At 71.7% G+C, this 55997-nt stretch carries 52 protein-coding genes and 1 pseudogene (2 of these 53 only partly in view); 14 read left to right on the top strand and 39 right to left on the bottom strand.

The genetic code is table 11. The annotated features are described in order from the left end of the window. The 3 genes from ACVN90_RS02520 to ACVN90_RS02510 all read right to left on the bottom strand — a co-directional run. Window positions 1-277: the 5' end (the start) of a S8 family peptidase gene (locus ACVN90_RS02520; RefSeq protein ID WP_475100628.1), read on the bottom strand. It extends 1493 nt beyond the left edge of the window; the window shows 277 of its 1770 coding nt (coding positions 1-277); its start codon is at window positions 275-277; its stop codon lies beyond the left edge, outside the window. A gap of 71 nt (window positions 278-348) precedes the next feature. Beyond that, on the bottom strand, window positions 349-816 hold the full coding sequence (locus tag ACVN90_RS02515; RefSeq protein ID WP_475100626.1) for a hypothetical protein: 468 nt from the start codon (window positions 814-816) through the stop codon (window positions 349-351). Then, window positions 806-1423 carry an RNA polymerase sigma factor gene (locus tag ACVN90_RS02510; RefSeq protein ID WP_475100625.1) on the bottom strand — a complete coding sequence of 206 codons (618 nt, stop codon included), beginning with the start codon at window positions 1421-1423 and terminating at the stop codon, window positions 806-808. The genes ACVN90_RS02515 and ACVN90_RS02510 overlap by 11 nt, the downstream gene beginning before the upstream one ends. Before the next feature lie 124 nt (window positions 1424-1547). Between ACVN90_RS02510 and ACVN90_RS02505 the strand changes: the two genes are divergently transcribed. Then, window positions 1548-2291, top strand: coding sequence for a glutamine amidotransferase-related protein (locus ACVN90_RS02505; protein ID WP_475100624.1), 744 nt, complete (start codon window positions 1548-1550; stop codon window positions 2289-2291). 1 nt (window position 2292) lies between these two features. Here the strand turns inward: ACVN90_RS02505 and ACVN90_RS02500 are convergent, their stop codons facing one another. From ACVN90_RS02500 to ACVN90_RS02480, 5 genes are all read right to left on the bottom strand, one after another. Next, complete coding sequence (locus tag ACVN90_RS02500) at window positions 2293-3093, bottom strand: tryptophan-rich sensory protein (protein WP_475100623.1); 801 nt, start codon at window positions 3091-3093, stop codon at window positions 2293-2295. A 73-nt stretch (window positions 3094-3166) separates the two neighbouring features. After that, window positions 3167-3652, bottom strand: coding sequence for a glutaminase (locus tag ACVN90_RS02495; RefSeq protein WP_475100622.1), 486 nt, complete (start codon window positions 3650-3652; stop codon window positions 3167-3169). Continuing rightward, window positions 3649-4851 carry a cation:proton antiporter gene (locus ACVN90_RS02490; protein ID WP_475100621.1) on the bottom strand — a complete coding sequence of 401 codons (1203 nt, stop codon included), beginning with the start codon at window positions 4849-4851 and terminating at the stop codon, window positions 3649-3651. Before ACVN90_RS02490 ends, ACVN90_RS02495 begins: the two co-directional genes overlap by 4 nt. A gap of 22 nt (window positions 4852-4873) precedes the next feature. After that, the gene (locus ACVN90_RS02485; protein WP_475100620.1) at window positions 4874-6073 is read right to left on the bottom strand and encodes a lipase family protein; all 1200 of its coding nucleotides are present in this window, start codon (window positions 6071-6073) and stop codon (window positions 4874-4876) included. Between the two features lie 108 nt (window positions 6074-6181). Then, on the bottom strand, window positions 6182-7312 hold the full coding sequence (locus ACVN90_RS02480) for a hypothetical protein (protein WP_475100619.1): 1131 nt from the start codon (window positions 7310-7312) through the stop codon (window positions 6182-6184). 64 nt (window positions 7313-7376) lie between these two features. Between ACVN90_RS02480 and ACVN90_RS02475 the strand changes: the two genes are divergently transcribed. Beyond that, window positions 7377-7967 (top strand): TetR/AcrR family transcriptional regulator, encoded by a 591-nt coding sequence (locus tag ACVN90_RS02475; protein WP_475100618.1) that lies wholly within the window; start codon window positions 7377-7379, stop codon window positions 7965-7967. 99 nt (window positions 7968-8066) lie between these two features. On the opposite strand, the gene ACVN90_RS02470 is transcribed toward ACVN90_RS02475, so the two are convergent. From ACVN90_RS02470 to xylA, 4 genes are all read right to left on the bottom strand, one after another. Continuing rightward, the gene (locus ACVN90_RS02470; RefSeq protein WP_475100617.1) at window positions 8067-8888 is read right to left on the bottom strand and encodes a GTP pyrophosphokinase; all 822 of its coding nucleotides are present in this window, start codon (window positions 8886-8888) and stop codon (window positions 8067-8069) included. Between the two features lie 75 nt (window positions 8889-8963). Next, window positions 8964-9812: a transposase gene (locus ACVN90_RS02465; RefSeq protein ID WP_475100616.1), complete on the bottom strand. Its 849-nt coding sequence runs from the start codon at window positions 9810-9812 to the stop codon at window positions 8964-8966. A gap of 112 nt (window positions 9813-9924) precedes the next feature. Next, window positions 9925-11229, bottom strand: coding sequence for a xylulokinase (locus tag ACVN90_RS02460; RefSeq protein ID WP_475100615.1), 1305 nt, complete (start codon window positions 11227-11229; stop codon window positions 9925-9927). Window positions 11230-11357: 128 nt separating this feature from the next. Next, complete coding sequence (gene xylA, locus ACVN90_RS02455; RefSeq protein ID WP_475100613.1) at window positions 11358-12548, bottom strand: xylose isomerase; 1191 nt, start codon at window positions 12546-12548, stop codon at window positions 11358-11360. A 99-nt stretch (window positions 12549-12647) separates the two neighbouring features. Here xylA and ACVN90_RS02450 point away from each other — a divergent pair, with 99 nt between their 5' ends. Both ACVN90_RS02450 and ACVN90_RS02445 read left to right on the top strand, forming a co-directional pair. After that, window positions 12648-13655, top strand: coding sequence for a LacI family DNA-binding transcriptional regulator (locus tag ACVN90_RS02450; protein ID WP_475100612.1), 1008 nt, complete (start codon window positions 12648-12650; stop codon window positions 13653-13655). A 283-nt stretch (window positions 13656-13938) separates the two neighbouring features. Beyond that, the gene (locus ACVN90_RS02445) at window positions 13939-14304 is read left to right on the top strand and encodes a hypothetical protein (protein WP_475100611.1); all 366 of its coding nucleotides are present in this window, start codon (window positions 13939-13941) and stop codon (window positions 14302-14304) included. Between the two features lie 63 nt (window positions 14305-14367). On the opposite strand, the gene ACVN90_RS02440 is transcribed toward ACVN90_RS02445, so the two are convergent. The 4 genes from ACVN90_RS02440 to ACVN90_RS02425 are packed head-to-tail and all read right to left on the bottom strand — an operon-like array spanning window position 14368 to window position 19920. After that, entirely contained in the window at window positions 14368-16737 is a 2370-nt protein-coding gene (locus ACVN90_RS02440; protein ID WP_475100610.1) for a beta-xylosidase/alpha-l-arabinosidase, read from the bottom strand. Window positions 16738-16739: 2 nt separating this feature from the next. Next, window positions 16740-17630 (bottom strand): carbohydrate ABC transporter permease, encoded by an 891-nt coding sequence (locus ACVN90_RS02435; protein WP_475100609.1) that lies wholly within the window; start codon window positions 17628-17630, stop codon window positions 16740-16742. Between the two features lies 1 nt (window position 17631). Continuing rightward, window positions 17632-18624 carry a carbohydrate ABC transporter permease gene (locus ACVN90_RS02430; protein ID WP_475100608.1) on the bottom strand — a complete coding sequence of 331 codons (993 nt, stop codon included), beginning with the start codon at window positions 18622-18624 and terminating at the stop codon, window positions 17632-17634. Window positions 18625-18627: 3 nt separating this feature from the next. Next, window positions 18628-19920 (bottom strand): ABC transporter substrate-binding protein, encoded by a 1293-nt coding sequence (locus ACVN90_RS02425; RefSeq protein ID WP_475100607.1) that lies wholly within the window; start codon window positions 19918-19920, stop codon window positions 18628-18630. A 133-nt stretch (window positions 19921-20053) separates the two neighbouring features. Between ACVN90_RS02425 and ACVN90_RS02420 the strand changes: the two genes are divergently transcribed. Next, on the top strand, window positions 20054-21211 hold the full coding sequence (locus ACVN90_RS02420; RefSeq protein WP_475100606.1) for an ROK family protein: 1158 nt from the start codon (window positions 20054-20056) through the stop codon (window positions 21209-21211). 129 nt (window positions 21212-21340) lie between these two features. Here ACVN90_RS02420 and ACVN90_RS02415 read toward each other — a convergent pair whose 3' ends face one another. Genes ACVN90_RS02415 through ACVN90_RS02405 form a run of 3 tightly spaced genes read right to left on the bottom strand, consistent with a single transcriptional unit; the run spans window position 21341 to window position 24317 of the window. Further along, entirely contained in the window at window positions 21341-22420 is a 1080-nt protein-coding gene (locus ACVN90_RS02415; protein ID WP_475100605.1) for a Gfo/Idh/MocA family protein, read from the bottom strand. Next, a complete protein-coding gene (locus ACVN90_RS02410; protein ID WP_475100604.1) occupies window positions 22417-23109 on the bottom strand; it encodes a ThuA domain-containing protein in 693 nt (230 codons plus the stop codon). Before ACVN90_RS02410 ends, ACVN90_RS02415 begins: the two co-directional genes overlap by 4 nt. Beyond that, the gene (locus ACVN90_RS02405) at window positions 23106-24317 is read right to left on the bottom strand and encodes a Gfo/Idh/MocA family protein (protein WP_475100602.1); all 1212 of its coding nucleotides are present in this window, start codon (window positions 24315-24317) and stop codon (window positions 23106-23108) included. Before ACVN90_RS02405 ends, ACVN90_RS02410 begins: the two co-directional genes overlap by 4 nt. 77 nt (window positions 24318-24394) lie before the next feature. Between ACVN90_RS02405 and ACVN90_RS02400 the strand changes: the two genes are divergently transcribed. The 3 genes and pseudogenes from ACVN90_RS02400 to ACVN90_RS02390 form a co-directional block, all read left to right on the top strand. After that, the gene (locus ACVN90_RS02400; RefSeq protein ID WP_475100601.1) at window positions 24395-25393 is read left to right on the top strand and encodes a substrate-binding domain-containing protein; all 999 of its coding nucleotides are present in this window, start codon (window positions 24395-24397) and stop codon (window positions 25391-25393) included. A gap of 107 nt (window positions 25394-25500) precedes the next feature. Next, window positions 25501-26916 carry an aspartate aminotransferase family protein gene (locus ACVN90_RS02395; protein WP_475100599.1) on the top strand — a complete coding sequence of 472 codons (1416 nt, stop codon included), beginning with the start codon at window positions 25501-25503 and terminating at the stop codon, window positions 26914-26916. A 109-nt stretch (window positions 26917-27025) separates the two neighbouring features. After that, window positions 27026-27334, top strand: a pseudogene (locus ACVN90_RS02390) (DUF7882 family protein); the annotation flags it as partial. Between the two features lie 132 nt (window positions 27335-27466). Here ACVN90_RS02390 and ACVN90_RS02385 read toward each other — a convergent pair. Next, window positions 27467-27790 carry a DUF7882 family protein gene (locus ACVN90_RS02385; protein WP_475100598.1) on the bottom strand — a complete coding sequence of 108 codons (324 nt, stop codon included), beginning with the start codon at window positions 27788-27790 and terminating at the stop codon, window positions 27467-27469. A gap of 42 nt (window positions 27791-27832) precedes the next feature. Next, window positions 27833-28408 (bottom strand): TetR/AcrR family transcriptional regulator, encoded by a 576-nt coding sequence (locus tag ACVN90_RS02380; RefSeq protein ID WP_475100597.1) that lies wholly within the window; start codon window positions 28406-28408, stop codon window positions 27833-27835. Window positions 28409-28513: 105 nt separating this feature from the next. Between ACVN90_RS02380 and ACVN90_RS02375 the strand changes: the two genes are divergently transcribed. After that, window positions 28514-29545, top strand: a complete 1032-nt coding sequence (locus tag ACVN90_RS02375; RefSeq protein WP_475100596.1) for an SDR family NAD(P)-dependent oxidoreductase — start codon at window positions 28514-28516, stop codon at window positions 29543-29545. A 237-nt stretch (window positions 29546-29782) separates the two neighbouring features. On the opposite strand, the gene ACVN90_RS02370 is transcribed toward ACVN90_RS02375, so the two are convergent. From ACVN90_RS02370 to ACVN90_RS02345, 6 genes are all read right to left on the bottom strand, one after another. Continuing rightward, complete coding sequence (locus ACVN90_RS02370) at window positions 29783-31342, bottom strand: SLC13 family permease (RefSeq protein ID WP_475100595.1); 1560 nt, start codon at window positions 31340-31342, stop codon at window positions 29783-29785. Between the two features lie 186 nt (window positions 31343-31528). Further along, window positions 31529-33571 carry an oxidoreductase gene (locus ACVN90_RS02365; protein WP_475100594.1) on the bottom strand — a complete coding sequence of 681 codons (2043 nt, stop codon included), beginning with the start codon at window positions 33569-33571 and terminating at the stop codon, window positions 31529-31531. Window positions 33572-33667: 96 nt separating this feature from the next. Continuing rightward, a complete protein-coding gene (locus ACVN90_RS02360; protein ID WP_475100593.1) occupies window positions 33668-34828 on the bottom strand; it encodes a cystathionine gamma-synthase in 1161 nt (386 codons plus the stop codon). Then, window positions 34825-35850, bottom strand: coding sequence for a pyridoxal-phosphate dependent enzyme (locus ACVN90_RS02355; protein ID WP_475100592.1), 1026 nt, complete (start codon window positions 35848-35850; stop codon window positions 34825-34827). The genes ACVN90_RS02360 and ACVN90_RS02355 overlap by 4 nt, the downstream gene beginning before the upstream one ends. Window positions 35851-36008: 158 nt before the next feature. Continuing rightward, on the bottom strand, window positions 36009-36626 hold the full coding sequence (gene msuE / locus ACVN90_RS02350; protein WP_475100591.1) for an FMN reductase: 618 nt from the start codon (window positions 36624-36626) through the stop codon (window positions 36009-36011). After that, entirely contained in the window at window positions 36623-37483 is an 861-nt protein-coding gene (locus tag ACVN90_RS02345; RefSeq protein ID WP_475100590.1) for a sulfurtransferase, read from the bottom strand. The genes msuE and ACVN90_RS02345 overlap by 4 nt, the downstream gene beginning before the upstream one ends. Window positions 37484-37699: 216 nt before the next feature. Here ACVN90_RS02345 and ACVN90_RS02340 point away from each other — a divergent pair, with 216 nt between their 5' ends. Next, a complete protein-coding gene (locus ACVN90_RS02340) occupies window positions 37700-38302 on the top strand; it encodes a hypothetical protein (protein WP_475100589.1) in 603 nt (200 codons plus the stop codon). 7 nt (window positions 38303-38309) lie between these two features. On the opposite strand, the gene ACVN90_RS02335 is transcribed toward ACVN90_RS02340, so the two are convergent. Then, complete coding sequence (locus ACVN90_RS02335) at window positions 38310-40451, bottom strand: DEAD/DEAH box helicase (RefSeq protein ID WP_475100588.1); 2142 nt, start codon at window positions 40449-40451, stop codon at window positions 38310-38312. A gap of 57 nt (window positions 40452-40508) precedes the next feature. On the opposite strand from ACVN90_RS02335, the gene ACVN90_RS02330 reads away from it, so the two are divergent. Further along, a complete protein-coding gene (locus tag ACVN90_RS02330; protein WP_475100586.1) occupies window positions 40509-40853 on the top strand; it encodes a DUF6412 domain-containing protein in 345 nt (114 codons plus the stop codon). Between the two features lie 84 nt (window positions 40854-40937). Next, window positions 40938-41690, top strand: coding sequence for a YidC/Oxa1 family membrane protein insertase (locus ACVN90_RS02325; RefSeq protein WP_475100584.1), 753 nt, complete (start codon window positions 40938-40940; stop codon window positions 41688-41690). A gap of 12 nt (window positions 41691-41702) precedes the next feature. Here ACVN90_RS02325 and ACVN90_RS02320 read toward each other — a convergent pair whose 3' ends face one another. Both ACVN90_RS02320 and ACVN90_RS02315 read right to left on the bottom strand, forming a co-directional pair. After that, the gene (locus tag ACVN90_RS02320; RefSeq protein ID WP_475100583.1) at window positions 41703-42761 is read right to left on the bottom strand and encodes an FUSC family protein; all 1059 of its coding nucleotides are present in this window, start codon (window positions 42759-42761) and stop codon (window positions 41703-41705) included. 13 nt (window positions 42762-42774) lie between these two features. Next, window positions 42775-43401, bottom strand: a complete 627-nt coding sequence (locus tag ACVN90_RS02315) for a TetR/AcrR family transcriptional regulator (RefSeq protein WP_475100581.1) — start codon at window positions 43399-43401, stop codon at window positions 42775-42777. A gap of 59 nt (window positions 43402-43460) precedes the next feature. Between ACVN90_RS02315 and ACVN90_RS02310 the strand changes: the two genes are divergently transcribed. Further along, on the top strand, window positions 43461-44591 hold the full coding sequence (locus ACVN90_RS02310) for a Gfo/Idh/MocA family protein (protein ID WP_475100580.1): 1131 nt from the start codon (window positions 43461-43463) through the stop codon (window positions 44589-44591). A 139-nt stretch (window positions 44592-44730) separates the two neighbouring features. Here the strand turns inward: ACVN90_RS02310 and ACVN90_RS02305 are convergent, their stop codons facing one another. The 4 genes from ACVN90_RS02305 to ACVN90_RS02290 form a co-directional block, all read right to left on the bottom strand. Next, window positions 44731-45621: a cation-transporting ATPase gene (locus ACVN90_RS02305; protein ID WP_475100579.1), complete on the bottom strand. Its 891-nt coding sequence runs from the start codon at window positions 45619-45621 to the stop codon at window positions 44731-44733. A gap of 243 nt (window positions 45622-45864) precedes the next feature. After that, window positions 45865-46926: a Gfo/Idh/MocA family protein gene (locus tag ACVN90_RS02300; protein WP_475100578.1), complete on the bottom strand. Its 1062-nt coding sequence runs from the start codon at window positions 46924-46926 to the stop codon at window positions 45865-45867. Next, window positions 46923-47651, bottom strand: coding sequence for a cupin domain-containing protein (locus ACVN90_RS02295; RefSeq protein WP_475100577.1), 729 nt, complete (start codon window positions 47649-47651; stop codon window positions 46923-46925). Before ACVN90_RS02295 ends, ACVN90_RS02300 begins: the two co-directional genes overlap by 4 nt. Then, on the bottom strand, window positions 47648-48778 hold the full coding sequence (locus tag ACVN90_RS02290; protein ID WP_475100576.1) for a Gfo/Idh/MocA family protein: 1131 nt from the start codon (window positions 48776-48778) through the stop codon (window positions 47648-47650). The genes ACVN90_RS02295 and ACVN90_RS02290 overlap by 4 nt, the downstream gene beginning before the upstream one ends. Window positions 48779-48917: 139 nt before the next feature. Between ACVN90_RS02290 and ACVN90_RS02285 the strand changes: the two genes are divergently transcribed. Then, the gene (locus ACVN90_RS02285) at window positions 48918-49958 is read left to right on the top strand and encodes a LacI family DNA-binding transcriptional regulator (protein ID WP_475100575.1); all 1041 of its coding nucleotides are present in this window, start codon (window positions 48918-48920) and stop codon (window positions 49956-49958) included. Between the two features lie 28 nt (window positions 49959-49986). On the opposite strand, the gene ACVN90_RS02280 is transcribed toward ACVN90_RS02285, so the two are convergent. From ACVN90_RS02280 to ACVN90_RS02260, 5 genes are all read right to left on the bottom strand, one after another. Beyond that, the gene (locus ACVN90_RS02280) at window positions 49987-51264 is read right to left on the bottom strand and encodes an ATP-binding protein (RefSeq protein ID WP_475100573.1); all 1278 of its coding nucleotides are present in this window, start codon (window positions 51262-51264) and stop codon (window positions 49987-49989) included. 203 nt (window positions 51265-51467) lie between these two features. Beyond that, window positions 51468-52328: a 3-methyl-2-oxobutanoate hydroxymethyltransferase gene (gene panB / locus ACVN90_RS02275; protein ID WP_475100572.1), complete on the bottom strand. Its 861-nt coding sequence runs from the start codon at window positions 52326-52328 to the stop codon at window positions 51468-51470. Next, the gene (panC, locus tag ACVN90_RS02270) at window positions 52328-53173 is read right to left on the bottom strand and encodes a pantoate--beta-alanine ligase (RefSeq protein WP_475100571.1); all 846 of its coding nucleotides are present in this window, start codon (window positions 53171-53173) and stop codon (window positions 52328-52330) included. The genes panB and panC overlap by 1 nt, the downstream gene beginning before the upstream one ends. After that, window positions 53170-53907 carry a DUF2520 domain-containing protein gene (locus tag ACVN90_RS02265; RefSeq protein WP_475100570.1) on the bottom strand — a complete coding sequence of 246 codons (738 nt, stop codon included), beginning with the start codon at window positions 53905-53907 and terminating at the stop codon, window positions 53170-53172. Before ACVN90_RS02265 ends, panC begins: the two co-directional genes overlap by 4 nt. Before the next feature lie 333 nt (window positions 53908-54240). Next, on the bottom strand, window positions 54241-55997 hold the 3' portion of the coding sequence (locus ACVN90_RS02260) for an arylsulfatase (protein ID WP_475100569.1). The gene runs 598 nt beyond the window's last position; the window shows 1757 of its 2355 coding nt (coding positions 599-2355); its start codon lies off the right edge, out of view; the stop codon is at window positions 54241-54243.

Below are 55997 nucleotides of genomic sequence, written 5' to 3'. Positions count from 1 at the left end.
GGACGATCCGGGCTCGTGAGAGCGTTCCCGTCTCGCGGCCGCTGCGGAGGGACTCGACCTCCACGTCCCAGCCGAGCTTCGCTCCCGCCGCCTTGAGGGCACCCTCGGCATCGGAGGGATCCCCCGAGATCACCAGGTATCCGGGGGCGTAGACCGTCTCGTAGGCCTGCAGATCGGGAACCGGCTCGCGGCGCGGATCGAGCACCACCCCCTTCGGCTCGCCCGCGACCTCCCGCTCGCGCCAGGTGCGTCGAGGGATGCTCTCGCCTTTCGCCATGACTTCTCCTCACATGTGGGAGCCGCGGCCCCCAGGCCGCGGCATCCGTTCTTCGTATCTCGAACTGCTTGTCAGACTTCGAACTGCGGGGTCTGGAAGTCGCGGAGCGCCCCGTCGGCGTCGCGCACCACCAGGCGAAGTCGCGCCACCCCTGGCGTGACCTCGTCGAAGGCGAAGCGTCCGTGCTCGCCCGGTTCGGCCGACCACTCGCGGTCGCCCTGGATCAATCGGATGGCGAGGGCCGTGGCGTCCACCCATCCGTCCACACGGCGCCCGGCGTCCTCCGTGGCGGTGACGTGCAGCAGCACGCTGGTCGTGCCGTCGCTGAACTGCAGCGTGGCGGTGTCGGTCTCGCCACGCACGGCGGCGAGCGTCCCCTCGACGAGGGTCAGGAGCGCGTACTCCCGCGACAGGTCCTCGACGGCGACCGCGGCGACCATCTGGTCGATCAGGTCGGCGGGCACGGGATCGACGTCCTCCCACATGCGCCGCATCCGTGCGAAGAGCGCGGCGTCGGCCGCAAAGTCTTCAGTTTCCATCGTCGTCACCTCTCCATCCGTCTCCCTCGAGTACGGCACGTAGCTTGGCGAGGCAGCGCTGGCGGGTCGGTCCGATGGATCCGATGGGCATCGCGAGGTCTTCGGCGATGCGGGCATAGTCGGGGCGGTCCTCGAACGCGACGATCCGCAGCAGGCGCTGGCATCGGTCGTTGAGCGTGGCCACCGCTGTCCAGAGGCGACGGGTCTCGTCGTCCTGCGCGGCGGTCTGCTCGGCGGATTCGTGGACCGGAAGGTGCGGTTCGAGCGACTCGGCCTCGGTGGCATCGGCACGCCGATGCTGTTTGCCGACCCGCCACGCCTCACGGCGCGCGCACATCGTGAGCCACCCCGACACCGCGAGGGGGTCGTTGATGGTCTCGTGACGGCGTATGAGCGTGAGCCAGGTCGTCTGCACGACGTCCTGCGCCAACGAATGATCGAGCCCGTACGCCCTCACGACATGCCATAGCGGCGGCGTCATCAGGCGGACGAGCTCGTCCATCGCACGGCTGTCGCCTTCACGCCACCGCACGAAGAGTGCGGCGGCGCGCTCCCATCGCGCCGGCTCCACGGAGTCGACGGAGGGTTCGGCGCCCGCCTGCGTCATAGCGCCCATTCTGTCCACACCATGCCCGAGCGCGATAGTGCGGGTTTGATACACGCATACCGCGCGAATACCCACCGTTTCGGGCGTCTCCCAGCTTGACCGAGCGGAGACCTAGACTGCGTGCATGACGACCGCGCCGCTGCTCTATGTCTGCGTGCGCCCGCAGCTGGGCGCGGCGGCCGCCGAATACGAGTCCTTCCGCGCCGCGATGCACCTCGACCAGAGCCGCCTCGACCACCTCGATCTCGTGCGCGAGCCGCTCCCCGACGACGTCTTCGAGCGCTACGCCGGGTTCCTCGTGGGCGGCAGCCCGTTCAACGTCACCGACCCCGAGTCGACCAAGACCGACGCGCAGCGGCGTCTCGAGGCGGGCCTCGCGCGCATCGCCGAGCGCACCGCGACCGGCGATGGACCGGCCGCCCTCTTCACCTGCTACGGGATCGGCATCGCGACGCGAACGCTGGGCGGCACGGTGAGCCGCGCCTTCCCCGAAGACACCGGCCCCGTCGCGGTGCAGCTCACGAAGCAGGCCTCGTCCGACCCGCTGTTCGGCGGTCTCGCCAACCGCTTCACGGCGCTCACCGCCCACAAGGAGGGCACCGAGAGCCTGCCGTCCGGCGCGGTCCTGCTGGCGAGGAATGACGGATGCCCCGTCCAGGCGTACCGCGTGGGCGACCGGCTGTACGCGACCCAGTTCCACCCCGAGCCGACTACGAGAGCGTTCACCGAGCGCATGGCCGTCTACCGCGACGACGGCTACTTCGATTCGGCGGACTACGACGCCATCGCCGGACGCGTGCTCGCAGCATCCGTGACGGAACCCGCGCGTCTGCTGCGGGCGTTCGCCGAGCGGTTCGCGCCCGCCTGACTCACGCCTCGGCGTTGCGGACCTCGATCACCGCGCGTGCCGCCGTGCCGATCAGCGCTGTCGCGAGGATCACGACGGCGACCACGATCGCCGTCACGCCGATCGCGGTGCTGTGCGGATCGCCCTGAAGCCGACCGACCGCGAGCCAGGTCAGCCCCCACGCGAGCGCGAGCGCGGGACCGAGCCGCCAGCGGCTCGCGATCTCGATCCCGAGTCCGATGGCGGCGACGGCGATCAGCACGACGACGCCCCACAGGTCCGCCGACGACTCCCACTCGGGCGGCCCGATCGACGTCAACCAGGCCGCGATGTTCGCCACGGTCGCGAGGGTCACCCAGCCGAGGTGGAGTCCGGTGACGCCGTCGACGAGCAGCCGGTCGGCCCAGCCGTCGGCGGGCTCGATCACGGTGCGGCTGAACGTGACGCCCAGGAGCGCCAGCAGCACGATGATCGCGAGCACCGTGAGCGCGAGCGAGCCGAACTGTGCCGTCACGAGCCACAGCCCGTTGAGCGCCATCGTGCCTGCGATGAGGTAGCCGAGCGCCCGCTGCCGCTCGCTGCCGCGCTGGCGGGGCAGCGCCTGCCACACCGTGTAGGAGAACAGGCCGACGTAGATCACCGTCCAGATCGAGAACGCCGGCCGCGCGGGCGCGAGGTACGAGCCGTCCTGGTCGAGCGCGCCGTTCTGCAGATCCTGCACGGGCGTGCCGCCGAACAGCCCCGTGCCGACCATCGCGGCCACGATCATGAAGCAGAACGCGCTGATGACGATGATCTGCCGGGCGAGGTCCTTGGCGGTCATGCTCACACCGTAGGACTCGACCCGCCCCTCGGCGAGCGCATTGACAGCGCGGGCGGCGGCGGATAACGCCCGGTCACGCGCCGCCCGGCGGGTCGAGCAGCAGGGCGACCCGCTCCGAGAGGTAGGCCGCGAGCGGCATGAGTCCCCCGGCTGCGCTCCATCTCACGCTGGGCACGCCATAGGCGGAGAACAGCGGAGCGGATGCCTCGCCCCTGTCGACCGCGCCGGGCTGCAGCATCCGCCATCCGATGTGCACAGTCTCGCCCTCCGCGAAGCCGCCCCGGCGGGCGGCGGCGGCGAGCTCGGCCCGGTGCCGCTGCGATTCGGCCGTGTAGCCACGACGCGCCTCCTGGCGGGCGCGGAGGATGTCGCCGGTCGCGAAGACGGCGTCGTCGGTGAGGAGCAGCACGCCCAGGTGCCACGCGGCGCCGCGGCGCTCGATGCGCGGAGCGCGTGCTACGCCGAGGAAGCGCTTGGGGACGACCACCTCGCCGAGCGCCTCGCGGGGCGCGTCGGAGAGCCGCGAGCGCGCGGCGTCGAGGAGTGCGAGGGTACTCACGCCATGTCGTCCAGGAGTGACGGGCTGGCCTTGAGCTTCTCGCCGCGCAGCGCCATGCCGATGAGCGGGAACAGCAGCACCGACAGCATGCCGCCCGCGACGAGCACGGTCTGCTGCGTGGTGTCGAGGATCTTCTCGTCCACACCGATCTGCGTCACGGCGACGATGATCGGGAGCCCGGTGGCGCCCATCAGGGCGATGGACACGCGCTCACGCCGCGACGATCCCACCGGGGCGGCGAGCATCGAGGGGACCCCGCGGATCACGAGGAGCGCGACGAGCACGACGGGCATGAGGAGGAAAAGCGTCGGCTGCGCGAGGAGCGCCTCGAGATCGAAGGTGACGCCGGTGTAGATGAAGAAGATCGGCACGAGGAAGCCGAACGCCACGCCTTCGATCTTGCTCTCGACGGCGTGACGGTCGTGCTCCGTCGCGTCTCGCATGAGCAGTCGCCAGATGATGCCGGCGGTGAAGGCGCCCAGCAGCATGTCGAGGTCGAGGACGATGCTGAGGGCGACGAGGGCGGCGAGGATCAGGAAGACGACGCGGACCGCGAACTGGCCGGACGTGTGCAGCGTCGAGTTGACGAATTCGTGCATCGCGCCGCGCGGCACCCGGAGGGCGAGCAGGATCGCGCAGGCCGCGACGATCGCGAAGATCGCGAGGACGACCGTCGAGAAGCCCGGCTCGCGGCCGCCGAGGAAGATCGAGATCGCGATCAGCGGACCGAACTCGCCGACGGCGCCGATCGCGGCGACCGCGCGCCCGAACGGGGTCGGCAGCTCGCCGGCGTCCCTCAGAATCGGCAGGAGCGTGCCCAGCGCGGTCGAGCACAGCGCGATGCCGATCACGATCGCCGCCTCACCGGGGGCGAGGAGGAATCCCGCCGCGATCCCCGCGGCGAGGCTGATGAGCCATCCGACTCCCGCCCGGCGGCCGAGCCTGCCCTGGAACGATCCGAACTCGATCTCGGTGCCGGCGACGAAGAACAGCATGGCCAGGCCGAAGTCGGACATCATCTCGACGAAGTCGTTGGGCGCCGCCCACCCCAGCACCGCGGGGCCGATGAGGATGCCGAGCAGAAGCTCGAACACGACCACGGGCACGCGGATCCAGCGGCCGATCCCCCGCGCGAGCAGCGGCGCGAGGACCGCCAGCAGTGGGATCAGTACGAGCACGTGCGGCTGGATCGTGTCCACGGGAACACACTAGCCAGGCGGGTCACCCCGCAGAGACCCCGTCCAGCCAGCGCAGCATCGCCGGCAGCGCGAGGTAGGCCACCGTCCCGTGGGTCGCGAACGGGATCTCGTGGTACGTCACGTCGATGCCGAGCTCGGTCTCGTGCTGCGCGAACGCGGTCGTGTCGGACGGCACCACGAGCTCGTCCTCGAGCCCCTGGGCCAGGAACAGCGGCGCGTCGAACGCGGTCGCGCCCGCGGAGTTCTCGGCGAACAGCGTCGCCCATGGCTCGGTCGTCGTCGGATCGCTCACGGTGAAGTCACCCACCAGCGGCTGACCGATCTCGTGCAGCTGTGCGATGTTCGTGAGCAGGCACAACTCGTTCATGCGCGGCACGATCTCTTGCGCGGCCGGCGTGAGAATGCCGTCGAGGGGAGCCTGCGGGTACACCTCCGCGTACGCGGTGAAGGCGTACGAGCCGATCGTGACGCCCGAGATGTCGTCGAGGTGGGCGCTCATGAGACCCGGCAGGTCGGCGGCGGGCGCGGCGGCGGCGACGGCCTGGATGTCGAGCTCGGCGGCGTAGTCGGCTGCCTGCTGGGCGGCGAAGAGCACGGCTTGACCGCCTTGAGAATGACCCCACAGCACAACCCGCTCGCTCGCGCGGGCGTCGGGAATCCCGCGGGCGGCCCGCACGGCGTCGAGCACGGCGTTGCCGCCGGTCACGCCGACCAGGTACGAGTCGGTGCCGTCGGTGCCCATCCCGACGTAGTCCGTGGCGACGACGGCGTACCCGCGGTCGAGCAGGAACCGCAGGCCCTCGATCCCGATGAAGGGATCGAACCCGTAGGACGGGGCGCAGTCGCGCGCGGCCCCGGTGGTCGGGTGCCCCCACGAGACGACGGTGCGCCCGCGCGCCGGCGCCGGTGTCAGCGGCACGACGAGGACGCCCGTGGCGACTGCGGGTTCGCCGTGCACGTCGGTGGTGCGGTACATGATGCGCCAGGCCCGGGCGGCGAGCGGGGCTCCCATGAGCGCATCCACCTTCACGAGCGAGCCCGGATCGCCGTCCGCGGCGCCCTCGGGCTGGGTGTAGAAGCGGTCGATGCCCGGACGCTCGAGCGCGTCTCCGACGAGCCGTGCCTCCTCCGCGGCGACGACGCCGCCCACGACGGCGAGCGTCGCCGCCGCGAAGGCGAAGACGAAGCGCTGCCGGCGCGCACGGCGCGTCGAGGTCCCCATTGCGTGCGACGCTAGCGCGTCTCACCCCCGCGCAACGCGTGGAATCGCGAAAGGGGAGGTTTCCGCATGGTGCAGCGCGCGGAAACCTCCCCTTTCGCGATTCCTGAGTCAGCCCTCGAGCTGCCGCGCTGGCGGCGTCAGCTCGGCCCGGGTGCGCTGGTGGCCGATCAGCGCCAGGATCACCCCACCCACGAGCCAGGCGGCGAGGATGGTCCACTGCACCCAGGTCGAGGCATCCGGGAAGTACATCACCGAGCGCAGGAGGTTCGCCGATGCCCCCGGCACGAAGAACTGGCCCACGGCACCCCACGGCTCGGGGAGGAACTGCGGCGGCTGGGCAGCACCGGCGATCGGGTTGGCGATGAACATCGTGATGATCGCGCCGACGGCGATCCCGGGAGGACCCATCAGCGCCGCGAGTCCGATGATGAGCGCGGAGGTCGCGGTCACACCGAGGCCCAGCACAGCAGCGTTGAGCAGCCAGTCGCCGGTGAGGATGCCGAACCAGGTCTGCATCACGAGCGCGATCAGCGCGCCGGCCGCGACGCCGAACACGACGAGTCCGACGAGTCGGCGCACCACCCCCTGAACCAGCAGCGTCAGCAGGATGCCGCCGAGCATGCCGCCCAGCACCATCGGGAAGACGGATGCCGCGAGCCCGGCGCCCGTGCTGTCGCCGTCGGCGAGCGGCACGACGTCGGTGACCGTGACCGTCGGGATGGCCGGGGCTCCGCCCGTCGCGCCCTCCGGCAGTTGCGGCATCTGCCCCGACTTCAGCACCCCGACGATGGCGGTCAGCTGGTCGGTCAGTGCGGTCTTTGCCGCCGTGTCGATCTGCGACTGCAGCTGGCTGGCGACGCCGCGCAGCGCCTGCGCGGCGACGGGGCTCGCCGCCGTGGCGATGAGCACCTCCGGCTCGTCACCCAGGAGGATCGCGCCGTACAGCCCACGGGAATCGATCTGCGACACCGCGTCGTCGCGCGAATCGACCTCGTGCAGGTCGAACGGCGCGGGGTCCTGCTCGGCGAGCTTGTCCTCCACGGCGGCGACGGCCTCGGCGGGCCCTGAGATGCCGACGGGCAGGTTCTGCGGCTGGGAGGTGGCGGCCGGCCACACGAACGCCATCACGATGACGGCGACGATCAGCGAGCCGACCAGCCCGAACAGCGCGGCGACGCCCCACTTCGTGGGGCGTACGGGTGCGGCATCCACCGATGCTGCGTCACGATGAGCGTTCATCGCGTCCTCCTAAAAAGAATGGTTATTCTGTTTGTGACAGTAACAGAATCGGTATTCTGTTTCCATGCCGAAGGTGTCGAAGGAGTACCGCGAGGCCCGCCGAGAGGAGATCGCCCAGGCGGCGCTGCGCGTGCTCGAACGCAACGGCGTGCGCGATACCTCGATCGCCGACATCGTCGCCGAGTCGGGCCTGTCGACCGGCGCGATCTACTCGCACTTCACGAACAAGGGCGAACTCGCCCGCTACGTCGTCGGCCGCTACCTGCTCCCCCGCATCGACGCGCTCGAGGATGCGGGCCGGCGCGGCCGGATGGTGACGCCCCGGCAAGCGCTCCAGGGCATGCTGTCGATGTTCGCGGAGGTGGGTCTGTCGCCCTCGCTCATCCTTCAGTTCTGGGGCGAGGCGATGGTCGAACCCGGTGTCCACGACGAGATGCTGCGCACCGCCGGCCGCCTGCGCGCCTCGCTCACCGTTGCGATCACGCCGTGGGCGCGCTCACGGACGACGGACGAGACGGATGCCGCGGCCCTCGCTGCCGAGACCGCGCGGTCCATCACGGCCCTTGCTCAGGGGTACATCGCCAACAGCGCGGTCTTCGGGCCGCGCACCGTCGACGACTACCTCGAGAGCACGGCGGCGGTCCTCGCGAGCTGACCCCTCTCTCAGCGTCGAGAACTCCGTTCGTCCGCCACGGATGTAGGCGAAACGAGCCGTTCGGCGTACATCTGTGGCGAACGAACGAAGGGGGTGACGTCAGACCGAGCGGACCTCGGCGTCGCCGGCGCGCGGGGGCGCAGCATCCGGAGCCGTCTCAGCCGGAGCCGGAACCGCCGTGATCTCGCGGACGGCCACGGGCGCGGTCTGGCCGGCACTGCCCCCGCGGATCTCCCCGGCGCTGCCGCCTCGAATCTGCCTGTGCAGGCGCTCCATGCGGGCGTCGAGCTCGGCGGCGGTCTCGGCCGCGTCCTTGAGGCTCTCGAGCAGCTCGTCGGGCACGCGTGTGGCGTACTTGTAATAGATCTTGTGCTCGAGGCTCGCCCAGAAGTCCATCGCGATGGTGCGGAACTGCACCTCCACGGGCACCTCGATGCGCCCGGTCGAGAGGAACACCGGCACCTCGAGGATCGCGTGCAGGCTCTTGTACCCGTTGGACTTCGGCGCGGCGATGTAGTCCTTGACGTTGAGCACCCGCACGTCGTCCTGGGCGGTCAGCAGGTCGAAGAGGCGGTACACGTCGGCGGTGAAGCTGCACGTGATGCGGATGCCGGCGATGTCGGTGATGTTGCGGCGGATCGACGCGAAATCCCCGTCGATGCCCTTGCGCTGCACCTTCTCGACGAGGCTGTCGGGCGACTTCACGCGGCTCGAGACGTGCTCGATCGGGTTGTAGTCGTGCGTCAGCAGGAACTCGTCGCGCAGGATGCCGATCTTCGTCTCGACCTCCTGCAGGCCGAAGCGGTACTCCATCATGAAGCGCTGCAGCTCGTCCCGGAGCTCTCGCAGCTCGCTCGGTGAGACCGTGATCTCACCCTCGTCGGACGCCGTCGCGGGCACCAGAGGTGCGGGAGTCGCCATGTCGTTCACGCTATGCGGCGGTTCTACGAGAGTCCTGTGAGCAATGGATGCTGCGCCCCAGGCGTTCCGCGTCGGTCAGACGTCGTCGAGGGCCCGCTGCGCGCGCTCCGACGCCTGCGCGGCGTCGCGGGCCTTCGCCGCCGCTTCGGACCTTTCGCTCTCGACGGCATCGAGCTTCTCCGTCGCGGCGTGCTCGTCGGCCTCGAGGGCGGCGAGGTCGCGGCGCAGGTCGTCGATGCGCTCCCGCACGTGGTCGACCCGCTCCTGCGCCTTCGCGCGGCGCGCGTCCACCCGGGCGAGCTCGCGCTCGGCCTCGTTCGCGAGTCGCTCGGCCTCGCGCGCCGCCTTCTCCGCCGCCTTGCGGGCGCGGCGCTCGGCGAGGTCGTCGCGCGGTGGCGGCGCGACGACCCCGGGCAGGGAGCCGCCGACGGCATCGGCGAGCGCGGTCGGGTCGATGTCGCCGGCCTCCAGCGGCTTGACGAGCCGCGCGGTGAGGACGGCGGCGGCGGCCGCAGCATCCATCACCGCCGCATTGATCGTCGTCGCCACATCGTCGCGCGCCGCCGCGCTCAGGGTGCCGCCCGCCTCTTCGGCGAGCCCGACCGCCTGCTTCGCGAGGGCAGCCACCAGCTGGCGCCGCTGGCGGCCCAGGCGCGACAGCTCGGCGGCGTCGAGGTCGTCCTGCGCCTCGCGGAGGGCGGCCGACAGCTCCACCGCGTCGGCGAGCTGCCCGTCGCGGGCGAGCAGATTCACCGCCCACGCCGAGACCGTGGGCTTGCGCAGGGCCTTGAGCCGCTTGGCAAGCGCCGGCGCCGCGAGTCCCGCGCGCGCGTTGCGCGCGGCCGTGAATTCCGCCGGCGGCAGGGCGTAGAGCTCTGCAGCGATCGTGTCGAGCTGAGCGGCTCCGTCGGCGTCAGCATCCATGCGCCCATTGTGCCGCCCCGTCGATGCCGGATGGCGCCCCAGGCGGCACATCGGCCGCTCCATGCACGCCCGCGCCGGGGCCTGCATGATTCGTCCGCGCTTGCTCCTCTTGTCAGGAAGCGAGGACGGATGCTGCCTGCCGCGCGGCCCCGAGAGCCACATACTCGCCCGGCTCGGGCACCTCCACCGGCAGCCCGAGCACCAGCGGAGCGATCTCGCGCACCGCCTCGGACTGTGCACCGCCGCCGACGAGGAGCGCCCGCTCGAGCGGCACACCGAGGCCGCGCAGCGCCTCGAGCCCCGCGGCGAGCCCCGAGAGCATGCCCTCGACCGCGGCGCGCGCGAGGTTCTCGCGCGTCGTCGAGGCGAGCGTCATTCCGGTGAGCGAAGCTGTCGCGTCGGGGAGGTTCGGGGTGCGCTCGCCCTCGAAGTACGGCACGAGGGTCAGCCCGGCCGCGCCGGGCTCGGCAGCGAGTGCCAGCCGCGAAAGCTCGGCGTGGTCCACGCCGAGCACCCGCCCGATCGCGTCCAGCACGCGCGCGGCGTTGAGCGTCGCGACGAGCGGCAGGAACCGGCCCGTGCAGTCCGCGAAGCCGGCGACCGTGCCGGTGGGGTCGATCGTGCGCCCCTCGCTCACGGCGAAGACGGTGCCGCTGGTGCCGATCGAGACGACGACGTCTCCGGGCCCTGCGCCGAGCCCCAGCGCCGCGCCCGCGTTGTCGCCGGCTCCGCCGCCGACGCGCCGGCCAGCGGCATCCGTCACCCATTCGTCTGGTCCGAGCACGTGCGGGAGCACGGCGTCGTGGCCGAGGGCGGCGATGAGGAGGTCGCGGTCGTAGCCGCCCGTGGCGGGGTTCCAGTACCCCGTGCCTGAGGCGTCGGAGCGGTCGGTGACGAGGTCATCGAGCACGGGGCCGCGGGGCGATTCGCCCTCGGGTCCGAACCCGCGCAGCCGCCACGTCAGCCAGTCGTGCGGCAGGGCGACGGCGGCGACCCGCGCCGCGTTCTCGGGCTCGTTGTCGCGGAGCCACCGGAGCTTGGTGATGGTGAAGGACGCCACGGGCACGAGGCCCGTCCGCCGCGCGAGCTCCCCGGCGCCGAACTCGCCAGTGAGGTCGGCCGCGGCCTGCGCCGAGCGGGTGTCGTTCCACAGCAGCGCGTCGCGGACGACGCGGCCGTCGGCAGCGAGGGCGACCATGCCGTGCTGCTGCCCGCCGATCGCCCAGGCCTCGACGTCGTCGATCCCGCCGGCCTCGGCGATCGCCGCCTGCAGCGCCGCCCACCAGGCCTCGGGGTCGACGGAGGTACCGTCCGGGTGCGACGCGCGCCCCTGCCTGACGACGGCGCCGGTTGCAGCATCCGTGATCACCACCTTGCACGACTGCGTCGACGAGTCGACCCCCATCACGAGGCTCATGTGCGCTCCTTCTGCTCGGGTTGACCGCGAGAGAACAGCGGCTCGCCGAGAGGTAGGCAACTTCACTACCTCTCGGCCGCCAGGTGTTCTCTCGCGGTCGAAAGGACTGCGGACGAGGATGGGACGGGTCAGCCGCGGGCGCCGAGCAGGTGCTCGGTCGCGAGTTGCTGCAGGCGGACGAAGCCGAAGCCCTTGCCACCCAGATACGCCGAGGCGTCGAAGTCCTCGTAGGCCGAGCGGTCGGCGAGGAAGTCGTCGTACGACTCGCCCTCGTTCAGGGTCGGCACCGACAGCTCGTCGACCTTCGCCGCGGCGAGCGCCTCCTGGACCTCGGGATCGGCGCGGAAGGCTGCGGCGCGCTCCTTGAGGAGCAGGTAGGTGCGCATGTTGGCCGCGGCCGAGTCCCAGACGCCGGTCTCGTCCTCGGTGCGCGAGGGCTTGTAGTCGAAGTGGCGCGGGCCGTCGTAGGCCGGCACCCCGCCGGGGCCGCCGTTCTCGAGCAGGTCGACGAGCGCGAACGCGTTGTGCAGGTCGCCGTGGCCGAAGACGAGGTCCTGGTCGTACTTGATGCCGCGCTGGCCGTTGAGGTCGATGTGGAAGAGCTTGCCGTGGAACAGCGCCTGCGCGATGCCGGCGGCGAAGTTCAGGCCCGCCATCTGCTCGTGGCCGACCTCGGGGTTGAGGCCGACGAGCTCGGGCCGCTCGAGCGAGTCGATGAATGCGATCGCGTGGCCGAGGGTCGGCAGCAGGATGTCGCCGCGGGGCTCGTTGGGCTTCGGCTCGATCGCGAAGCGGATGTCGTAGCCCTTGTCGGTGACGTAGTCGCCGAGGAGGTTCACGGCCTCGCGGTAGCGCTCGAGGGCGGCGCGGATGTCTTTGGCCGAGTCGTACTCGGCGCCCTCGCGACCGCCCCACATGACGAACGTCTTGGCACCGAGCTCGGCGCCGAGGTCGAGCTGGCGGAAGACCTTGCGCAGGGCGAAACGGCGCACGCCGCGGTCGTTCGAGGTGAAGCCGCCGTCCTTGAAGACGGGAGCCGAGAAGAGGTTGGTCGTGACCATGGGCACGATGAGGCCGGTGTCGGCGAGCGCGCCCTTGAGGCGGTCGATCTGCGTCTGGCGCTCGGCATCCGTGGATCCGAACGCGAACAGGTCGTCGTCGTGGAAGGTGAGCCCGTACGCGCCGAGCTCGGCGAGCTTCTCGACGGCGTGCACGACGTCGAGGTGATTGCGGGTCGGGCCGCCGAAGGGGTCGGTGCCGTTGTAGCCGATGGTCCAGAGACCGAACGAGAACTTGTCGGCGCGGGTGGGGGTGGGCATGACGCTCCTTCGCGGTAAATGTTGCTGCCGACAACCTATACCAGGAACGGATGCTTCGTCCAGCGCGAATCCCGATAGTTTCGGCGTTAGCATCGACGCATGACGGAGGGGCCACGCATCACGCTCGCGACCATCGCCGCCGAGGCGGGCGTGTCGCTCGCCACCGTGTCGAAGGTGCTCAACGGGCGCACCGACGTCGCCCCCGGCACCCGCGCACGGCTCGAGACGGAGCTCGCCCGCCACGGCTACACCCGCCGCTCGGGCAAGCAGCGCAGCGAGTTCGTCGAGCTCGTCTTCCACGAGCTCGAGGCGAGCTGGTCGATGGAAGTCATCGAGGGCGTCGAGGACGTCGCCCACGACGCAGGACTCTCCGTCGTGCTCACCGTCAGCGGCGACCGCCACACGCCCGGCGCCGACTGGATCGACGGCGTCCTGCGCCGCCGGCCGATCGGCGTGATCCTCGTGTTCTCCGACATCGCGGAGCGGTTCCGCGACAAGCTGCGCGCCCAGGGCATCCCGTTCGTGATCGTCGATCCCGCCGGTGACCCCTCCCCCGACGTCCCCTCCGTCGGCTCTGCCAACTGGTCGGGCGGGCTCATGGCGACACGCCACCTCATCGAGCTGGGCCACCGCCGCATCGCGGCGATCACCGGCCCTGAGGACATGATGTGCTCGCTCGCCCGCGTCGACGGCTACCGTTCGGCGATGAACGCGGCGGGCCTCCCGATAGACCCCGACCTGATCCGCTTCGGCGACTTCCACCCCGGCGGCGGCGAGGCCGCGGGGCGCGAACTGCTCGCCCTCGATGACCCGCCCACGGCGATCTTCGCGGGCAGCGACCTCCAGGCGCTCGGTGTGATCGCGGCGGGTTCCGCAGCGGGTCTGCGCGTACCGGACGACCTCTCGGTCGTCGGTTACGACGACATCGCACTCTCGCGCTGGATGAGCCCTCAGCTCACGACCGTGCACCAGCCGCTGCGACGCATGGGCGAAGAGGCGACGCGCCTCGCGCTGCGGCTCGCCGAGGGTGCGACCCCCGAGACCCTGCGCATGGACCTCGCGACTCACCTCGTCGTGCGCGGCAGCACGGCCCCGTACGCCGCCTGAGACGGCTCGTCGCCTGCGCTCGCCGACGCGGAGAAATCCGGACGACCAGTGCCCTCCATGAACCGGCGCGCAGCGTGGAACCGTTCTCACGAGACGCCGAGAGTGCAAAAACTGAACCGGACGTTCACCGCCACGTAACACACGCCGGGTAGACAGGTAGTGGCCACATCGCGGTCGGCCGGGCGTCATTCGAAGGCAGTGTCGGGCTTCGACGACGGTTCGGGCCCGGTGCACCCCGATCGCTGTGCGCCCCTGCTCGCTCACACGACCAAAGGTGGTTCCCATGGTGCTCGAACGACCCTCCGCGGCTCCGCGCCGAGGCAGTCTGCGTCCTCGTGCAATGCCGTCGACGAGCGACCTCCCGCCGCGACGACCCGAACCACCTGCACCCGAACCCGCGCTCGAACCGGCACCCGCGTCGTCCGGGATCCGGTGGGATCGCATCGACCTCGACCGTTACGAGGTGCACGACGGCGACGTCACCGTCGGCTTCGTGGACGTCGTCGGCACGGTCTTCGTGGTGCTCGCGGGGCCGAGGTACGACCACGCGGTCGAGGTGCTGCAGAGCCTCGACTTCACCGTCGCCGTCCGAGCCGTGTGCCCCGCCGACGCCGTCGTCCCCTCCGAGGACGACGCCACGCCCGCCTGATCCGCTCGCCGGGCGCTCGCACGCCTGACCCGCTCGGGTGACCGCCGCAGAGTCGCCGGCCGCTCAGGAAGCCGGGCGCACCGTCACCGCCGCATGGAGCCGTCGGGTGTGGTCGACGAAGCGAGGCTGGCCCACGACCAGCACCGTCCGCGTGGCGACGATCTCGCCGCTCGAGCGGCCGAAGGCGAACACGAGATCGCCGGGCTCGACCACCCTCCGCCCGTCGCGCCCCATGAAGGAGGCGAGGTCGGCGGGCACATCGAACGACACCTGCTGCCGCTCGCCCGCGGCGAGCTGCACTCGCGCGTACGCGATGAGCCGCCGCACCGGGCGCACGACCGACGCGACCGGATCGTGCAGGTACAGCTGCACCACCTCGACGCCGTCACGATCGCCGGCGTTGCCCACGTTGATCGACACCGTCACCGACCCGTCGGTGGACATCTCGGGCGCCGAGGCGGCAGCATCCGCCCACACCGACGGCGCATAGCCGAGACCGTGGCCGAACGGATACGCCGGGGTGGGATCGATGTTCGAGACGTCGCTGGTGCGCGCGAGCTTCGACGCGAGATAGGTCGAAGGCTGCGCCCCCGGATCGCGAGGGATGCTGACCGGCAGGCGCCCGCTCGGATTCACGCGTCCGCTCAGCACGCCGGCGATCGCGCCGGTGCCCTCCTCGCCCGCGAAGAAGCTCTGCACGATCGCGGCCGCCCGCTCCGGAGCGGTGCCGAGCGCATACGGGCGTCCCGCGAGGAGCGTCACGACGGTCGGCACACCGGTGTCGAGCACCTCATCGAGGAGCGCCTGCTGCGCTCCGGGCAGGCCGAGGTCGGCGGCATCGCAGCCCTCGCCGCTCGTGCCGCGGCCGAACAGCCCCGCGCGGTCGCCGAGCGCGAGCACCACGACGTCTGCGCCGGCGGCCGCGGCGAGCGCGTCGCCGAACCCGCGGGTCTCGCCGCCGTCGATGGAGGTTCCGGTCGCGTGCACGATCTCGGCGTCGGCGAATTCCGCCGCGAGAGCCTCGCGCAGTGTGGGCAGCGCGATGCCGATGGGGAGCTCCGGATGCCGCACCCCCACGTGCGACGGGAACGAATAGCACCCGAGCACGGCGTAGGGGTCGTCGGCGACCGGCCCGACCACCGCGATGCGGCGCGGTGCGGCGAGCGGCAGCACCCCGTCGTTGCGCAGCAGGACGATCGCCTCCTCTGCGACGCGACGTGCGAGCTCGCGGTTGGCGGGCGGGTCGAGATCGACGGAGCCGCGCACCGCTTCGAGCGACGTCGCGTCGTGGCCGGCGAGCGCGGGGGGCACCGGCGACCAGTCGACGTCGAGCAGGCCGAGCTCGGCCTTCTGCCTCAGCACGCGCCGGAGCGCGCGGTCGACGATCGCGGCGTCCACCTCGCCCGCCTCGACGGCCCGGACAAGATCGGCGCCGAAGGTCTTGACCGTGGGCAGCTCGACGTCGATGCCGGCCGAGAGGGCGCGGGCTGCAGCATCCGTCCATCCGTCGGCGACGCCGTGCAGATCCTTGAGGAAGGCGATCGAGAAGTAGTCGGCGACCACCGTGCCCTCGAAGCCCCACTCGTCACGGAGGAGATCCGTCAGCAGCGAGGCATCGGCCGCGGTCGGCACGCCGTCGAGGTCGGTGTACGAGTTCATGACCGAGCGCACGCCGCTCTCGCGGATCGCCATCTCGAACGGCGGCAGCAGCACATCGGCGAGCTCCCGCGGGCCGACCGAGACGGGGGCGAGGTTGCGGCCGCCCTTCGAGGCCGAGTAGCCCACGAAGTGCTTGAGCGTGGCGACGACGCCGGTGCTCTCGACACCCTGGATGTACGCGGTCGCGACGGTGCCGACGAGGTACGGATCCTCGCCGATCGTCTCTTCGACGCGGCCCCAGCGGGCGTCGCGCACGACGTCGAGCACCGGCGCCAACCCCTGGTGCACACCCACCGCGCGGAGGTCGGCGCCGATCCGCTCCCCCATCTCGCGCACGAGGTCGGGGTCGAACGTCGCACCCCAGCTGAGCGGCACGGGATACGCGGTGGCACCCCAGGTCGCGAAACCGGCGAGGCACTCCTCGTGCGCGAGCGCGGGGATGCCGAACCTGTTCGCGGCGACGATCCGCTGCTGGGCGCGCTGGAGCGCCAGCGCCCCGGTCGCGGGGTCGACGGGAGCGGTGCCGAACGGGCGGGTGAGCTGGCCGAGGCCGGAGGGCAGAAGCGCGTCGAGATCGATGTCATCGCTCATGTCGTGCTGGTGCGGCGCGACGTCTTCTCCGTCGGCGGATGCCCCGACCCACACGCCGTACAGCTGCGCGACCTTCTCGGCCACGGTCATCTCGGCGATGAGGGCCTCGACCCGCTCGTCGATGGGCAGCGCCGGGTCGTTCCAGAGGCTCAGGGTCGCAGCATCCAGAATCTGTTCTTCCATCGTCATCCCTTCACCGCCCCGGTGAGCCCGCCGACGATGCGCTTCTCCGCGAGGAGGAAGAACACGAGCGCCGGGATCATCGCGAGCGACGTGTACGCCAGAACGGCGCCGGTGTCTTGCGAGTACTGGGTCGAGAATTGGGTCACTCCGAGCGGCAGCGGCCACAGCTCCTGCGGCAGCGTGCCCGTCGAGATCACGAGCAGCGGCAGGAGGTAGCCGTTCCAGCTCGCGACGAAAGCGAGGATGCCGACCGTGATGAGGCCTGGCTTGGCGAGCGGGAGGAGGATCCGCCAGAAGAACCCGAGGCGTGTGGCGCCGTCGATCATGGCGGCCTCTTCGAGTTCGTCGGGGATCGCGCGCAGGAACGGCACCAGGATGATGATCGTCGTGGGCAGCGCGAACGCGATGCCGGGGATGATCACGCCGAGGTAGGTGCCGTGCAGGCCGAGCGTGCGCAGCAGCAGGGTGAGCGGCAGTGCGGCGACCGTGAGCGGGAACATGAGCCCGGCGGCGAACAGTGTGTAGAGGCCCTCGCGGCCCTTGAAGTCGTACCGGGCGAGGACGAACGCGGCCATGATGCCGGCGATCACGACGCCGGCCGTCGTGGCGACGGCGAGGACCGTGCTCGCGAACAGGTTGCCCCAGAACCGCGGCGAGCCGAGCACGGTGACCCAGTTCTGCAGGGTGAACGGGTCGGGAAGACCCGCGGGGTTCGCGTTCAGGTCGGCGGTGGTGCGGAACCCGCCGAGGAAGACGTAGAGCACGGGGCCGACGGCGACCGCGGCGACGACCAGCGCGACGAGGTAGACGAACGGCTGGCCCCAGTCGAACCGGCGCCCGGCCGGCTCGGCGGCGCGCGGCGAGCCGGTGACGATCGTGGTGGTGGCCGACATGTCAGCGGGCTCCGTTCGTGAGGGCGCCCTTGAGGTCGCGCCGCAGCGCGAAGCGCTGGTAGATGAGGGCGATGACGAGCGAGATGACGAAGAGGATCACGGCGATCGCGCTGCCGTAGCCGGGCTGGCCGGCGAACTGGCCCTGCTGCACCATGTAGGTCGCCATCGTCTCGGTGGCGATGCGCCGCACCGCGGGGGCGACCGTCACCCAGACCATGTCGAACACCTGCAGCGAGCCGATGATCGAGAGGAAGGCCCAGATGCGGATCGTCGGGCCGAGCAGCGGGATCGTGATGTGGCGCTGGATCTGCCACCAGCTCGCGCCGTCGATCTGCGCCGCCTCGGCGAGCTCCTCGGGGATGCCCTGCAGGCCCGCGAGGAACAGCAGGATCGCGAAACCGATGTACTTCCACGTCAGCACGAAGAAGATCGTCCAGAGCGCGACGGCCGGGTCTGCCAGCCAGTTCTGCGCGAAAGCCCCCAGGCCGATCATCTCGAGCGTCGCGTTGACCGCGCCGTTCGGCTGCAGGATCAGCTTGAACGCGAGGCCCGCGATGACCTCGGCGAGGACGTACGGCACGAAGATGAGGAGGCGGAAGACGCCGCGTCCGCGGAGCGGACGGTTGAGCAGCAGCGCCACGGCGATCGCGATCGGGCCCTGCACCAGCAGCGACATCACGAGGATGAAGAACGTGTTGCCGATCGCCTTCTGGAACTCGGGGCTGGTGAGCGCCCGCACGTAGTTGTCGAAGCCCACGAACCGGCCGGAGTCGGCGAGGTTCTCCCACTGGAAGGCGGGCGGGAGGTTGAAGAAGCTGTAGACCGCCGCGAGGAGCACCGGCAGGATCACGAAACCCACGAACAGGATGAGCGCGGGCGAGACGAACAGGAGGATCTCGAGGCGCTTGCGCGTCGAGCCGCGCCGCGGGCGGCGCACGGGAGTGGGGCCCGGGCCCGCGGTGACCGCGGGCCCGGGGGTGGTGAGTGTCGCCATGATCTACAGGGTCGCCGCCGCGTCCTGCATCTTCTGCACGATCTCTTCGGGGGTGCCGGTGCCGGCGAAGAGGTTGACGATGCCTTCGTTCATGGCGTTGCCGACCGTGGTGCCGAAGGCGGTGTCGAGCCAGAGCTGGACGAAGGATGCCTCCGCCAGGCCGTCGGCGACCATCTTGAGGTTCGCGTCTTCGAGCGACGCCTGCGCCGCCGGGACGGTCGGGATGCCCGAGCCGCTGGCCGCGAACTTCTTCTGCACGTCCTCGCTCATGATGAATGCCAGCAGCTCCGCGCACTCCGGTGGGGCGTCCGCCGAGCAGCCGAAGCCGTCGCCACCACCGAGCGCCGCGGTCGGGTCGCCGTCCGCGCCGTCGATGCCGGGCATCGGGAACCAGCCGAGGAAGCCGGGAACCTGCTGATCGGGGGTGAGCCCGCCGATCGTGCCGGCGTTCCAGTGGCCCATGAGCTCCATCGCGGCCTGGCCGTTGGCGACCATGCCCGCCGAGCTGCCGGCACCCTGCTGCGCGGGGGTGCCGAGGAAGCCGTCCTGGAACGGCTCGATGCCGAGGAACTCCTGCAGCCCGGCGCCGGCATCGACGAAGCACTCGTCGCTGAAGTCGAACTCGGTCTCGGCGGCGGCGAGCGCCTCCGGCGAGCAGGACTTGAGGGCGAACTGGTACCACCAGTGGGCCGCGGGCCACGCGTCGCCCGCACCGACGGCGATGGGCGTGATGCCGGCGTCGCGGAGCTTGCCGACCGTGTCGACCAGCTCGTCGAAGGTCGCGGGGACCTCGGCGCCTGCCTGCTCGAACAGGTCGGTGTTGTACCAGAAGCCCTCGATGCCGAACGTGAACGGGACGCCGTAGGTCTTGCCGTCGACCTGCCACGGGTTCGCGGTCGCGCCGACGCTCGTGATGGTGTCGGCGATCGCGTCGTCGAGCGGCTGGAGGTAGCCGTTCTCGACCTGGTCGCGAAGCTCGCCGCCCGGCCACACCTGGAACAGGTCCGGCGGATCGCCCGCGGCCAGCGCGTTCGGGATCAGCGTGCGCTGCAGCTCCTCGTTCTGATAGCCGGTCTGCTCGACAGTGACGCCGGGGTGCGCCTCTTCGAACTCGGCCGCGACCTCTTCCCAGACGGCGGGGAGCGGACCCGACGTGGCGTTGTGCCACCACGTGAGGGTGACGCCGTCGCCGTTGTCGCCTTGGTCACCGCCGCCGGCACAGCCCGCGAGCACGCCGGTCGCCAGAGCGGCGGCAGCAACCCCGGCGAAGACGCGCATCCTGCTGCGTGTGTTCATCTTCGAACCTCTCGAAAGTTTCGACATCTACGTCGAAAGTGATGTGGACGTGGCAAGAGTACGAGCAATCGGATTTGAGGTCAAGAGCAACAAATTACGTTCGAGCAACAGCGCGGGCCCTACAGTGAGACGGATGAGCGATCCGTCACCGGCCGAAGGCGTCCGCCAGCGCAACCTCGCGCGGCTGCTGCGCCTCGTGCACCTCGAGGGACCGGTGTCGCGCGCGACGCTCACCGAGGCGACCGCCCTCAACCGCTCGACGATCGCCGACCTCGTCGGCGAACTCGTGCGCGAGGGACTCGTCGTCGAGCGCGCGCCCGACCCCTCACGCCGCGTCGGTCGCCCCTCCCCGGTCGTCGCCGCCGACGAACGCGTCGTGGCGATCGCGGCGAACCCCGAGGTCGACGCGCTCACGATCGCCGCCGTGGGCCTGGATCGCGGCATCCCGCTCCGCGAACGCATCGATCTCGACCACCTGCTCACGCCCGCTGAGACCGCGCAGCTGATCGCCGAGCGGGTCGCGCTCTGGCACGCGGGTGCGCTGGCGGACGCGCGTGTCGTGGGTGTGGGGCTCGCCGTACCGGGCCTCGTGCGCGCGGCCGACGGGCTCGTGCGCAACGCGCCGCACCTGCGCTGGACCGACGCGCCGCTGCGCGACCTCGTCGCCGAGGCGACCGGGCTGCCGACGACCGTCGGCAACGACGCCACGCTGGGCGCGATCGCGGAGCACCTGTTCGGCGCGGCAGCCGGCTTCGACGACGTCGTGTACCTCAACGGTGGCGCGAGCGGCATCGGCGGCGGAGTGATCGTGCACGGGATGCCGCTGCTCGGCGCCGGCGGCTACACCGGCGAATTCGGGCAGAACCGTCCCGGCATCGCCTCCGAGGCCGATCGCCGCGCCGGGAACGGCGTGCTCGAAGATGAGGTCAGCCGCGCCCGGCTGCTCGCCGCGGTCGGGATGCAGGCGGCCGACGAGCCCGCCCTCGCGGCGGCGCTCGGGGCCGCGGGCACCGGGGCTCGCGAGGAGGTCGCGCGGCAGCGCCGCATCCTGTCGACCGCCCTCGCCAATGCGGTCAACGCGCTGAACCCGGCGGTGGTGGTGCTCGGCGGGTTCCTCGCGACGATCGCCGCGCCCGACGTGCCGGGGCTGACGGCGCTGGTGCAGGACCAGGCGATGTCTGCCAACGCCGAGGACCTCGAGATCCGCGTCGCGTCCCTCGCCGAGGACCGCCTCCTCATCGGCGCCGCCGAGGCCGCCTTCGCCGACCTCCTCCGCGACCCCACCGCCTGACCGCCTCGGGCCCTGACCGCCTCGGGCCCTGCCCCACCGCAGGCTCTGAGCCCGAGGCATCCATCGCCCGCGGTTCTCCTCCTCCCCTTCGACAGGTCAAAGACGAGGAAGGGATGCCGCGAGCCGGCGTCAGAGGCTGCGCCAGGCCGCCGCGCTGGTCAGGGGCACGAGAGACGGCCGCTCCACCGTCGTCGTCAGCGACTCGCGCGCACCCGAGGCGGCCGACGCGGCGAGCGCGGTCATGATCTCGAGCACGTGCAGCGCCATGGCGCCGCTCGCACGCCCGTCGCCCGCGACCAGGTCCAGCAGCCCGATGCCGCGCCCGGAGTCGACGTACCCGGCTGAGGGCTCGAGCGTCTCCCACGATCCGCCGCGCGCGTGCAGCCGCACATCGCCGGCGAAGTTGTTCGGGTCGGGAACGAGGAGCGACCCGTCGACGCCGTGCACCTCGATCGGCGCGGCGGTCGAGCGAACTCCATCGAAGCTCATGGTCACGGTCGAGATCGCGCCCGACGCGTGGTGCAGGATTCCGGTGAGGTGCGTGTCGACCTCGACCGGCACACTCTCCCCCGCCCGCGGGCCGGACCCGATCGTGCGCTCGTCGCGGGACCGCGACGACGCTCCCGACACCGCGGTCACGGGTCCGAGAAGCTGGACGAGCGACGTGACGTAATACGGCCCCATGTCGAGAAGCGGCCCGCCGCCCTCGCGGTAGTAGAAGTCGGGCTGCGGATGCCACGACTCGTGGCCCGCCGAGACCCACATCGCCGACGCCGACACCGGCCGGCCGATGCGCCCGCCGTCGATCGCGGCCCGGGCGGTCTGCACGCCGGTGCCGAGCACCGTGTCGGGCGCACCCCCGACGCGGACGCCCGCGGCGGTCGCAGCATCCGTGATCCGCGCAGCATCCGCGAAGGTCGCCGCGAGCGGCTTCTCGCCGTAGACGTCCTTGCCGTGCGCGATGGCGGCGAGCGCGACCTCCGCATGCGCCGCGGGGATCGTGAGGTTCAGGACGGTGCGGATGCTGCGATCCTCGAGCAGCTCGCCGGTCGTGAGCGCGCGGCACCCGGGGATGCTGTCGGCCGCCGCCTCGGCGCGGGCCACGTCGAGGTCGGCGACGGCCGCGATGCGCACGCTCGATGCCGGGAGCAGCGTGTCGAGGTACTGACGCGAGATGACGCCGAGCCCGACGATTCCGATGTCGGTCACCGCGCGGCCCACAGCAGCCCCCGCTCGATGATCGTGCGGACGTTCGCATCCTGCAGCACGTCGAGGCCGTGCCCCGGGGTCGAGACGAAGACGCGGCCCTGGCCCCAGTCGCGCGTCCACACCGCGGGCGAGACGATCGGCCGATGCCATGGGTGGTAGGGCTGCACGGGGTGCGTCGTGGTCGCGAGCACGTCGATGAGGTCGTCGTGCAGCACCCAGTACTGCTCGGTCGTCAGCGTGAAGTCGTCGAGGCCCGCCATGATGTCGTGCGTGCGGCCGAGCTCGGTGAGCTCGACGGTGTAGTCGAGGTAGTTGTCGGTCTGGTCGCCGTGCACCTCGTCGGGGTGCTTGGACGGGTGGGTGGCGAACTGGCCGCCCACGAGCTGCAGGTAGTCCGAGCTCGCGCGGAACGAATCGGCGATGCCGCCGTGCCAGCCGGCGAGGCCGGTGCCCGCCGCGACGGCGTCGCGGAGGCCGCGGATCGCCTCGTGCGACGCCTGCGACATCGTGACGGACTGCAGCACGAGGTCGACGGTCGCCATGCGGTCGGCGTCGGCGTACACCTGCGGGTCGTCCTCGATGGTCACGTCGAAGCCGCTGGAGCGCAGGAACGGCAGGAACAGGTCGGTCGCCTCGATCGGATGGTGGCCGTCCCATCCGCCGCGGACGACGAGGGCGGTACGGGTCATGCGGGGGTCCCTTCGGGGTCTGCGCCGGAAGATACCGGCGTGAGGATGCTGTCGTGGGCGGCGCTCTGCTCCACGGCGGCGAGGACGCGCTGCACCTGCGTCGCGTCGGCGAAGCTCGGCGACACCGGGATCTCGCCGGCGACCGCGCGCACGAAGTCGACGGCCTGGTGCGCGAACAGGTGCTCATAGCCGAGCCCATGGCCTGCGGGCCACCACGCTCCGGCATATGGATGCTGCGCCTCGGTCACCTGCACGCGCCGGAAGCCCTGCGCGACATCGGCGGCGGCGTCGTACACCTCGAGTTCGTTCATGCGCTCGAAGTCGAACGCGATCGCGCCGCGGTCGCCGTTGATCTCGATGCGGTTGGCGTTGCGGCGCCCGGTCGCCATGCGGGTCGCCTCGAAGACGCCGAACGCGCCGCCGTCGAAGCGGGCGGTGAACGCGGCGGCGTCGTCGACGGTCACCGGGAGCCGGTCGGACGTGTCGGCGGCAACCCCGCCGAGCCCCTCGACCGCGGAGCGGCGAGGGCGCGACGTGACGAATGTGCGCATGGTGGCCGAGACCGCGGTGATCGCTTGGCCCGCGAGCCACTGCGCCGTGTCGATGCTGTGCGCGCCGATGTCGCCGAGCGCGCCGGAGCCCGCGCGGTCGCGATCGAGCCGCCACGTGTGCGGCGAGTCGGGGTCGCTCAGCCAATCCTGCAGGTACTGCGCGCGCACGTGGCGGATCTCGCCGATGCGCCCATCGGCGATGAGCCGGCGGGCGAGCGTCAGCGCCGGCGTACGGCGGTAGCTGAAGCCGCACATCGCGACGGCGCCGGACCGGACGGATGCTGCGGCCGCAGCATCCGTCATCTCCCGCGCTTCGGCGACCGAGTTCGCAAGCGGCTTCTCGCACAGCACGTGCTTGCCGGCGGCGAGTGCTGCGAGCGCGATCTCGGCGTGGGTGTCACCGGGCGTGCAGATGTCGATCACGTCGATGTCGTCTCGCTCGACGGCTTCGCGCCAGTCGACCCCGTGCTCCGGCCACTCCCAGCGCGCGGCAGCCTCGGCCGTCGCGTCGGCGCGGTGGCCGACGAGGAGCGCGCGCTCCGGCGCGAGCGGGAGGTCGAAGAAGTGCGGCGCCGTGCGCCAGGCCTGCGTGTGCATGCGGCCCATGAAGCCGGTGCCGATCAGCGCGATCCGCAGCGGCGATGTCTTCGTCGTCATCGTGGTTGCCCTTTCCCGACCACAGACGATGCCATCGGTGCTCGCGCCGGTCGAGGATCTTGCGCAAAACTGGTCGCATGCCCGCTCGTGTGACCCTCGCCGCCGTCGCGGCCGACGCGGGCGTGAGCGTGGGCACCGCCTCGCGGGCGCTGTCGGGACGCGGCGACCTCGCCCCGGCGACGCGGCGCCGGGTGCTGGCCGCGGCTCGCGCGCTCGGGTACACCCGCGACCCGGCCGCCGGCGGGCGCCCTCCCGGCACCGCGCGCCTCGTCGACCTCGTGCTCGGCTGGTTCCACACCGCCTACTCCGACGAGGTGACCGCGGGTGCCCGCAGCGCGGCCGCCGCCGCGGGCTACGACCTCGTGCTGACCGAGGAGCGCGACACCCCCGACGACGACTGGCCGATGCGGATCCGCCGGCGCGGGTCGGCGGGGGTGGTGCTCGGACTCATCTCGCCGACGGCATCGCAATTGGCCGCGATCACGGATGCGGAGATCCCGGTCGTGCTGATGGATCCGCAGGCGGAGACCTCCCGGGGACTCACCAGCGTGCAGACGACCGACCGCGACGGCGGGTTCGCGGCGGCGACCCACCTCGCCCAGCGCGGCGCGACGCGGTTCGCCATCCTCCTCGGCTCGCCCCCGTACCGCTACGGCCGCGCGCGGAACGCAGGCTTCCGCGAGGGCCTGCGCCTGGCCGCCCCCGGCGCCGACCTCGTCGCACTGCAGGCGGAGTGGGGCGGAGCCGCGGCGCGCGAGGCCGCGCTCCCCCTGCTGCGGGGTCTGCGGCCGGGCGAACGGCTCGGCATCTTCGCGTGCACCGACGAGATGGCGGCCGGCGTGTACTCCGCGGCTGCCGCGACCGGGCGCCGCATCCCCGACGACGTGCTCGTCGTGGGCTTCGACGACCTGCGCGGCGCGCGGTGGTTGACGCCGCCTCTCACGACCGTGCGGCAGCCGATCCGCGAGATGGCCGCGGCCGCCGTGACGACCCTCTCCGACGCCGCGGCCGGCGCTCCGCTGCCGACCTCGCCGATCGTGCTGCCGACCGAGCTCATCGCCCGCGGCTCCACCTGAGGATCCGGACGGACCGCTGGCCGCAGCATCCGTTCCGGACGAAACGTCGCATGTCGACGCGCGCGGCGCGCGAGTAGCGTGGGAGCACGTCCGACGGAAGGCTCCACATGTCCACTACCGCGCAGTCCGTGACCCGACGTCCTGCCCGCAGCGACGCCGAACTGCAGCAGATGGCGAAAGACCACCTGTGGATGCACTTCGCCCGCCAGTCCGTGATGACCGACGGACCGGGCGTGCCGATCATCGTCAAGGGCGAGGGTCACCACATCTGGGACTCGCAGGGCAAGCAGTACATCGACGGACTGGCCGGCCTGTTCGTCGTCGCCGCGGGCCACGGCCGCCGCCGGCTCGCCGAGGTCGCCGCGAAGCAGGCCGAGCAGCTCGCGTTCTTCCCTATCTGGTCGTATGCGCACCCCGCCGCGATCGAGCTCGCCGACCGGCTCGCCGACTACGCGCCGGGCGACCTCAACAAGGTGTTCTTCTCCACCGGCGGCGGCGAGGCCGTCGAGACGGCGTTCAAGCTCGCGAAGTACTACTGGAAGATCCAGGGCCAGCCCACCAAGCACAAGGTGATCTCGCGCTCGGTGGCGTACCACGGCACACCCCAGGGTGCGCTCGCGATCACCGGCATCCCGGCCATGAAGTCGATGTTCGAGCCGGTGACCCCCGGCGGCTTCCGGGTGCCGAACACCAACTTCTACCGCGCCGACGACATGGGCGCGCCGTCGGGGAGCCTCGAGGAGTTCGGCGTGTGGGCTGCCGACCGCATCGAGGAGATGATCCTGTTCGAAGGCCCCGACACGGTCGCCGCGGTCTTCCTCGAGCCTGTGCAGAACTCGGGCGGCTGCTTCCCGCCGCCTCCCGGCTACTTCCAGCGCGTGCGCCAGATCTGCGACAAGTACGACGTGCTGCTCGTGTCGGACGAGGTCATCTGCGCCTTCGGCCGCATCGGCCACATGTTCGCGTGCGACGCCTACGGGTACGTCCCCGACATGATCACGTGCGCGAAGGCCATGACCAGCGGCTACTCGCCGATCGGCGCCACCATCGTGAGCGACAAGATCTACGAGCCGTTCGCGCACGGCGACCGCGCGTTCTACCACGGGTACACCTTCGGCGGTCACCCCGTCTCGGCCGCCGTCGCGATGGAGAACCTCGACATCTTCGAGGAGGAGGGCCTCAACCAGCACGTGCGCGAGAACTCGCCGCTGTTCCGCTCGACTCTCGAGAAGCTCACCGACCTGCCGATCGTCGGCGACGTGCGCGGCGACGGGTACTTCTTCGGCATCGAGCTCGTGAAGGACAAGGCGACCAAGGAGACCTTCGACGACGACGAGTCCGAGCGGCTGCTGCGCGGATTCCTGTCGAAGGCGCTGTTCGACGCCGGCCTGTACTGCCGCGCCGACGACCGCGGCGACCCCGTCATCCAGCTCGCCCCGCCCCTCACGATCGGGCCGAAGGAGTTCGACGAGATCGAGCAGATCCTGCGCAGCGTCCTCACGGAGGCGTGGACCAGGCTCTGACGCCGCAGAGCACCGGACACCGGAACCGCGAAAGGGTGGATTTCGGCACGCGCGACGTGCGGAAATCCACCCTTTCGCGGTTCCTGACGACCGGGGATATGGTTGGCGCGTGGGCACGATCTACTACGGCGGCGGCGCGATGCCGATCCATATCGAGGACCGCGCTCTGGCGCACCTGAAGGTCGTCATCGCGACGAAGCTGCGACGCGACGAGAGCTTCACGGTGTCGTGGAAGCACCCCGACGACCAGCCGCGCGGTCGCAGCACCATCTGGCTGCATCCGTCGATCCCGCTGCGATTCGTGTTCGACGATCCCGAGCCCACGGAGCTCAGCCGCGAGTGGATCGAGGAGCTCGCCAACTCGGCCAGCTCGACCGGCGGCATCATGCTGGTCGCCGAGCACTTCGACACGGGCCCCATCCCGGTGGCGGGCGAGGACGGTGACGCGCCGGATGTGGCGCTCGGCAACGTCGACGTCGATCACCTGGACGTGGAGCGCCTGACCGTCGGCGGCACCGAGGTGACGCCCGACGACGTCAGCGGCTAGGGCTCAGCCCTCAACAGGCGGCGGAGTGTCGTCGTCCTCCGGTTCCGGAAGGATCGCGAGCCCGTTGGGCCCGCTGGCCGAGAGCATCAGCGCCTCGACCCAGCGGCGGTTGATGCGCGGCTGACGGCTGCCGAAGAAGTGGAACTGGATCGGCACCGAGGGGTGGATCCAGAAGCTCCGCCGGCCGCTGCCGTCGCCGATCTCGACGTCGAACATGAACGGCTCGGAGCGGCGCAGCTTGTTCATCATGACGATGCGCAGATGCGCCAGCGTGCGGTCTTCGATGTCGACCGAGTTGGCGTTGGTGTCGTAGATGAACCGCCCCATGCCAGGAGCCTAGTGCCGGATCAGCAGCGCGCGAATGCCTGATCAGCGCGGTGCGAAAGCCGCCGCGAACAGCGCGCGCGCACGGCGTGCGACGGCCGGCCGCTGCGGCGGCTCCGCGCGCGCGAGTTCGGTCGCCAGCATCCCGGTCGCGAGGGTCACGTCCTCGGTCTCGATATGGGCTCCGATGCGGCCGGCGGCTCGATCGCGCGCGACGAGACGCTCCACGAGCGCCTGGAATCGCGCGCCCAGGGACGCGACCCTGCGGTCGGAGAGGTCCGCGGTGATCAGCTCGATGAACGCCGTCGACACGACGGCCTGATCGACCACGCGGTCGAGCAGATCGTCGATCGTGCGATCGGGCGACGCCGTGTACTCCTCGAGGTCGCGGACGTTGTCTTCGAAGACGGCGACGGCGAGGGCGGTGCGGTCGGGGAAATGACGGTACAGGCTTCCTTGCCCGACTCCGGCGCGCTTGGCGACGGCGCTGAAGGGGGCCTGCAGGCCTCCTTCGGCATAGACCTCGCGGGCAGCGGCGATCAACGCCTTGCGGTTGTCGGCTGCTGCGGCGGGGCCTCGGTTCTGGCGAGGGAGCGCACGGGGGGATGCGGTGCTCGGCACGGGTGTAGCCTAGTACCGGACAAAGTTGTCCGGTAGGAGCCGCCCCGAAGGATCCTCATCCCCCGGACCCGCAGCCCCGCTGAACTGCATGAAGAAGGGAAAGAAATGAGCACCACCACCACTCCCCTGACCGGAGCATCCACCATCCAGACCTGGCTCGACGATCCCGCCGGCGGCGCCGCGCTGCGGGGCCTGCTCGCCCAGGGCGGCCAGAGCGCCGAGGCCCTCGCGCCCATCGCCGGCCTCCCGATCAGCAACCTCGTCGCGATGAGCGGCGGTGCCTTCCCGCAGGCCGCCCTCGACGCGCTCGTCGCACAGGTCAACCCCGACGGCGTCCCCGCCGAGGCCGATGCCGCCGCCGAGACCCCGAAGGCCGAGTGGGCCGAGAAGGTCACCTCCGGCCGCTTCACGGGTCAGACCGTCATCGTCACGGGCGCCGGTTCCGGCATCGGCCGCGCCACCGCGTCGCGCGTCGCGCGCGAAGGCGGTCGCGTGGTCGCCGTCGATGTCAGCCAGGAGCGCCTCGACGAGTTCGTCGCCGCGCACGCCGGCGCCGATGTCGTCGCCCTCACGGCCGACATCACCGACGACGAGGGCGTGGCCCGCATCGTCGAAGCGGCGGGCGAGCGGATCGACGGACTCGCGAACATCGCCGGGATCATGGACGACATGACCCCGGTCGGCGACGTCACCGACGCCGTGTGGGACCGCGTCTTCCGCGTGAACGTCACCGGCACGATGAAGCTCATGCGCGCCGTCATCCCCGCCATGCTCGCGCAGGGCGGCGGCTCGATCGTGAACACCTCGTCCGAGGCATCCCTTCGCGGTTCCTCCGCCGGTGCCGCCTACACCGCGTCGAAGCACGCGGTCGTCGGCCTCACCAAGTCGAGCGCGTTCATGTACGGCCCGAGCGGCATCCGTGTGAACGCCGTCGCACCGGGCGCGGTGATCACCAACATCGAGGCGAAGTTCAACTCGCCGCTCGGCGCCGACCGCGTGCGCGCCGGCATGGCCGTCATGACGCCGCCCGTGGCCGCCGACCGCCTGGCCGCGTCGATCACGTTCCTGCTGAGCGACGACGGCGTCAACGTCAACGGCCAGAACCTCGCGAGCGACGGCGGCTGGTCGGCCGCCTGACCCGCCCCACGACGCCCCGGCGGGCCCGGCCCTCGGGTCCGCCGGGGCGTCGCGCGAAGTCCGGACATCGCGACGCCCCCGCGGGCCCGAACCGCCGAGGCGTCGCGCGAAGTCCGGACATCGCGGACGAACCCCGCACCAGGCGCTGCGACGTCCGGACATCGCACCCGAAGACGGGTGGTGACGGATGCTGCGACCCAGCGGGCTGCACCGGGGGCGCGGCATCCGTTTCCCCCGCTAGAAAGGCCAGACTATCGGGACGTACCAGACCGCGATCACGAGGAAGAACAGCGCGAGCGGAACGCCGAGCTTCCAGTAGTCGCCGAAGCGGTAGCCGGCGGGCTCCATCACCATGAGGTTCGCGGGCGTCGCGATCGGGGTCAGGAACGCGGCCGCACCCGCGACGGTCAGCGCCATCATGAAGGGCTGCACCGAGAGGTCGAGCGACTGCGCGACCGAGATCGCGATGGGCGCGACGATGAGCACCGTCGCGGTGTTGCTGATGAGCTGCCCCAGCACCACGGTGAGCCCGCACAGGGCGAGCAGCGCGACGTGCGGCCCGGCGTCGCCGAGGACCGACAGCATCCAGTTCGCCACGAGGTCCGCCGTGCCGGTGCTGATGAACGCGGTCGACAGCGGGATCATGCCGGCGATGAGCACGATGGTGGTCCACGAGATCGAGTGGTACGCCTGCGTCACCGTGACCGTCCGGGTGAGCACCAGGGCGCACGCGGCGAGGAGCGCCGCCACCGCGGGCGGAACCAGCCCCGTCGCGAGCAGCAGGATCATCGCGAGCAGGATGCCGATCGCGCGCTTCGCGCCCTTGCCGAGCGGAACCGATCGGCGCAGCTGCGCGGGATCGTCGACCACGAGAACGCCGGGATCGTTCGTGCGGCGCGTCAGGTCGTCCCACGCGCCCTGCAGCAGCAGGGCGTCGCCGGCCTGCACGACGAACTCGGTGCCCTTGAGCTGCTCGTCGCCGCGGCGCGCCGCGAGCACCACCAGGTCGCCGTCGGGCGTCGTCATTCCGGCGCACACGTGCTTGCCGATGAGCGGCGAGCGCGGCGCCACGACCACCTCGGTGACGCCGGTCTCGGGCCCGAGGAGGACGCCGGTGTCGAGCGTGAGCGAGTACTGCTGGCGCAGCAGGCGCGCATGCCGCACGAGGTCGAGCGGCATCAGTGCGCCCTTGCGCTCGGGAACGAGAGCCCCGCCGGCGAGGAGGATCGCGACAGTTCCGAGGAGCACCGGGATGCCGACCAGCGCGAACTCGAAGAATCCGAACTCGCGCCCGCCCGCGCTCGCGGCGAAGTCGGAGACGATGATGTTGACGGGCGTGCCGGTGAGCAGCAGCAGCGACCCCGCGGATGCGGCGAACGCGAGTGGCATGAGAAGCTTCGACGACGCGACGCCCGCGCGGGCGGCGACGACCACCACGAGCGGCAGCAGTGCGGCGACCGCGCCGTTGATGCTGATGAGGGCGGTGAGTCCGGCGACGAGCAGCGCGATCACGATCAGGAGGGTCGTTCGCTTGGTGCCGGCGCGGCCGATCACCTTCTGCCCCGCCCACGCTGTGACGCCCGTGGCGTCGAGCGCCTCGCTCACCACGAACAGTGCGGCGATGAACAGCACCGTCGGATCGCCGAACCCCGCGAGCGCCTCCGGCAGCGTCAGCACGCCGGTGAAGAAGAGGGCCAGCGCGACGCCGATCGCCACGATCCCGATCGGCACGCGGTTGCTCACGAATGCGATCACCGCGAGCACGAGGATGACGAGCGTTGCGGTGACGGGGTCCACCCGCCCAGCGTAGCCACCGCCCTCCCGGGGACGGGGGATGGGCATCCCTGGGCCTGTGTCCTCACCGCTTCGACAGGTCAACCGGGCCTCGACCGGAGCGTTTGCGCGGGACAACTCCTACGGAACCGCGGTTGACCTGTCGAACGGGAGGGGAGACGGATGCTGCCGCCCGCGGCCGCGCGGACCTCAGCCGCGGAGGGTCGCGAGGCCCGCCACGTCGTAGGCGAGCTCGACGGCCTCGAAGAGCGCGGCGTCGATCGTGCGGGGCGCGAACGCGTCGCCGATCACGACGACACGTGGAGAGACGGATGCCTCGGCCGCAGCATCCGGCACCAGACCGGGGATGGCGACCGAGGCGCGGGGTTCGATCGCGACGACGGCGTCGACGCCGCGGACCGCATCCGCCACGCCGGTCAGCGCGTCGCGCGCGGTCACGGCGCCGGGTTCGATGCGCTCGACGCGGTGCGCGACGCTCCGGCGGAAGCCGCCCTGCGCGCCGAGGCGCTCGAGCAGCAGCGGCCGGTCGTACCCGGCGCCGATGTGCGGGAACACGGTCTCGAAAGGCGTGATCAGCTCGAGCTCGTCGACGCGTTCGAGCAGCGTCAGCACGATGCCGGCCGCGTAGGCGGTGCCGTCGGCATCCACGACCGCGATCCGACGGCCGAGCGGGGCGCCCGACACGGCGGCGAACGCGTCGATCGTGCCGTCGGCCGGGAACCCGCCCACATACGCGCCACCGAGGGCGAGCGAGGTCGTCGCCGGCGCGACGGCGCCGGTGGCGACCACGATGCCGTCCGCCCCGAGCCCGCGCAGCGTGTCGGCCGTCGCCTCGACGTCGAGCCGCACGTCGACGCCCACCGCTGCCAGGTCGCGCTCGAGGTCGTCGACCAGCAGACCGACGCTCTCCCGTCCCGGAACGCGCCGGGCGAGGCGCAGCTGTCCGCCGAGTGCGTCCGATCGTTCCAGCAGCGTGACCGCGTGCCCGTCGGTCGCGAGCTCGACGGCGGCGCGCATTCCCGCCGGCCCGCCGCCCACGACAACCCAACGCTGAGGCGACGCCGCGTGCGGCCGCTCTCCGCGCTCGAGTTCGCGGCCCGCCAGCGGGTTCACGGTGCACGACATCGCGAGTCCGCGACTGCCGCGGCCGAGGCATCCCTGATTCAGGCGGATGCAATGACGGATGCCGCGCTCCCCCGTATCGACGGGCTCGAGTCCGAGCAGCTTGCGCCCGAGATCCGGGTCGGCGATCTGCGCGCGCGTGAGCGCGACCATGTCGGCGACGCCGGAGGCGACGACCTCCTCGGCCTCCTCGACCGAGCGGGCGGCGCCGACGCCGAACACCGGCACGTCGGGGTTCGACACTTTGACCGCGGCGACGTCGTCGCGCAGCCACGCGTACGGCATGGGCGACGACGGGAAGACGTAGTGCACGTTGTGGTAGCCGCCGGCAGCGAGGTCGAGGAAGTCGATGCGGGCCTCTTGCCTCAGGCGCGCGATGACCTCGCGCATGCCGGCGCCGTCGATCCCGTCCGGGTGGAACTCGTTCGCCACGATGCGGATACCCACGGTGAAGTCGTCACCCACCCGCGCGCGCACCGCCCGCAGCACCTCGCGCGGGAACCGCGTGCGGCCCTCGAGATCGCCGCCGTACTCGTCCTCGCGGGCGTTGTAGAGCGGCGAGAGGAACTGGTGCAGCAGGTACCCGTGCGCCATGTGGATCTCGACGCCGTCGAACCCGCCGTCGCGGGCGTGCTCGGCCGACAGCGCCCACCCCTCGACGAAGGACGCGATGTCGGCGTGGTCCATCGCCCGAGTCGCGTGCCCCGTCGACGGCGAGATCAGCCGCGACGGCGCGTACACCGTCCGCTGCCCGTCCGGCCCGTCGGGCTGCGCCTGCGCCCCATGGTGGTTCAGCTGCACGAAGATCTTCGCACCGGCTTCGTGCACAGCATCCGTCATGCTCTTCGAAGCGGCGACCCCCTCGGGGCGATACGCATCCTCGAAGCCCCGGATCGACCCGGTCGGGTGCACGAAGTGGTTGCCGGCGACGAACAGCCCGCAGCCGCCGAGCGCGCGGCGCACGTAGTACGCGGTCTCGCGGTCGGACTCGACGCGGTCGGAGTACTGCTTCGAGTGCGCCGTCTGCATGATGCGGTTCGGCACGGTGACTCCGCCGATCCGCAGCGGCTGCGCGAGGACGGAGGATCGGACACCGGGGCTCGCGGTCATGCCCCCGAGCCTACGTTCGTCCCCCACCCCGTTGACTTGGAGAGAACGGCTTGCCGCACGCACGCGCGGCACCGCGAGCCGCTCGAGTGGACGCAGTCAGAGCCCGGAAAGCGCCTGGTCGAGGTCGGCGAGGAGGTCCGGGGCAGACTCGATGCCGACCGAGAGGCGCACGACCTCCGGCGGGACGGCGAGCTCGGTGCCGCGCACCGAGGCGTGGGTCATCTCATCGGGGTAGTTCATGAGCGACTCGACGCCGCCGAGCGACTCGGCCAGCTGGAACAGGCGCGTCGACTCGGCGAAGCGACGTGCGGACGCGGCATCCGCCAGGGCCACCGACACGATCCCGCCGAACCGGCTCATCTGCCGGGCGGCAAGTTCGTGGCCAGGGTGCGAGGCGAGACCCGGGTAGTAGACGCGCGCGACCGAGCCGTGGCCAGAGAGGAACTCCGCGATCTCCTGCGCGTTCTCGCTGTGCCGCTGCATGCGGAGGGCCAGCGTCTTGATGCCGCGGGTCGTGAGCCACGCATCGAGCGGCCCCGAGACCGCGCCGACAGCGAACTGCAGGAACTTCACCTCGGCGTACAGGGCGTCGTCGTTCAGGACGAGCGCGCCGCCGACGACGTCGGAGTGCCCACCGAGGTACTTGGTCGTCGAGTGCACGACGACATCGGCGCCGAGGGCCAGCGGCTGCTGCAGCGCGGGCGACGCGAACGTGTTGTCGACGACGACCAGGGCACCGGCGTCGTGGCCGAGCTGTGCGAGCCCCGCGATGTCGGTGATGCGCAGCAGCGGGTTGCTCGGCGTCTCGACCCACACGATGCGCGCCGGGCGCTCCTCGAGGGCCGCGCGCACCGCGTCGAGGTCGCTCATGTCGACGACCCGCACACCGACGCCCCACCCGCCGAGCACCCGAGCGATGAGGCGGTACGTGCCCCCGTACACGTCGCTGCCGAGCAGCACCTCGTCGCCGGGCTTCAGCGCAGCGCGCAGCAGCGCGTCCTCGGCGGCGAGGCCCGACGCGAACGACAGCGCGTGCGCCCCTCCCTCCAGCGCGGCGAGCTGGGTCTCGAGCGCGGTTCGCGTCGGGTTGCCGCTTCGCCCGTACTCGTACCCCTGGCGGAGTCCGCCGATGCCGTCCTGCGCGTACGTCGTCGAGAAGTGCACCGGCGGGATCACCGCGCCCGTCGTCGGGTCGAAGGCCTGCCCGGCATGCACCGCCCGGGTCTCGAAGCCGCGGTCGTTCGTGGAGTCGGTCACTCGGGTGCTCCTTCAGTGGGGGTGACGGATGCCGCGGGGCCGGTGTGCGCGCCGGGCGCGGCGGTCGCGACATCGAAGCCGTGGTCGTGCATCCAGCCGTCGTCGTAGAACCGGTTGAGGTAGCCGCGGCCGTGGTCGGGCAGGAGGACGACCACGACGGCGTCGGCGGGAAGGTCGCGGGCCGTCCGCAGTGCGGCGACCACGGCCATGCCGCTCGATCCGCCGACGAGGAGACCCTCCTCGCGGGCGAGGCGGCGCGTCATCTCGAAGGTCTCGGCGTCGGAGACGCGGTGGATCTCGTCGGGCACGGACGGGTCGTAGCTCTCGGGCCAGAAGTCCTCGCCTACGCCCTCGACGAGATAGCCGTGGATGGGACCGCCGGAGTAGATCGACCCTTCGGGGTCGGCCCCGACCACGCGCACCGCGCCGTTCGACACCTCGTGCAGGTAGCGGCCTGTGCCGGTGATCGTGCCGCCGGTGCCGATGCCGGCGACGAAGTGCGTCACCCGTCCGTCGGTGTCGCGCCAGATCTCGGGGCCGGTCGTCTCGTAGTGGCTGAGCGGGCCGTTCGGATTCGCGAACTGGTTCGGCTTGAACGCGCCGGGGATCTCGCGCACGAGCCGGTCCGACACGCTGTAGTACGACCGCGGGTCTTCCGGCGGCACGCTCGTGTCGGTCACGACGACCTCGGCGCCGTACGCCCGCAGGACATCGACCTTGGGCCCCGCGAACTTGTCGGGGACCACGAAGATCATGCGGTAGCCGCGCTGCACGGCGACCAGCGCGAGGCCGACGCCGGTGTTGCCGCTGGTCGGCTCGATGATCGTGCCGCCGGGCTTCAGGAGGCCGTCACGTTCCGCGGCATCGATGATGCGGCGGGCGATGCGGTCCTTGGCGGAGCCGCCGGGGTTGAAGTACTCGACCTTCGCGAGCACCGTCGCGGCGATGCCGTCGGTGACACGGGTCAGCTGGACGAGGGGGGTGTTGCCGACGAGGTCGGCCACGCTCTGGGCGTAACGCACGTTGTGTCCTGGTGTGTTGCCGCGCGGGTGCGCGGGAGGTTGTCGGGGTCGCGGAAGTCTGTGTGAAGCGAACGCTTCACCGACAGGGGCGACAACACCGACAGGTCAACACGTGCGTCAGTCTATGGGGCCGGGCGGCACCGCGTCGAGACGCGGTGTCACCAGGTCGCGACGTACTCCGAACGGCGGACGAGCGCGGCCTGCTCGACAAGCGGAAGCGAGCGGTCGACGGCTTGCACGACGCGACGCGCGACCTCGGGTGAGGTGAGCTGGTAGTCGACGAAGTCGCTGTTCGACGCATAGACGCCGATCGGCAGGGTCAGCGCCTGGAAGAAGCCGAACAGGGGCCGCAGCTGGTGCTCGATGATGAGCGCGTGCCGCTCGCCGCCGCCGGTCGCCGCGAGGAGCACCGGCGTGCCCACGAGGTCGTACTGGCCGACGAAGTCGAACAGGTGCTTGAACAGCCCGGTGAACGACGCCCGGTACACCGGACTCGCCACCACGAGCAGGTCGGCGGACTCGATCGCCTGCAGGGCGGTCTCGACCTCGGGAGCGACTTCCTCGCGCGTGAGCGCGCCCGCGAACCCAGCGCCGAGCGCGGCGACCTCGATGAGCTCCGTCTCGGCCGGGATGCGCTCGGCCACGCTCGCGAGAATCGTCCGCACCAGCGCGGTGGTGCGGCTCGGCTCGTGGAGCGAGCCCGATACGCCTACGACGCGCAGCGGACGGTCGGCGATGGTCCGGACGGCGGGTGCTTCCCGCAGCACCTCGGTCATACCGGCACCACGTCCAGCGACGGTGCGGGGCCGACCGCGGCCAGCCGGCCGCGCGAGCGCGACCACTGGCTCCACGACCCGGGGTAGACCACCACGTCGATGCCGGCGAGCGCTCCTGCGAGCGCCGTGTGCGTCGCCGCGATGCCCGAGCCGCAGTACGCCGCCACCGAAACGCCGTCGACGACGCCCGCGGCCGCGAACTCGGCACGGATCTCGTCGGGCGAACGGAACTTGCCCGCGGTCAGGTGCACCGTCGTCGGAAGGTTCACCGCACCGGGGATGTGTCCGCCGACCGGGTCGAGCGGTTCGGCGTCGCCGCGGTAGCGCTCGGGCGCGCGCACGTCGAGCAGCAGACCGTGGTCGGGCCACTCCTCCACGCCGTCGATGTCGGCGACGCCCTCGGTGATCTCGTCGAGCACGACATCCCCCGGTGGCCGGGGCAGCACATCGCCCGTCTCGAGCGGGAGTCGCTCGGCCAGCCAGCCGCGCAGGCCGCCGTCGAGCACCCGCACATCGGCGAGCCCGGATCGCGTCAGCACCCACCACGCGCGCGCGGCGGCGACCGAGTGCACGTCGTCGTACGCGACGACGGTGTCGCCGTCGCGAATGCCCCACCGCCGCGCCGCCGCCTCGAGCCGCTCGCGAGGCGGCAGCGGATGGCGCCCCTCACGCGGGTCGCCGCGGCGCGCCAGCTCATGGTCGAGGTCGACGTAGACCGCGCCGGGCAGGTGCCCGTCGAGGTACGCCGGCCGACCCTCGGGCTGGTCGAGCCGCCAGCGCACGTCGAGGATCCGCGGCGGGGTGCCGCTGCGGATCAGGTCGGCGAGCTCGGTCGGCGAGATGAGTGGGGAAGGCATGCGGCCATGCTCGCCCGCCCGCGGACCGCGTGGGATGTCGTGACGACACACGCCGCGACACGACGACACGGAGCGTCACACGCGGTCATACGCAGTGTCACCGGGACGCCGTCACGGGCGCGGCGACGGCACCGCACGCACGGAGTGTCTCGATGCGAATCCGGGTCGGGCCGGGCGCCGGGCCATACGATGCGGCAAGAACCGATGGAGGAACGGATGCCGCACCCTCGCGCGACACGTGAATCCCGGGCTCCGCGGGGTCCCCGCGCAGCTCGGCTGCTCGCAGCGATCGCCCTCGTAGCGGGCCTCACGCTCCTCGCCGGATGCGGGAACGGCGGGATCCCGCTTCCGACCACGCTTCCGACAAGTCTGCCGACGAACCTGCCGACCCGGACGGCGTCCCCCGAGCCCACCGACGAGCCGACGCCGGAACCGACGCGGATCCTCCCGACGCGCTCCCCCGCCCCGACGCCGGAGCCGACGCCGGAGCCCACCCCCGAGCCGACGCCCGAGCCGACCGTGGTGCCGGAACCCACGCCCGAGCCCACGACGCCCGTGCCGGTGCCCACTGCGGTGCCGGAGCCCACGGCAACTCCCACGCCCGAGCCGACGGCGACTCCGACACCCACGCCGTCACCCACTCCGACGGCGACGCCGACGCCGTCGGTGACACCGTCGCCCACGGCGGAGGCGGGCGACAACGCCGCCGCACCGATCAACTGGGTGCCGTGGGTGGTGTTGGTGGTGCTGCTCGTCGCGGCGGCCGTGATCTACCTCATCGTGCGCCGCCCGCGGCCGAAGCCGCCGACGGAGACCTAGGCCGGGCTCAGCCGCGGAGGGCGAGGGCGAAGGGGAGCACCTCGGTCGCGCCCGCGCGACGGAGCTCGCGGGCGGCGACGGTGAGGGTCCAGCCGCTGTCGACGCGGTCGTCGACCAGGAGCACGGGTCCTGCCGGAAGGTCGAGCCCGGCCGCCGAGAACCGACCCCAGACCCCCGCGACGCGGAAGGCGCTGTTGCCGCCCGGCTGCCCGCTCGGGCCGCCGTCGACGAGGTCGAGCGTCCCGAGGAACGGCAGCCTGCCGATCTCGGCGATGCCGCGCGCGAGCGAGTCGACGAGCTGCGGCTTCGTCCGCGAGGGCATCGCGACGACCGCGACAGGGCGGCTCTCCCAGCGCCAGTCCGCGAGCACCCGCACGCACGCGCCGAGCACGTTCTGCGGCACGGGCGCGTCGGGGGCTCCCGCGGCGAAGAGGTCGCGGAGCGCACCGCCCCAGCCGAGGTCGGTGAGGCGTGCGAGCGCGCGTCCTTCCGTCGCCTGCTCGCCCGCGGCGATGCGGCCCTTCACCGCAACGCCGAGCCGGTCGGCCCCCGTCGGCCATTGCCGCCTCGGCTCGATCGGCACGCCGACGCGGTCGAGGGCGGCGGCCGCAGCATCCGTCGCGCCCGACGCGATCGCCGTGGGGAACCACGGGCCCGCGCAGTTGTCGCAGCGGCCGCAGGGCGCCGCGGTGTCGTCGTCGAGTGATCGCTGCAGGAACTCCATGCGGCAGCCGCGGGTCTCTTCGTACTCGATCATGTGCTGCTGCTCTGCGACGCGCTCGGCCGCGATGCGGCGGTAGCGGTCCTCGTCGTAGGTCCACGGCTCGCCGGTCGCGATCCACCCGCCACGCACGCGACCCACGGCCCCGTCGACGTCGAGCACCTTCAACAGCAGCTCGAGCGGCGTGCGGCGGATGTCGACGACCGCCTCGAGCGCCGGGGTCGACATGGGCCCGCCCGCGGCGGCGAGCGCGGCGAGCACCCGTTCGGCGCGGTCGCGATCGGGCATCGAGGCGGTCGCGAAGTAGTGCCAGATCTCTCGGTCCTCCACACCGGGCAGCAGCAGCACGTCCGCCGAGTCGGTGGCGCGGCCCGCGCGGCCCACCTGCTGGTAGTACGAGACCGGCGATGACGGGGCGCCGAGGTGCACCACGAAGCCGAGGTCGGGCTTGTCGAACCCCATGCCGAGCGCGCTCGTCGCCACGAGCGCCTTCACACGGTTGTCTTTGAGGAGCGCCTCGGACTCCTCGCGCTCGTCGGTGTCGGTCTGCCCGGTGTAGGCGCGGACGTCGTACCCGCGCTCGCGCAGCAACCGCGCGGTGTCGTTCGCCGCCGCCACGGTCAGTGTGTAGATGATGCCCGACCCGGGGAGGTCGCCGAGGTGGCTGATGAGCCACGCCAGCCGGCTCGGCGAGTTCGGCAGGCGCAGCACGCCGAGCCGCAGCGACGCCCGCGCGAGCGGACCGCGGATCGTGAGTACGCCCGCGGTCGCGGCATCCGTCTCCGCAATGCCGGCGTCGAGCTGCTCGGCGACATCGGCGACGACGCGGCTGTTGGCGGTCGCGGTGGTCGCGAGCACCGGCACGCCGGCCGGCATGCGTGCGATGAGGTCGCGCAGACGCCGGTAGTCCGGGCGGAAGTCGTGCCCCCAGTCGCTGATGCAGTGCGCCTCGTCGACGACCAGGAGGCCGATGCGGGCGACGAGCTGAGGCAGCTGCTCGTCGCGGAACGAGGGGTTGTTGAGGCGCTCGGGCGACACGAGCAGCACGTCGACCTCGTCGCGGTCGAGCTGGGCGAGCACGTCGCCCCACTCGTGCGCATTCGTCGAGTCGATCTTCACGGCGCGCACGCCGGCGCGCGCGGCGGCGGCGATCTGATCCCGCATGAGGGCGAGCAGAGGCGACACCAGCACGGTCGGTCCCGCGCCGCGCCGCCGCAGGAGCAGTGTCGACACGAAGTACACGGCCGACTTGCCCCACCCGGTGCGCTGCACCACGAGCGCACGCCGGCGATCGTCGACGAGCGCCTCGATCGCCTCGAACTGCCCCTCGTGGAAGTCGGCATCGTCGCGGCCGACGAGGGTGCGCAGCACGTCGAGGGCTTCGGTGCGGGTCGTGGTCGTCGCTGTCACCCCACCACCTTGCCCCATGCTCCTGACACCCGGTTCCCGGCCCGTGCTACCGTGGCCGCGACGAAGGGGGTGCGCGTGGCCGAGAACCTCACCGCGGTGCTGCGCCTCGTCGTCGAGCTGCTCGCCGCAGCCCTCCGCCCCGCCGCCGACCTCCTCGGCGCCGCAGCCCGCTCACTGGGCGAAATCGCGCCGGCATCCGACCCGCAGACCGGCGCCCTCGTGATCGCCGTCGCGGTGGTCGCGGCGCTCGCGCTCCTCGCCGTCGCGATCGCCGTCCTCTTCTCCCCCGTTCGGGCGATCGCCACCGCGGCGCATCCGCGCCGAGCGATCGCCGACGCGACGCGGCTCACCGCGTCCCACCCCGACGCTCCGGGACACTCCCGTCCGCGCGCCCCGGGTTCCGCGGCCCTGGCCGCGTAGCCCCGACGCCCGTTCCCTCGAGGACCGCACGCCGGTGCCTTCGTGGCCGCACGCCACGAATCGACACCGACGAACGGACACTCCATGGACCTCTACGCCTTCCCGCCTGTCGCCGCGATCCTCGACGCGGCCTACTCCCTCCTCATGGGTCTCGCCGCTCTGCTCGAGCCCCTCGCCGGATCGGCCGCGGCCGCAGCATCCGTCATCGTCCTGACCCTGCCGGTGCGGGCGGCGCTCATCCCGGCGGGGATCGCGCAGGCGAAGGCCGAGCAGACCCGCAGCCGCCTCGCCCCGAAGCTGCGAGAGCTGCAGCGCCGCCACAAGAAAGACCCCGAACGCCTCCAGCGCGAGACGATGAAGCTCTACGCCGACGAGAAGGCGTCGCCGTTCGCGGGCTGCCTGCCGATGCTCGCGCAGGCACCCGTGGTCGCGATCGTGTACGCACTCTTCCTGCACACCACGATCGCCGGGCACGCCAACGCGCTGCTCTCCCACGAGCTCGTCTCGGTGCCCCTCGGCACCAGCCTCGTGGGCGCGGTCGCCGCGGGGACGGCGTCCGTGGCGACCCTCGGCGTGTTCGCGGGCGTCCTCGCCGTGATCATCGTGGTGGCCGAGATCACGCGGCGCGCGTTCCGTCCGCAGATCGGGACGGGAACGGATGCTGCGCCCCCGGCCGGCGTCGGCATCGCGAAGCTCACCGGCGTGCTGCAGTTCACGACCGCGGTCTTCGCGCTGTTCGTGCCGCTCGCCGCCGCGCTCTACCTCGCGACGACCGTGGCCTGGACGCTGGTGCAACGCCTGGTGCTGCGGTGGATCCACCCTCTCGCGACCGCCTGAGTCGCGACGGGATCAGGTCGCCGGTTCATCACGGGCGTGCAGCACCCCGCTCGCGGCGCCCAGCACGGCACCGGCGAGCGTGTCGACGACGCGCTCGGTCGCGACCGCCACGGAGTCGACCGCGCCGGTCGCGGCGCCGGTGAGCAGGAGCACGAGCGGCGTGATGAAGGCGAGGGCGAGCGCGTAGTTGCGCACGACGAACAGCTCGATCGTGAACTGCAGCACGCCCAGGAGCAGCGCGAGCCACAGCGCCGGGATCGGCAGCGGAGCAAGAAGCAGGTAGAAGCCCGCGCCGAGGATCGTGCCGATCATGCGGTGCAGGCCGCGGCTGACCGCTGCCCGCCGGTCCGCGGCGACGCCCACGACGGCGACCGCCGCGCCCACGATCCAGTACGCGCGGTCCGGGTCGACGAACAGTCCCACCCCGATTCCCACCACCGTCACGAGCGCAACGCGGACGACCAGCATCCGCGCCCCCGGCGGCCACGCCGGCCCCGGCAGCACTTCGCGCAGAGGCCGCGAAGCGACCCGCCGGCGGCTCGGCAGCACCAGCGGAGCGAGCGACACGAGCGAGGAGAAGAGGATGCCGCAGGCCACCGCCGCGACGTAGGTCGCAGCATCCGCTCCCGACGCCACGATGTGCGCCGACAACCCGTAGACGAGCACGACGAACAGGGGACCGGGCGGCCCCACGGCGAAGCCGAACATCGCGATGGCCGCCGCGATCGCGACCACCGCGAGCCCGACCAGGGTCGCCAGCGCCGACGGACCGGCGAGGGCCCCGAGCACCGCCGCGACGACGAGTCCGCCGGCGACGAAAGGCACGACGCGCGCCCGCTCGAGCACCGGCATGTGGGTGCCGTACAGAGCGACGAACGCGCCCGTCGCCGCCTGGAAGCCGAGGTCGGGGCGCCCGACCAGCGTCATGACCGCGATCGGCACCGCCATCGCGATCGCCGCGCGCAGGCCGATCGCCCACCGCGGCGCCGGCGCCGGCGCGAGGCGGAACAGGCTCGACACCGCATGGGTCAGGTCGGCCGTGAATCTCCGGCCGGCGCCGTGCTGCGGCATCCGTCCTCCCGTCTCAGACCGCGGGGTCTTCGGCTCGCGCCGGTTCGGAGAGCAGCTGGTCGAGGAGCGCGAGCGCGGCGTCCTGCGGGGCGTCGGGGTCGAGCAGCCACTGGGTCTGCAGACCGTCGGATGCCGCGATCATGAGCGCGGCGGCCGCCACCGGATCGACGTCGGCACGGATGCGGCCCGTGCGCTGGTTGTGCCGTACGCGTTCGGCGATCTCGGTGCGCACGCGCACGAAGCGCTCGGTCGCGAACTCGCGCGCGGCGGGATGCCCCTCCTCCAGGGCAGAGGCGACGAGCGATGAGTACAGCTGCACGAGGCCCTGCACCTCGTGGTTGTGGTCGCTCCACCGGCGCAGCAGCTCGGTGGGCGTCACATCGGGGGGAACGGGCTCCCAGTCGTCGCCGCGGGCCTCGGACTGTCGGTAGACGGCGATCAGGAGCTCTTCGAGCGACCCGAAGTAGTGCTTCAGTGCAGCGTGCGTGACGCCGACCTCCTCGGCGATCGCGCGCAGGCTCGTGCGGTCGGAGCCGCGCTTCGCGAACACCTCGATGGCCCGATCGAGGATCTCCTGGCGACGGGCGACGCCCTTCGCGTACGACCCGCGCGGGGTCGGCTGGTGCTCCTCTTCGGCCATGCGCACAATGCTATCGAAGTAAAACCTCCACATGGAGGTTTTAGTGCTACCGTGTCCCGATGACCACGTCTTCCTCCGGAGCCGTCGGCGTCGGCATCATCGGCGCCGGAAACATCAGCGATCAGTACCTGACCCACCTGTCGAGCTTCCCCGACGTGCGCGTCATCGCGATCGGCGACGTCCTCGAGGACCGCGCGAAGGCGCAGGCCGAGAAATACGGCGTGCCCCACGCGGGCGGCATCGACGTCGTGCTGAACGACCCCGACGTCGACATCGTCGTGAACCTCACGATCCCGGCCGTGCACGTCGAGGTCTCGCTGGCGATCATCGCCGCCGGCAAGCACGTGTGGACAGAGAAGCCGATCGGCATCGACCGCGAGGAGTCGCAGCGACTGCTCACGACGGCGGACGCTGCGGGCCTGCGCGTCGGCGTCGCACCCGACACGGTGCTGGGCCCGGGCATGCAGACGGCCAAGCGCGCGATCGCGCGCGGCGACATCGGCCGTCCGCTGTTCGCGACGACGTCGTTCCAGTGGCAGGGTCCGGAGATCTTCCACCCGAACCCCGCCTTCCTCTACGCGAAGGGCGGCGGACCGCTCCTCGACATGGGCCCGTACTACGTGTCGGCGCTGGTGCACGTGTTCGGTCCCGTCGCGTCGGTCGCAGCCCTCGGCCTGCAAGGCTCACCCACGCGCACGGTGCAGGTGGGCGAGCTCGCCGGCACCGAGTTCCCGGTCGAGATCCCCTCGACGCTGTCGGTGCTGATGGACTTCGAGCAGGGTGGCCAGGCGCAGAGCCTGTACAGCACCGACTCGCCGCTCAAACGCCACGGCATCGTCGAGATCAACGGCACCGAGGGCACGATCGTGATCCCCGACCCGAACTACTTCGGCGGCGACATCACGATCACGCGGCCGCTCGCCGACGCCTCCGTGAGCGAGCAGGAGGTCATCCAGGTGCCGCAGGAGGGCGTCCTCGTCGGACGCGGCTTGGGCCTGCTCGACATGGCCCGCTCGATCCGCGGCGGCCGCCCGCACATCGCCACCGGCGAGTTCGGCTACCACGTGCTCGACACCCTCCTGTCGATCGAGGAGGCAGCCGCGTCTCGCACGTACATCGACGTCGAGAGCACGCTGGGCGAGGTCGGCTCGCTTCCCGCGGACTTCGACCCGCTGGCCGCCACGCTCTGATCGGCTCCGTTCCGGGCTCCACACAAATCGCGAGAGGGTAGATCTCCGCCACGCTGCGTGCGGAAATCTACCCTCTCGCGAATCCAGGGACAGGGGTTCACGGATGCCGCGGGCCACAGCATCCGTGATCTCCGTCGCGTCAGCGGAAGAAGTCGCCGAGACCGGGCAGCTCGAAGTTCGAGATCTGCTCGCCGAAGCCCGTCACGGCTTCGCCGGCGCCGGCGAGCTGCTCGGACGCTCCGGCGACGAGGTCGCCCGCACCGCCGAGATCGACCCCGCCCGCGATCGCGTCGAGGTCCAGGCCGCCGGCGATGGCGTCGAAGTCCACGCCGAGCGTCGCCGCCTGGGCCAGAAGCGGGACGGCGACGGTGCTGACCACCGCGGCCCCGGCGACGGCACCGAGCACCCCGCCCGCGCCCACGAGCGCCGCGCTGCGCGCCAAGCCCCCGCCGGCCGACGTTCCGCTGCCACCGCGCCCGACCCGCGCGAGGAGGCCCGCCATCGCCCCCGGACGCATCGCCTCTGTGCGCGCCGCCGCGTGCGCGAGGTCCGGCGCGTCGGCGGAGCGCGGCTGCTCGGCCGGACGCAGCTCGGTGCGCATCCCGGCCTGCACCTGTGCCCGCTGCTCGGGCGTCAGCCGCGCGAACGCCTCCCGGTGGATGGCCTCGACCTGATGCGGGTCGGAGGTCTGGAGCAGGTACTCGTAGCGGGCGATCGCAGCCCGGTCTGCGGCGGTCGCGGGTGCGGCGGTGGGCGGCGTCGCTGCGGGCGGCGCGGCGGTGCCGGGCGCCGTCGACGCCGGAGGCGGCGTGAGGCCGACCGCAGTCGCCGGCGCGGGCGCGGCGGGCGTCGGCTGCCACGGGGCGGCCGCGGGTGGTGCCGCCGCGGAGCGCTGGTCACCGGTGACCGCTCCGGCGACATCGCGGACCATCGCGCGCCAGTCCGTGCCCCCGCCGGGCCCCGCGCCCTTCGAACCTGACGAGTCGAGGGCCTTGGCGGCGAGGCCGAAGAGACGGTTGAGCGAGCTCATGGGGTTTCCTTCCGGGTCGGAGACGTGGCGTGACGAAGAACGCCAAGGTCTCCTCCGCCCCGAAGGGCCGGCAACCCGGGATCCGGCGCTGGATCCGTAGTGACGAGCGTGCCGCAGACGGGAGTACTCCCCTTGTGCGATCCAGCCTACGGGCGGGCCCCTCGCGTTCGGCGCCCCGACGTCGGCACTCTCAGCAGATTGATCGGTTCCCCCGCCGTCCGCGTCGCGGCCCGCGTGGCCGCGTCAGCCGGCGAGCACGCGCGCGGTCGCCTGCGCCTGGATGCTGAGCTCGGCGGCCTTGAACGCGTGCGCCTGCGTCATCGCGTTCTCGGTGCGGTCGAGGCAGTCGCGGATGAGCTGCCCGAAGAACGGGAAGCCGGTCCTGCCGTGGGCGTCGAAGCGCTGCTGGCCGTCCTGGTTCACGAGCAGCACCTGGCCACCGCCGTTGTCGGTGGTGATGTCGATGTACTTGCGCAGTTCGAGGTAGCCGTCCGTGCCGAGGATGACGGTGCGACCGTCACCGAACACATCGATGCCGGCCGGCGTGAACCAGTCCACGCGCACGTAGCCGGTCATCCCGTTGTCGAGCACGACGTGGGCATCGCCGAAGTCCTGCAGCCCCGGTGTCTCACGGTGGGCGTAGTTCGCGATCGTCGCGCTCACGACCTCGCCGTCGGTCGCACCGGTGTAGTACAGCATCTGCTCGAAGTTGTGGCTGCCGATGTCGCAGAGGATTCCGCCGTACTGCTCCGGGTCGTAGAACCAGTCGGGGCGGCCGGTGCCGATGCGGTGCGGACCGAAGGAGACGACCTGCAGCACAGTGCCGATCGCGGCCTGGGCGATGAGCTGCCCGGCGAGGATCGCCGCTTCGGAATGCACCCGTTCCCCGTAGTACACGGCGAACTTGCGACCCGTGCGCGCCGTCGCCTCGCGGGCGGCGGTCAGCTGCTCGAGCGTCGTGATCGCCGGCTTGTCGGCGAAGAAGTCCTTGCCGGCCTCGATCACGCGGAGCCCCAGGGGTGCGCGGTCGGAGGCGATCGCCGCGCTCGCGACGAGCCGCACATCGGGGTCCGCGAGCACCTCCTGCTCGCTCGTCGCGACGCGCGCCTGCGGGAATCTCGCGAGGAAGTCGCGGACCTTCTCCGGGTCGGGGTCGTGGACGAGCGACAGCGTCGCGCCCGCCTCGACGAGCTGATCGACCATGCCGTGGATGTGGCCGTGGTCGAGGCCGACGGCCGCGAAGACGAACTCTCCGGGGCGGACGACGGGCTCGGGGAGCGGCTCGAAGGTGTACTCCAGGGTCATCGTGCGTCCTCCTGGCCCGTCATGTCGTATGTCCGCAGTCGCCCGCACATTCCGAAGCCGCGTTCCCCCACCGAGGCGACGGCCTCCTGCAGGCGCGCTTCGGCGAGGTGGGCGACGGAGCCTGCGGCCACAGCTTCGGCGAGGGTCAGCGCACGTTCGGCATCGGCCAGCGGCCCCTCCCGCACGATGTCGGGCCACGTCTGCGCACGGCTGCGGACGAGGGCGCCGGCGGCTTCACGGAAAGCGTCGAACGGTCCGCGGTCGCCCGCGACCACCGCGTCCCGCAGCACGCCGAAGCCCGCGACGGCGAGGTCGCGCCGGCGGGCGGCGCGTTCTGCGCGCTGAAGCGGATCGCCCAGGTCTGCCGCAGCGGCGTAGGCCGCAGCATCCGTCACGATCTCCGTCGGAAAGGTCATCACGGCGTCGCCCGCCTCCGGCAGGCCGGCGTTGCTCATGAGCACGATCACGCGCAGGCCGCCGTGGTTGACGACGCGGTGGATCGTGCCGGGAGCGAACCACACGACAGTCCCGGCAGTGAGCGGGGTCTCGCGGAAGCCGTCGGCGTCGAGCGTCTGCAGCGCGCCCTCGCCCGCGATGACCACGTAGGCCTCGGTCGACACGAGGTGAAGATGCGGACTGCCACCGCAGACGCCGTCGGGGGCCGCGCCGTCGTAGACGTCGAGGTGCGACAGCGAGATCCCTCCGGGGAAGGATGTCGCGCTCACGACGCGGCCTCGACGAGGGACCGGGTCTTCTCGAAGAAGTGCGGTGCACGAGCGACCAGTTGCCCGGCGCGGTAGTACGGGTCGTCGGCGCCCAGGGGCAGCGCGGTGAACTTACGCTCGAAGCCCGCCTTGTAGATCGCGGTGACGACCTCGACGGCGTTGCGGCCGTCGCGGCCGTCGGCGACGAGCGCCCGGCCGTCACGGATCGCCGCCAGCAGGTCGCCGATCTGCCCGGCGTGTCCGCGGTGCGGCAGCGGCTCGCGTTCGGCCACGAGCGCCTCGATGCGGGCGACGAGCTCGGCGTCGCCCCCGGTCGCGGGGAAGCCGTCGGGGCGCGAGGCCTCGGCGGCGACTGCCCACGGCAGCGAGATGCTCGCGTTCGCACCCTGGATGACGATCTGCTGGTCCTCGCCGTGGTGCACGACCGAGCTCGTGATCTGCGCGAGGCCACGGTCGTAGCGGAGCACCGCCACCGACAGGTCTTCGACCTCGGCGTTGTCGTGCTGCGCGTTGGCGAGCATCGCGACGATCTCGTTCGGCCGGCCGAGCAGCCACAGCATGAGGTCGATGTGGTGGATCGCGTGATTGAGGGTGCAGCCGCCGCCCTCCTTCTCCCAGGTGCCCCGCCACCACAGGTCGTAGTACGGCAGCCCACGCCACCAGGCCGAGTCGACCCGCACGTGCGAGATCGAGCCGAGCAGGCCCGAGTCGACGACGGCCTTGAGGGTCGCGACGTCGTCGCGGAATCGGTTCTGAGCGACCACCGAGAGGATCTTGCCCGAACGCTCCTCGGCGGCGAGGATGGCGTCGCACTCTTCGAGCGACGGCGCCATCGGCTTCTCGACGAGCACGTGCACGCCCGCGTCGAGGGCGGCGATGGCGAGCGCCGCGTGCGTCGAGGGCGGGGTGCCGATGCTCACGACGTCGAGCGCGGCCGCGGCGATCATCTCGAGCGGGTCGTCGTAGGGCGTCGCGCCGTCGAGGTCGAACGCGGCGGCCTTGAGCGCCGCCTTGCCGGGGACGACGTCGGCGAGTGCCACGATCTCGCACTCCTCAGGAAAGTCGAGGTAGCCGGCGATGTGCGCGTCCGCGATCCCTCCGGTGCCGATGATTCCGATCCTGAGCATGTGTCGCGGCCTCCTTGGCGCATTAATACGTATTACTAAGACGTAGTAGGTACTATCGCAGGAGACCGTGGATTCCGTCAAGCGCTTTCCCGTCGGGGCGAGCGGCTGGGGCGGCGGTCGAAGGCGGAAGGAGAGTCGCGTGGAGAAGCGCCCGACGAGCCACGACGTGGCCCGTGCTGCCGGAGTGTCGCAATCGACGGTCTCGTTCGTGTTCACCGGTCGCGCCGGCATCTCGCCGTCGACGCGGGAGAAGGTGCTGACGGCGGCGGCCGAACTCAACTACCGCCCGAATCTGGCGGCTCGTTCCATGCGGACCCGGCGCACGGGCCGGCTCGCGGTGGTCGTGCCGATCGCGAGCCTCACCCCGTTGACACTGCTCCCGGGGGCGATCGCGGCGGCACAGGATCAGGGGTACGTCGTCGAGGTGGTGAGCCTCCCGCACCAGGCGACCGAGCGCGACGAGCGTCTCGCCGAGCTGATCGGCTCCCGTCAGTACGAGGGCGTGCTGTCGTTCACTCCCCTCCCGTCGGCCGATGCGGGCCCGGAACCCGCAGGCGACGCCGGGACGGATCCGGGCCTCGCGGAGGGCGAACCCGACAAGGTCGTCGTCCTCGCCGTCGCCGAGTTCGACGACGAGATGCGCACCGCCGGAGCGCTGACCGACGCCCTGCCGATCGTGACGATGATGGAGCACCTCGCTGCCGGAGGGCAGCGACGGTTCCTGCATCTCGCGGGGCCCCCGGACTTCCGCTCGTCGCTGGCGCGGCGCGAGGCGTACCTCTCGACCATCGAGCGGCTCGGCCTGGAGTCTTTGGGCGTCATCGACGGCGATTGGAGCGGTCGCTCCGGCGAGGATGCCGTGAACGCTCTGCCCGACGGCATCCTTCCGGTCGCCGTGATCGCCGCGAACGACCTCATCGCCACCGGGGCGCTCCGCGCCGCGACGAAGCGCGGATGGCGCGTACCCGAGGACCTCACCCTCACCGGCTGGGACGACCACCCCCAGAGTGCCTTCCTCGCACCGTCGCTCACGACCGTGCGGCAGGATCGCGAGCGGCTCGGTGCACACTCCATGCATCGCCTCATCGCGGCAGTGCGGGGCCTGCCCGCTCCCCCCGAGCCGGCCGACCTGCTGCGCGTGGTGTGGCGTGAGTCGACGGGCGCCGTGCCCGCGGCGTAGCACGGCGCTTCCCGGCCGGACCAGCCCGTCACAACCGGCCGACGGTCTCGATGTCCTCGAGGAAGTCGGCGGCCACCTGTGCCGAGACGGTGGCCCGCGTGCCGGCGATCGCGGCGGTGTAGTCGTCCATGAACGGGCCGGCGGGCTCGTCGGCACCGGAGTCCATGGCGTTCTCGAGCGCCGACTGCGACGCCTTCCGCGCCGCGAACTCGATGTCGGCGGGCGAGAACCCGTCGGTCATCTCGACCAGCTCCGGCACGTCGATCCCCACCGCGGCGTCAGGGATGTACCGGCGCCAGATCGCGTCGCGCGCCTGCTGATCGGGAAGGCCGATCGGGATGACGTAGTCGAAGCGGCCGTGCCGGAGGAACGCGGCATCCAGCGATCTGATGAAGTTCGTGGCGCAGATCAGCAGGCGTCCGGGCTGCTCCCGGAACGCCGGGATGATCTTGAGCAGCTCGTTCGTGACGCCCTGCGTGGGCGACGGCGGCTCGCCCTGACGGTGCGAGGCGATCTCCTCGACCTCGTCGATGAACACGACCGCGTGCTCGAGCTCGGCGATCGTCGCGAACGTCTCGCGCAGCGCACCGGCGAGCCCACCCGGGTGCGACGCGAGACGCGAGGGGAACACCTCGACGAACGACCACTCCAGGCGCGAGGCGATCGCCTTGGCGAACGTGGTCTTGCCGGTGCCGGGAGGACCGAACAGCACGATCGCGCGCGGCGGCACCACCCCGAACCGCTCGGCGAGCTCGGACTGCGCCAGCGGCAGCACCACCCGCCGCTCGAGCAGCGCCTTCTCGGTGGTCATGCCGCCGACCGCGTCCCAGAGCCCGCGCGGCAGCACGCGGCCGCCGAGCTCGGCGAGGCGCTTGAGCTCCTCACGCTGGACCGGGATGTGCCGCTCGAAGTAGTGCAGGTCCTGCTTCAGTTCGAACCCCTGGTGCAGGAACGCGCCCATCTTCGTCTCCGCGGCAGGCATGAGGGCGGAGAGCTTGGAGATGCCCTGCGGCGCCATGCGCGCCTCGAGCGCGGCGAGGAGCGACGAGCCGATGCCCATGCCGCGGACATGGGAGGCGGTGGCGAGGAACACCACCCATCCCTGCGCGTGCGCCGTGCGGCCGATCGCGGCACCGACCACCTGCTCGCCGACGACGGCGACCACCGCATGATCCTTCGCGCACGACGCGAGCACCTCGGACAGGCTGTAGACCGGCTCGACACCCTCACCGGTCACCTGCTCCCAGAGCCGCAGAATGCCGTCGACATCGTCGGCGTGATAGTCGCGGATCCGCCAGCCTGCCATGGCCCGGACTCCCTTCGGTGCGAGGTGGGTCGCCTCAGGCTACCCACGCGGCACAGGTGCGGACAGTCGTATTTCGTGCGTCCGGCCGGACGGACTGTCGGGCGTCCCTCATGGCGAAAGAGCACGCGACGGGACGGAGGAGCTCGCTGCTTCCCGGGACGCGCGGACGGAAGAGGGATGCCCCGGCCCGAGGCATCCGACTTTTATTCGGTGGTGCGGGTGTCGAGCTCGGCGCGGGCGGCCTCGATCGCGACGTCGGTCGCGGAGTACCCGTGCTCGGGACCGGGGAACACGCCGCCGCGCACCTCGCGGGCGTACGCGGCGACGCCGGCCACCATGTCGGGGCCGATGGCGCCGTAGCGCTTGACGAAGGCGGCGGTCTTGCCCTCGGTGATGCCGAGCAGGTCGTGGATCACCAGCACCTGCCCGTCTGCGGGGCCGGCGCCGATGCCGATCACGGGGATCTCGAGCGCCGGCAGCACGACGGCGGCGACATCGGCCGGCACGGCCTCGATCACGAGCACGCTGGCGCCGGCATCCTGCACGGCGAGGGACTCGCGCACGATCCGCGCGGCCGACTCCGCGGTGCGCCCCTGGGCGCGGAGGCCCCCGAGTGCCACCGCAGTCTGCGGTGTGAGGCCCACGTGGGCGACGACGGGGATGCCGGCCTCGGCGATCGCGCGGATGCGGCTGAGTCGCGCCTCTCCCCCTCCCTCGAGCTTGACGGCGTCGGCGCCGGTCTCCTTGACGAAGCGGATCGCGGTCGTGACCGCCTGCTCGTCCGACACCTCGGTCGACCCGAACGGCAGGTCGGCGACGACGAACGCCGACTGCACGCCGCGGCGCACCGCTCCGGCGAGCACGAGCATCTCCTCGACGGTGACCGCGACGGTCGAATCGTGCCCGAGCACGACCTGCGCGCCGGAATCGCCGACGAGCACCATGTCGACCTCGGCCTGCTCTGCCACCCGGCCGGTCGGGTAGTCGTAGGCCGTGACCATCACGATCGGCTCGCGCCGCGCCTTCATCTCGGCGAGTCGCTGCAGGGTGACCTGTGCGCGCATCACGCACCTCCTAGGACGGTGTTGTCGATGAGCCGCGTGCTGCCGACGCGGGCCGCGATCGCGACCAGCACGGGTGCGTCGACGACGGCGACGGGGGCGAACGTGATCGGGTCGACGAACGCCACATACTCGGAATGGATGCCGGCTGCCTCGAGTGTCGCCAGCGCCTGGGCGCGCAGCGCCTCGGTGTCGGAGATGCCGGAGGCCGCAGCATCCGTCACCTCCTGCAGGGCGCGCGGGATCGCGAGGGCCCGCGCGCGCTCGTCGGGCGAGAGACGCGCGTTGCGGCTGGAGCGGGCGAGGCCGTCCGCGTCGCGCGACGTGGGGCACACGACGAGGGCGACCGGGATGCCGAGATCGGCGACGAAGCGGCGGATGACGGCGACCTGCTGCGCGTCCTTCGCGCCGAAGTACGCGTGGTCCGGGAGCGCCGCGAGCAGCAGCTTCGTCACCACGGTGGCGACGCCGTCGAAGTGGGCGCGGCCGCGCTCGGCGCCCTCGAGGGTCTCGGCGATCAGGCCGGCGACGCTGACGGTGGTGGCGAAGCCGTCGGGGTAGACCTCGGAGGCCTCGGGGGCGAAGACGACGTCGACCCCCTCGGCCTCGGCGAGCGCGAGATCGGCCTCCTCGGTGCGCGGGTAGGCGGCGAGGTCGGACTGCTCGTTGAACTGCGCGGGGTTGACGAAGATCGTCATCACGACGGTGTCGTCCCTCTTGCGGGCAGCGCGGAGCAGCGTCGCGTGGCCTTCGTGGAGCGCGCCCATCGTCGGGACGAGACCGATGCTGCCGCCGCGGCGATCACGCAGCGCGGTGCGGAGGTCGGCGACGGTGCGGACGACGATCATGAGCCCACCCCCTGGCGCGCACGGAGGTCGCGCGTCGCCGCGACCAGGGCGTCGAAGAGCGCGGCGCGCTCGGGCAGCCGTTCAGCGACGGCAGCGCGCTGGCGGGCGACCGTCTCCTCGTCGCCGCGGGCGATGGGTCCGGTGAGGGCGGCCGCGCCGTGGGCCTCCCAGTTCGCGACGGTCGCGCGCACGAGCGGTGCGAGCGCCTCGCGCGGGACTCCGGCGGTGACCGCCAGCTCCTCGGCGAACGACTCGAGCGTCACGAGGAAGTTCGAGGCGATCGACGCGGCCGCGTGGTACGCGGCGCGGTCGGCATCGGACACGTCGAACGGCGTCATCCCGAGCGCCTCGGCGAGCGCGTGGGCGGTGGCGAGGGCCTGCGCGGTCGAGCCGGCGAGAGCCGTGGGCACGCCCGCGAACGAGGTCGCGCCGGTCACGGCCGTGAGGGGATGGATGCTGAGCGCCTCGTGCGGTGCGAGCGGCTCGAGCGTCGTCGCGCCGGAGAAGTGCCCGACCAGGCGTCCCGGTGCGATGAGTGCCGCCGCGGCGCCGATCTCGGCGTCTGGGACCGCCAGCAACACGATGTCGGCGTCCTCGCCGGTCGCACCGCGGCCGAGAGGGCCGGCGACCTCGACGCCGACGTCGCGGAGAGCCGCTGACATCGCCCGGCCGACGCGGCCGTCGCCCACGATCGCGACGCGGGCACGCGCGCTTGCGGAGTGCGAGTCCGGCATCGTCGTCGTCTCCCGTCACGGCGCATGGATCCGGTCCAGGACGGCTGAACCAGGTTCAAAACTACTCGCCGCACGGAGGCTCGGCGAACGCCCTCCGCTGCCGGAGAGGCTCGCGCGGTCGGTTTCGGCATGCGCGGTCGAACCGTACGACCGCGAACGCCGATACGAACAGCGCGTACCCGACGCTCGCCGGATCGAGCCGCGAACGCCGATACGAGCAGCGCAAGCCCGAGGGCGGACCGAGGGGCTCGGCATCCGTCGTTCTGTCCATGCGTTCGTGAAACGGGCGCGGCCCCCGACCGGCGAGAGTCGGGGCCGCCGCTTCGTACCCCGCTACGTCTGCGCGGGCGCCTGGTATGCGACGTGGACGCGGCCGATCTCGCCGTCGAACGCGAACGGCATCTTGTCGACGTATGCGCGTGACACGGCGCCGCCGTACGCGCGGCCCACGTCGAGGCAGTCGTTCGCCGAGAACAGCAGGGGCGCACTCACGGGCACGGTGCCCGACGCGACCTCCGCACCGTCGATCCGCAACACGATGCTGAGCGGGCCGCCCGGTCGCGGCTCGACGTACGAGGTCTCGATCTCGATCGCGTGGTCGCCCGCGGCGAGCGGCTCGGATGCGGCAATGATCGTCCGCTGCACGAGGAACAGGTTGTACTCGTACGTCAGGATGCCGTCGACGACGAACGCCGTGAGTCCGCCGCCCGCGCCACCGAGCTTGTAGAGCACGCCATTCGCCTGGTCGCCGACCTTCACCTCGATCGAGACGACGTTCGGCTTGTTGCCGAGCGCCGGCGCGCAGAACTCGGGGACGCGGGACGTATCGCCTGAGAACTCCCATTCGGTGTACGGCGGCGCGATCCGCAGCTCCGGGTGGAACGGCGCGATCCACAGGCCGCCGCCGATCGGGAGCACCTTGTTCTTCGCCGCCTCGATCGCGAACAGCTCCTTGAGCCCGGCGAGCTTCTCCGGATGCTGGTCGGCGACGTCGTGGGCCTGGCTCCAGTCCTCGTCGAGGTGGTACAGCTCCCATTGGTCATGGTCGGGTGTCCAGGTCTGGATCCCGGGCGGGACGCCGGGAACCCACGGCAGACGAGGGCCCGTCGTCGACGCGAGCCAGCCGTCCTCGTAGATCGACCGGCTGGCCATGATCTCGAAGTACTGCACACGGTGGCGACCGGCGGCCGTCTCGTCGTCGATCGAATACGCGAAGCTCGTGCCGTCGATCGGGTCCTGCGGAAAGCCGTTGACCATATCGGGGTGCGAGATGCCGAGGATCTCGTAGATCGTGGGCGCCAGGTCGATCACATGGTGGAACTGCGTGCGCGGAGCCGGGTCGTGCGCGATCCGCGCCGGCCACTGGAGGAACATCGGGTTGCGGGTGCCACCCAGGTGCGAGGCCATGAGCTTCATGCCCTGGTACGGCGACGACCCGGCCCACGCCCAGGCCGCATGGTACTGGTTGTCGGTCGCCGGCGTTCCGAGCGCGTCGAGCCCTCCGAGTTCCTCGAGCGCCGCGATGTGCTGGTCGACGGTGGTCGGAATCATGTTCTGCGCGAGCAGCTCGCTGATCGTGCCGTTCTGCCCCTCGCCCGACGAGCCGTTGTCGCCCCAGATGTAGACGACGATCGTGTTGTCGATGTACCCGAGGCGCTCGAGCTCGTCGACGACGCGGCCCGCCTGCACGTCGGCGTGCTCGCCGAAGCCGGCGCACAGCTCCATGAGGCGTGCCTGGAACGGCTTCTGGTGGTCGGGGATGTCGTCCCAGCCCTGCAGCGACTCGGGCCGCGGCGTGAGGACGGCGTCCTCGGGCACCCAGCCGGCCGCCTTCGCTCCGGCGAGGGCGTCCTCGCGGTACGCGTCCCAGCCGTCGTCGAAGACGCCCTTGTACTTGTCGGCCCACTCCTTGTGCACATGGTGCGGACCGTGGATCGCGCCGGCCGCCCAGTACATGAAGAACGGCTTGTCGGGCGAGAGCGCCTTGTGGTCGCGGAGCCACGAGATCGCGTCGTCGGCGATGTCCTCACTGAGGTGGTACCCCTCCTCCGGCGTCTTCGGCGGCAGCACGCTCGTGGTGTTGCGCACCA

Source organism: Microbacterium sp. F01 (genome assembly GCF_056156365.1).
Note: the sequence above shows the minus strand (reverse complement) of the source record. Positions and strands in the feature narration are given on the sequence as shown.

Coding starts and splice junctions, on each gene's coding strand:
- ACVN90_RS02515 (WP_475100626.1), bottom strand. CDS start 816: ATGGAAACTGAAGACTTTGCGGCCGACGCCGCGCTCTTCGCACGGATG.
- ACVN90_RS02510 (WP_475100625.1), bottom strand. CDS start 1,423: ATGACGCAGGCGGGCGCCGAACCCTCCGTCGACTCCGTGGAGCCGGCG.
- ACVN90_RS02505 (WP_475100624.1), top strand. CDS start 1,548: ATGACGACCGCGCCGCTGCTCTATGTCTGCGTGCGCCCGCAGCTGGGC.
- ACVN90_RS02500 (WP_475100623.1), bottom strand. CDS start 3,093: ATGACCGCCAAGGACCTCGCCCGGCAGATCATCGTCATCAGCGCGTTC.
- ACVN90_RS02485 (WP_475100620.1), bottom strand. CDS start 6,073: ATGGGGACCTCGACGCGCCGTGCGCGCCGGCAGCGCTTCGTCTTCGCC.
- ACVN90_RS02480 (WP_475100619.1), bottom strand. CDS start 7,312: ATGAACGCTCATCGTGACGCAGCATCGGTGGATGCCGCACCCGTACGC.
- ACVN90_RS02475 (WP_475100618.1), top strand. CDS start 7,377: ATGCCGAAGGTGTCGAAGGAGTACCGCGAGGCCCGCCGAGAGGAGATC.
- ACVN90_RS02470 (WP_475100617.1), bottom strand. CDS start 8,888: ATGGCGACTCCCGCACCTCTGGTGCCCGCGACGGCGTCCGACGAGGGT.
- ACVN90_RS02465 (WP_475100616.1), bottom strand. CDS start 9,812: ATGGATGCTGACGCCGACGGAGCCGCTCAGCTCGACACGATCGCTGCA.
- ACVN90_RS02460 (WP_475100615.1), bottom strand. CDS start 11,229: ATGAGCCTCGTGATGGGGGTCGACTCGTCGACGCAGTCGTGCAAGGTG.
- xylA (WP_475100613.1), bottom strand. CDS start 12,548: ATGCCCACCCCCACCCGCGCCGACAAGTTCTCGTTCGGTCTCTGGACC.
- ACVN90_RS02450 (WP_475100612.1), top strand. CDS start 12,648: ATGACGGAGGGGCCACGCATCACGCTCGCGACCATCGCCGCCGAGGCG.
- ACVN90_RS02445 (WP_475100611.1), top strand. CDS start 13,939: ATGGTGCTCGAACGACCCTCCGCGGCTCCGCGCCGAGGCAGTCTGCGT.
- ACVN90_RS02440 (WP_475100610.1), bottom strand. CDS start 16,737: ATGGAAGAACAGATTCTGGATGCTGCGACCCTGAGCCTCTGGAACGAC.
- ACVN90_RS02435 (WP_475100609.1), bottom strand. CDS start 17,630: ATGTCGGCCACCACCACGATCGTCACCGGCTCGCCGCGCGCCGCCGAG.
- ACVN90_RS02430 (WP_475100608.1), bottom strand. CDS start 18,624: ATGGCGACACTCACCACCCCCGGGCCCGCGGTCACCGCGGGCCCGGGC.
- ACVN90_RS02425 (WP_475100607.1), bottom strand. CDS start 19,920: ATGAACACACGCAGCAGGATGCGCGTCTTCGCCGGGGTTGCTGCCGCC.
- ACVN90_RS02420 (WP_475100606.1), top strand. CDS start 20,054: ATGAGCGATCCGTCACCGGCCGAAGGCGTCCGCCAGCGCAACCTCGCG.
- ACVN90_RS02410 (WP_475100604.1), bottom strand. CDS start 23,109: ATGACCCGTACCGCCCTCGTCGTCCGCGGCGGATGGGACGGCCACCAT.
- ACVN90_RS02405 (WP_475100602.1), bottom strand. CDS start 24,317: ATGACGACGAAGACATCGCCGCTGCGGATCGCGCTGATCGGCACCGGC.
- ACVN90_RS02400 (WP_475100601.1), top strand. CDS start 24,395: ATGCCCGCTCGTGTGACCCTCGCCGCCGTCGCGGCCGACGCGGGCGTG.
- ACVN90_RS02395 (WP_475100599.1), top strand. CDS start 25,501: ATGTCCACTACCGCGCAGTCCGTGACCCGACGTCCTGCCCGCAGCGAC.
- ACVN90_RS02385 (WP_475100598.1), bottom strand. CDS start 27,790: ATGGGGCGGTTCATCTACGACACCAACGCCAACTCGGTCGACATCGAA.
- ACVN90_RS02375 (WP_475100596.1), top strand. CDS start 28,514: ATGAGCACCACCACCACTCCCCTGACCGGAGCATCCACCATCCAGACC.
- ACVN90_RS02365 (WP_475100594.1), bottom strand. CDS start 33,571: ATGACCGCGAGCCCCGGTGTCCGATCCTCCGTCCTCGCGCAGCCGCTG.
- msuE (WP_475100591.1), bottom strand. CDS start 36,626: ATGACCGAGGTGCTGCGGGAAGCACCCGCCGTCCGGACCATCGCCGAC.
- ACVN90_RS02345 (WP_475100590.1), bottom strand. CDS start 37,483: ATGCCTTCCCCACTCATCTCGCCGACCGAGCTCGCCGACCTGATCCGC.
- ACVN90_RS02340 (WP_475100589.1), top strand. CDS start 37,700: ATGCCGCACCCTCGCGCGACACGTGAATCCCGGGCTCCGCGGGGTCCC.
- ACVN90_RS02335 (WP_475100588.1), bottom strand. CDS start 40,451: ATGGGGCAAGGTGGTGGGGTGACAGCGACGACCACGACCCGCACCGAA.
- ACVN90_RS02325 (WP_475100584.1), top strand. CDS start 40,938: ATGGACCTCTACGCCTTCCCGCCTGTCGCCGCGATCCTCGACGCGGCC.
- ACVN90_RS02320 (WP_475100583.1), bottom strand. CDS start 42,761: ATGCCGCAGCACGGCGCCGGCCGGAGATTCACGGCCGACCTGACCCAT.
- ACVN90_RS02315 (WP_475100581.1), bottom strand. CDS start 43,401: ATGGCCGAAGAGGAGCACCAGCCGACCCCGCGCGGGTCGTACGCGAAG.
- ACVN90_RS02310 (WP_475100580.1), top strand. CDS start 43,461: ATGACCACGTCTTCCTCCGGAGCCGTCGGCGTCGGCATCATCGGCGCC.
- ACVN90_RS02305 (WP_475100579.1), bottom strand. CDS start 45,621: ATGAGCTCGCTCAACCGTCTCTTCGGCCTCGCCGCCAAGGCCCTCGAC.
- ACVN90_RS02300 (WP_475100578.1), bottom strand. CDS start 46,926: ATGACCCTGGAGTACACCTTCGAGCCGCTCCCCGAGCCCGTCGTCCGC.
- ACVN90_RS02290 (WP_475100576.1), bottom strand. CDS start 48,778: ATGCTCAGGATCGGAATCATCGGCACCGGAGGGATCGCGGACGCGCAC.
- ACVN90_RS02280 (WP_475100573.1), bottom strand. CDS start 51,264: ATGGCAGGCTGGCGGATCCGCGACTATCACGCCGACGATGTCGACGGC.
- panB (WP_475100572.1), bottom strand. CDS start 52,328: ATGCGCGCACAGGTCACCCTGCAGCGACTCGCCGAGATGAAGGCGCGG.
- panC (WP_475100571.1), bottom strand. CDS start 53,173: ATGATCGTCGTCCGCACCGTCGCCGACCTCCGCACCGCGCTGCGTGAT.
- ACVN90_RS02265 (WP_475100570.1), bottom strand. CDS start 53,907: ATGCCGGACTCGCACTCCGCAAGCGCGCGTGCCCGCGTCGCGATCGTG.